We start from the raw sequence: 57,671 nt of genomic DNA, 5'->3' as shown, positions 1-57,671 counted from the left end.
GTCCGGCGTCTCCCGCTCGCCGGACTCGAACTGCGCGACCAGGTCCTCGATCGGACGGGCCCTGTCGGCATCGGTGTCGTACCAGGAGTTGAAGATCTGCAGGAAGATCCACTGGGTCCACCTGTAGTACTGCGGATCAATGGTGGCGAAGGACCTGCGCTGGTCGTGGCCCAGACCCAGGCGGCGCAGCTGCGCCTTCATCTGGATGATGTTGGCCTCGGTCGAGGTGCGCGGGTGGGTGCCCGTCTGCACGGCGTACTGCTCCGCGGGCAGACCAAAGGCGTCGAAGCCCAGGGTGTGCAGGACGTTGTGCCCCGTCATCCGCTCGTAGCGCGCGTACGCGTCGGTGGCGATGTAGCCCAGGGGGTGCCCCACATGCAGCCCCGCACCCGAGGGGTACGGAAACATGTCCATGATGAACTTCTTGGGCTTCGCCGCCTGCTCCGGGTCGCCGCCCAGCGGCCCGTCCCCGGGATTCGGCGCCTCATAGGTGCCGTTCTTCTCCCAGAAGTCCTGCCAGCGTGCCTCGATGTCGGCGGCGAGAGCCGCCGTGTAGCGATGGGGGGCCGCGGTCTCGGCGGCGGTGGTCGTCTCGCTCATCGTCCTCAAAGCTCCATCGGTCGTCTCTGCTCAGCGGTCACCAAACGAAAAAACCCCTCGCACAGGAGGGGAAGCCGCGCCGATTCCGATCCACAAAGGGTCGGGACTGATCAGCGCGGCTCACTAAGCAGAAGGCGTACAGCACGCATGCCGTCAGGGTACCGCAAGGCCCCCCAGCCCCTCTCTTGAGCCCCACAAGAGCCCCGCCCAGCGCCCGGCACCGGCCCTCAGCGCCGAAGAGAAGAACCCCCGACTTTGCGAGGGGACGACCCTCGCGTTCCCAGCCGGATCAGGCCACCCTGCCGAACCTCAGACAGCCCCCGGCCCACGGGAACCCACAACCAGACCGAGCCCCCGCCAGCACCCGCCCCGCGAACAGATCCAGGACACCGAACCCGGACCACGTGCGAAGACGACAACGACCTGCGCCACAGGGGAAAGCCAACAACCCACCCCAGCCACAACAAGGGGGTGTGGGTGGCGAAGCCCCCACGAACGCGTGGCGAAGCCACGCAAAAACAACGGAGGCGAGCCGCTCCGCACATCTGCGGACACAGCTCGCCTCTCGCTTCCGTGGAGCTAAGGAGAATCGAACTCCTGACCTCTTGCATGCCATGCAAGCGCTCTACCAACTGAGCTATAGCCCCATGTTCTGGTCCGCCGGGGCTTTCCCGGGGTCTTCCCTCGGCGGCCTGGCCAACCTTACACGCCCCCTGCCGTCTTCTGCCAAATCGCTTTTGCGCCGCTCTCGGCCCCCCGCTTCCCCCTCGGGAATCGGCCGGTACTGTCGTTGGCGCGACGCCCCTCTCGCGCCCCCCACGGGCCCCACCCGCACTTCTGGAGCCACAACCCGTGAGCACGTTGCAGCAGGCCGCCGACAGCAAATGGCCCCTGGCGGTCAAGTCATATGTGCTGCGCCGTCCCACCCTGCTCGCCGCGGCGGCGTGCCTGGTGTCGTTCACCGGCTTCTGGGTCGCGCAGCGCGCCGCCGACGTCTCCATGATCGACCTGCTGGTGTACCGCGCCGAGGGGTGGACTGTACGCAACGGCCACGACCTGTACGCCATGCGCGTCACGTACGCCGATCTGCCGACCACCTACCCGCCCTTCGCCGCGCTCCTGTTCATCCCGCTTCCGCTGCTGACCATCGGGGACATGCGCGGCGCCGCCACCTTCGTGAACCTCGCGCTGCTCGTCGTGCTCGTCCATCTGACACTGCGGCTGCTCGGGAGGCCCCGGCACGTGCCCAGACCGGCGGTGACGCTCCTGCTCGCCGCCGTGGCGGTCTGGTGCGAGCCGGTGTGGACGACGCTGCGCTACGGGCAGATCAACCTGCTGCTCGCCGTACTGGTCCTGTGGGACCTCTCCAGGCGCACCGGGCACCGTCTCGCGGGCGTCGGGATCGGGATCGCGGCCGGCATCAAGCTCACACCGGCGCTGTTCGCCGTCTTCCTGGCGCTGTGCGGGGCCGTGGAGGGCTGGCGGCGGCTGCGGCGTACGGGCAGCGTGGCGGACGCGTGGAACCCCAGGCTGCGCCAGGCCGCCGTCGCCACGGCGACCTTCCTGGGCACCGTGGCCGTCTCCGCGCTGGTGCTGCCACGTGACTCGCGGACGTTCTGGGGCGAGACGCTCTTCCAGTCGAGCAGGGTGGGACGCACGGAGATCTCCGACAACCAGTCCCTCAGCGGGGTGGCGGCACGCCTGTTGCACACCGCCGATCCCGGCGGGCTCTGGGGGGCTCTCGCGCTCGTGGTGGCCGTACTCGGGCTGGGCTCGGCCGTGGCCGCGATGCTCGCGGGGCAGCGCCGCCTTCCGCACGCGCACGCGTGGGCCGCCTCGGCCTGCGCCGTCACGGCGCTGCTCATCAGCCCCATCTCCTGGTCGCACCACTGGGTGTGGTGCGTGCCAGTAGTGGTGCTGCTGGGCGCCGAGGCCCAACGGCGTGCAAGTAGGCGCTGGTTGGCCGGCACGGTGGTGGCGGGGGTGCTCTTCTGCTCGTACGCGCTGTGGTGGGTACCGCGCGTTCCGGGCTCGGACAATCCCCCTGAACTGCGGCAGAACGGCGGTCAAATGCTGCTCTCCGGCATCTATCCGGCCGTCGGGGTCGCCTTCTTGGTACTCACGGCGGTCGTGGCGGCAAGAGCGCTGCGCAAGCCGGCGCCGTACGAGTCGCCAACCGCCCGCACCTCGCGTCCCGCCGGTATGCCGCATACGGCGCGTACGCCGGACCTGCGGGAGCCCGCGCGGTCAGGCGATCGCCAGGCGGCGGAGTTTGACCCAGGGCGCACGGGTACACCAGGCACCACGGGTACACGAGGCGCGCGGGGAACGCGGGTGACCAGGCGCGGGGCAGAGGCCGGGGTCAGGCCGTGGCGAAGGAATAGAAGCGTTTGAGCGTGCAGTGGGCGTCCAGGAGGCGCCCGTAGATGGGCTCGCCGTCCAGTTCGCGGTACGTCTCGATCGGGTCGCCCTTTATGATCAGCGCCCGTGCGCAGTCCTCGCACCAGTACTGGAACGCGGTGTTGACCGGCTCCATGTCGCGGACGATCGGAGTGCCGCTGCCGCACCAGTCGCACTTTCTGCTGTGCGCGCCCATCGCTCACTCAGCTCCAGATGTGGCCACAAGCCGTGCACACGTAGGAAACTCCTCCATTGTCACCGAGCACTTGGGCGACGTTCGATGAACCACAGGACGGGCACTGGAGGGAATCGGGCGAAGCCGGCGAACGCTCCAGCTGGAGTGCGAGCCCTTGGTCGTCGTCGCTGAGGGCTGTCGCCGACATCGCACTCGTCCCTCCCCTTGGCCTTCCCCCTTCCAGCCGTGTCGATTCTGCCACGTTCGGCCCCGCTCTCAGAGCCCCGGTCAGCGATCCTCCCGCCGTACACGGCGCACCACACGGCTCAGCGGTCCCACGAGCCCTCCGGCCAGCGCCGCAGCCGCCAGGACGGCGCAGGTCGCCGTGGCTGCACCGGCGGAAGCCGCCGGTGCAGGGGCCGCCCCGTCCACGCGTTGCAGGAAGAGCGCTCCGAAAACCGCCACACCAAGAAGCAGTCCGAGCTGCGCCGTGGTGACCAACAGGCCACTCGCGTCGGCCGCTTCGCTCTGACGTATACCCCCGAGCGTCCGGGTCAGAACGGGGTTGAACGCAAGGGAGAGCCCCATACCGAGGAAAGCCAGGCATACGTAGAGCCACGGTCCGCCCTCCCCTTGCCCGGACAGCAGTTCCCCCAGCCACAGGAAGGCGCCGGTGGCGACGAGGAAACCGGTCGCCGACAGCGCGGGATGCCAGGTGGCCGGCAGCATGCGCCAGGTCGTTCCGGTGACGGCGAAGGCCACGGCGGTCGGGATCAGCGTGAGCCCCGCACGCAGCGCGCTCTGGCCCAGCCCCTCCTGGAAGTGGAGCATCAGCACGAAGAAGAACCCCGAGTTGACGGCCATCATGCAGCAGATGCGGAAGACGGCCACCGGCACACCAGGCGCCCGCAACACACGCGGCGAGATCAACGGGCTGCCCCCGCGCCGCGCGAGCCGTGTCTCGTACCACGCGAACAGGGCGAAGAGCGCGGCGCACAGGCCGAGTGAGACCCATCCCCATACCGGCCAGCCCTGTTCGCGCCCGAGCACCACGGGAACGGTGAACAACAGGACCGCCGCGGCGAGCAGCACCAGCCCCGAAAGGTCGAGCGAACGGCGTGCCCCCTCGTCAGGGCCGTCGTACCGGGCGGCCATCAGCCAGGGGCCGACAGCCAGCAACAGCACTCCTACGGGGACGTTGATCAGGAACACCGGCCGCCAGCCCCAGCCGAACAGGTCCGCGTCCACCAGTACCCCGCCCAGAATCTGCCCCGCCGCTGCTCCCACACCGAGAACAGCGGCGTACGCGCCGAGCGCGCGGCTCCTGGACGTACCGGTGAACGTGCGCTGTATGAGGCTGAGGACCTGCGGCAGCATCATCGCGGCCCCGGCGCCCTGCACCAGCCGGAAGGCGGTCAACTGGCCGCCGCTGGACGCCAGACCGCAGGCCAGGGAGGCGCCGGTGAACACGACGAGCCCGCAGAGGAAAGCCCGTGAGTGGCCCAGCAGTCCGCCCAGCCGGGCACCTGTGATCAGCAGTACGGCGTACGCGATGGAGTAGCCGGCAACGACCAACTGGAGCCCGGAGCCCGAGATGTGCAGGTCGGCCCGGAGTTCGGGAGCCGCGACATTCACGATGAAGGTGTCCAGCAGCGACATGAACTGGCCCGTCAGCACGATGACAAGCAGCCACCCCGGCCGGGGCACGCGCCGCACATGGGCCCCGGCGGCGGCCGGATTGTCAGTGCCGTCGTCTTTACTGAGCACGGGAGTTGGCGGAGGGGAACGGAACGAGGGGGTGTCCTGCGCGGTGGAGGACGAAGAGGCTGTGGTCATGCGCCGAGCCTGCGGGCCGGGCGCACGGACTTATGAGAGCCCGCTGATGCTGGTACTGACAGCACCTGGCAGCTTCTGGCGGCTGCCCCGACCATGGAGGGTGTGACCACGATCGCCGAGAGCCGAGCGGAAGCGGCGTCGCGCCGACGGCGCCCCGCGCTGTCCGCCTTCCTGCGCACCCGCCGTGCACGGGTCTCCCCCGCCGACGTCGGCATGCCACCGGGCCTGCGGCGCCGCACCCCTGGCCTGCGCCGCGAGGAGGTCGCGCAGCTCTCCGGTGTGGGCGTGACCTGGTACACGTGGCTGGAACAGGGCAGACCGATCAACGCCAGCGTGCAGGTGCTGGACGCCGTGGCCCGCACGCTGCGGCTGGACCAGACCGAGCGCGAGCATCTGTACCACCTGGCCGAGGTGCCCTACGTTCCCGAACGGGAGCGCACAGCCGAGGAGATCGACCCCGAGGTGCACCGCATCATCGAGTCGATGGACCCACTGCCCGCCGTGGTCTACAACGGCCGGTACGACGTACTGGCAGCCAACTCCGCCTACCGCCACATCTTTCCGGTCCTGGACATCGTCGGAGGGCCCGAACGGAACGTGCTGTGGCAGCTGTTCGTGACGATGCGGCCGTGCTGCTGCGCGATCCTGAACCGGAAGGAGGAACTGCCCCTCCTGGTGGCCACGCTGCGCGGCACCTACGGCCGGCATGTGGGCGAGCCGGCCTGGGAGGGCTTCGTCGACGAGCTGTGCGCGGCGAGCGGCGAGTTCTCCGCACTGTGGCGCAGCGGCGATGTCTCCCCAACCGGCGCACGCGTGAAGCTGGTGCAGCACGCTTCGGTCGGTGAACTGCGGCTGACCTCCACCTCGTTGGAGATCAGCGGCGCCCCCGAGACCCGGATCGTCGTCTACTCGCCCCACGACACGGAGACCGAGAGCCGGACGGCGCGGCTGCGGGAGATCGAGGACCCGGTGATCGGCTGCCCGGTGCACGCACGCCCGCTGTCCTACATACGCTCCACCATGCTGCGCACCGCACACCTGCACACCGGAAACGGCAACGGACACCGAGCCACAACCCAGATCCCACCCCCCGAGCCGACCCCCGGGCCCGGCGGCGAGTAGAGCCACCACGCCACCGGCCCCCAGAAGAGTCACCACGCCCCGGCCACCACGGAAACAGCCGACAACGAACCCGAACCACGGGAAGGCCCAACAACGAACCCGGCCCGCGAGAAGACCCGACAACGAACCCGGCCCGCGAGAAGACTCGGCACGGACTCGGACCGCGAGGAGACCCGACACGGACCCGAACCACGGGGAGACTCGACAACGAACCCCAGCCACAGCAAGGGGGGTGTGGGTGGCGAAGCCCCCACGAACGCGGGGCGAAGCCACGCAAAAACAACGGAGGCGAGCCGCTCCGCACACCTGCGGACACAACTCGCCTCTCGCCTCCGTGGAGCTAAGGAGAATCGAACTCCTGACCTCTTGCATGCCATGCAAGCGCTCTACCAACTGAGCTATAGCCCCGGGGCCCGGGCGCCGGAGCGCCGCGAACGAGAAGAAGCTTAACCGGCGACCAGGCGGAATGAGAAATCGGTCCCGCGCCTCAGCCGTCCCTCAGTCGCCCGTCAGTCGTCGTCGCCGAGCACGGGCTCGGGCAGGCTGCCCGCGTTGTGCTCCAGGAGCCGCCAGCCGCGCTGTGTCTCTCCCAGGACGGACCAGCAGCAGTTCGAGAGCCCGCCCAGCGCCTCCCAGGTGTGCGGCGCGAGTCCGATCAGCCGACCGATGGTGGTGCGGATGGTGCCGCCGTGGCTGACGACGACGAGCGTGCCGCCGTCGGGCAGCTTGTCCACGCTGCGCTCGACGACCGGAGCGGCCCGGTCGGCCACCTCGGTCTCCAGCTCACCGCCGCCGCGCCGCACGGGCTCGCCCCGCTTCCACGCGGCGTACTCGTCGCCGTACAGCTCGACGATCCTCTCGTGGGTGAGGCCCTGCCAGGCACCCGCGTAGGTCTCGCGCAGCGACTCGTCGTGCGCGACGTCGAGCCCCGTGAGCGCGGCCAGCTCCGCCGCCGTCGCCGTCGTGCGCTGGAGGTCGGAGGCGATGATCGCGTCCGGCCTCAGCGCCGCGAGCAGCCGGGCGGCGCGGCGTGCCTGCGCGAGGCCCTCGTCGGTGAGCGCGATGTCCGTCGTGCCCTGGAAGCGGCGCTCCAGGTTCCACGCGGTCTGCCCGTGGCGCCACAGGACGATCTTGCGGCCCTTGACCGCTTCCGTGTTCCCGTTCAGTTCAGCTCTCCGTCCAGCTCGCTCTCCCGCGCGTGTTCGGCCCCCTTGCCGCGGGTGGCCTTCGCCTCTTCGGGCAGGTCGAGCTCGGGGCAGTCCTTCCACAGCCGCTCCAGGGCGTAGAAGACGCGCTCCTCGCTGTGCTGAACGTGGACGACGATGTCGATGTAGTCGAGCAGCACCCAGCGGCCGTCGCGCTCACCCTCGCGGCGCGTGGGCTTGGCGCCCAGCTCCTTGAGCAGGTGCTCCTCGATCCCGTCGACGATGCCCTTGACCTGGCGGTCATTGGGTGCCGAGGCGAGGAGGAAGGCGTCGGTGATGGCGAGGACATCGCTGACGTCGTAGGCGACGATGTCGTGCGCGAGCTTGTCAGCGGCGGCCTGAGCGGCGGCGTTGATCAGCTCGGTTGAACGGTCCGTGGCGGTCACAGGCGATGCTTTCGGGTCGGGAACGGCGTGTACGTATCAGGTTCAAGGGTCTCACGGCCGCTTCCCGCGCCGGTCCCGCGCGGAAAGCCTCCGCCTCAGGTGCCCGGCCGGTCCCCGCCGGCTCTCCCGGCCGGCCCCGCCCCGGGGAGCGGGGCCGCGGCGGGTCGTGCCTGTGACCTGCGGCCTGGACGGGCTCGCCGTCCGAAGCGACCAGCGGTGATCAGCGATGATCAGCCGGCCTTGTAGTCGCCGCCGAGCAGCACGGTGACATCCGCGTTCGCGGAGCCCTTGGCCTTGCGGACGGAGGTGCCCCGCAGTCCGAGGGTCTTGGCGACCTCCTCGGCCTTGGCCTTCTGCTCCGGCTTGGCGTACGTCACCAGCGAGGTGGGCCGGGTGGCGGAAGCGCCGCCCTTGGCGACCGTGTAGCCGCCGTTGACCAGCGCGGCGGACGCGGCGTTGTCCATGCCGCGCTTGCCCGTGCCGTTCTTGAGGCTCACGCGGAGTGCGGCTTCGGGGTCGGAGTTCTTGACGGTGCCGCCGAGCACCTTCTCGACCACGGCCTCGCCCGCCTGGCGGCTGAGGGTGCCGTTCGCGCGCACGGGAAGCACCTGGGTGCGGTAGTCGCCGCCCTTGGCGCGCTCCGCCAGCTTGGCCAGCGAGGCGCCGAGCTGGGACTCGGAGAGTGAGGGGTCGGGGATCTGGCCGAGGGACTCGACGGTCTTGGTCGCGGCGGCCGGCTCGCCCGACAGCTTCTTCAGCGCGGCCTGCATCACCTGCCCGAACCGCGCGAGCTGCTTGCCCTGCGGCTCGCCCTGGGCCCTGTAGGTGGCGTAAGCGACGGCGGCACGGCCGTCCAGGTCCTGGGCCTCGCCCCGCTCGACCTGCGGCTTGTCGCTCTTCTTGGCGCCGGGCACGGACGTGTCGGTGTCCAGCGCGATGCCGCCGACCAGCTCGACCAGGTTCTCCAGATACGGGGTGTCCAGCCGCCAGGTGCCCTTGATGTCGGAGCCGAGCAGCGTGTCCAGGGCGTCGCGGGTGGGCGAGGCGCCCTGGTCCTCGACGGACTTGCCGAGCGTGGTCGTGGTGCCGTCCTCCGTGGAGACCGCGAGGGAGTTCGGCAGCAGGACGGTGCTGCCCTGGCCGGCGCTCGCGTTGTCGACCAGGAGCGCCGTTGAGCTGCCACCGCCCGCCTCGCGCAGATGCACGAGGATCACGTCCCGCTGCTTGCCGGCGGCGGCCGGACCCTTGTCCTTGGCGCCGCCGAGTCCCGGCAGCATCCCCTCGTACCAGAGGTAGCCGACGCCGCCGGCCACGACGAGCACGAGGGCGACGACGAGCGCGACGATGCGGTGCCTGCCGCGCCGCTTGGCCTCCTCGCGCCGCTCCGTACGGCTCTCGGAGAACTTGAGCCAGTCGATGACGTCCTCGGAGTCGTCCGTGGGCTCCTCGACGAACGCGAACTGCTCGGTGTGGTACTCCTCTTCGCCGCTGACCTGCCCCGGCCCGCGAGCGGCCTGCCGGGGAACGGTGGGCTGCGCCTGCTCCTGCCCCCGCTCCTGGTAGGCGGGCTGTCCGCCCTGCTCCTGCTGCCCGTAGCTCTCCTGCTGCGGGGGCGGGGTCTGCTGCGGGAACCACTCCTGTCGCTGCGTGGACTGCTGCGGCGCGGCCGACTGCTGCTGCGCGGCCTGCTGTTGGCCGGCGGTCTGCTGTCCCGGCGCCTGGCCGTACGGGTCGTACGGGCCGTACGGGTCCTGCTGTCCCGGCTGGGCCTGGCCGGGGTGGCCCGCGTACGGGTCATAGCCAGGCTGCTGCTGACCGGGGGCCTGCGGCGGCTGCTGGGGCTGCGCGTACGGGTCGTAGGCGCCGGGGGTGACGGGGTCGTAGGAGCCGGGGGCGGCGGGGTCGTAGCTGCCGGGGGCGGCGTACGGGTCCTGCGGCGCGTACCCCTGCGCGGGGTAGCCCTGGCCCGCGTAGTGCTGCCGGCCGGGGTATTCCTGTCCGCCCTGCGCCGCCTCCTGCCGGTAGACGGGCCTGCCGTACTCGTCGTAGCCGATGATCTCGGGCTGCTGTCCGTACGGGTCGTGTCCGTAGCCGTCGTTCACACCTGCGGCCCCTCTGTTCGGTCCCCCCGGTACAGCACGCGCTTGCTGATGTACCGCACGACACCGTCGGGGACCAGGTACCAGACCGGATCGCCGCGCTCCACCCGTGCGCGGCAGTCGGTGGAGGAGATGGCCAGCGCGGGGACCTCCACCAGCGAGACGCCGCCCTGCGGCAGTCCGGGGTCCGCGAGCGCGTGGCCGGGCCTCGTCACGCCGATGAAGTGGGCGAGCGAGAACAGTTCTTCGGTGTTGCGCCAGCTGAGGATCTGCGAGAGCGCGTCGGCACCGGTGATGAAGAAGAGGTCGGTGTCCGGGTTCATCTCGGCCAGCTCACGCAACGTGTCTATCGTGTACGTCTTGCCGCCGCGGTCGATGTCGATCCTGCTGACCGAGAACTGCGGGTTCGAAGCGGTCGCGATGACCGTCATCAGATAGCGGTCCTCGGGGGGCGACACCGTCTGGTGGCTCTTCTGCCATGGCTGCCCCGCGGGTACGAACACGACCTCGTCCAGGTGGAAGCGCGCCGCGACCTCGCTCGCTGCCACCAGGTGGCCGTGGTGGATGGGGTCGAACGTTCCACCCATCACACCGAGCCGCCGTTTACCTGTGGCGGGCGTTCCGCCCTCGCCGTTCTCTCCCATGCGTGCGGACCCTATCCTCTGTCCAGGTGACCGGGCGGCGCGTGGCCGGGTGGCTCAGCGGTCCCGGTTGAAGCGGGTCGTGATCCACAGGAGCAGAAAGAGGGCGAGCAGCGCGCCACCGCCCACGACGAACGGGCTGAGGCTCTCGTGCCGCTCGCTGTGCTCACCGGAGGCGAGGGTCAGCAGGGCGTCATGTGCGGTGCTGGGCAGAGTCATCGTCGGCAGGACCTATCCCGTGAGGCGCGGACAGTGGGCTTGTGCGGCACGAGTGGACTGTGCGGCACACGGCTGTTCAGGCACATCGTAAGCGTGTGCCCCGGGGTCGCTCACCCCGACTCAGGTCTCCGGCGCATCCCCGGTCCGTCCCGCGCCTTTCACGGTCACGCAACGGACGGACCCGTTCCGGCGTCCACCCTCTAGTCTGGACAGTCCAGCCGTAGAGGGGGATAACCACGATGGTAGATGCCACAGACGGCACAGGCGGCACGGAGCGCCTGCCCGGCCGCGACAGGCGGCGCTTTCCCGGGATCTCTTCCCGCGCATACGAACACCCGGCCGACCGCTCGGCGCTCGTCGCGCTGCGCAAGCTGAGCGGGTTCGACACGGTCTTCAAGGCACTGAGCGGGCTGCTTCCTGAGCGCAGCCTGCGGCTGCTCTTCCTCTCCGACTCGGTACGGGTCAGCGATCAGCAGTTCGCCCACCTCAACTCGATGCTGAGGGACGCCTGTTACATCCTGGACCTGGAGAAGGTCCCGCCGATGTACGTCAATCAGGACCCGCAGCCCAACGCGATGTGCATCGGTCTCGACGAGCCGATCATCGTCGTGTCGACCGGGCTCGTCGAGCTGCTGGACGAGGAGGAGATGCGGGCGGTCATCGGGCACGAGGCAGGGCACGCGCTCTCCGGTCACGCCGTCTACCGGACGATATTGCTGTTCCTGACCAACCTCGCTCTCAAGGTCGCCTGGATCCCGCTCGGCAACGTCGCGATCCTGGCGATCGTGACCGCTCTGCGCGAATGGTTCCGCAAGTCCGAACTCTCAGCCGACCGTGCGGGTCTGCTGGTGGGCCAGGACCTCCAGGCGTCCATGCGCGGCCTGATGAAGCTGGCGGGCGGCAACCACCTGCACGAGATGAACGTCGACTCGTTCCTGGCGCAGGCCGAGGAGTACGAGGCGGGCGGCGATCTGCGGGACTCCGTCCTGAAGATCATGAACGTGCTGCCGCGCAGCCACCCCTTCACCACGGTGCGTGCGGCCGAGCTGAAGAAGTGGGAGGCCAGCCGCGACTACCAGCGCATCATGGACGGCCACTACGAGAAGCGTGAGGACGACAAGGAGACCTCGGTCGCGGACTCCTTCCGCCAGTCGGCCAGCCACTACACCGACTCCATGAAGAACAGCAAGGACCCGCTGATGGGCCTCGTCCGCGACATCGCGGGCGGCGCGGGAGACCTGGGCGGCAAGCTCCGCGACACCTTCACCGGTGGCAGGAGCGGCGGTCCTGGCCAGAGCGGCCCGGACGGCAGCGCTAATGGGAAGGACGATCCGGGCTCGGCTGAGCGCTAGCCGCCAGCACCCCGCACATCGAAGCGGTCGACCGGCCCCGTGCGAAGGGGTCGGTCCCCGCCGGCCCCTCGTTCTTGGCACGCTGCCCCGCCAGCAGCGGCGTCAACGCGTCCGAGGGGTCCTCGGCGCACGTCATCGGGCCGGCCCGCATGGAGACCTGGCGCACGCTCAACTGGTGGTCGCGCAGGTCCTCACGCTCGAAGTGGAAGCGCACCTCACGCCGTACGGAGAAGAGCGAGGCGGCGCGCTTGGCGTCCTTGCCCTTGCCCGCGTCCGCTGCCCGCACGGCGTAGACGAACACGTGGTCGGCCGTGACCTCCAGCGCGTTGGCGCCGGCCTCCTGGACAGCGAGGGTGCCGTTGACCCGCACCCTGGGGTCGGCCAGCGCGGTCCTGGCCGGGTCGAAGCGCACCATCCACGCGGTCGCCGCGTGCCGTCCGTCGTTGCGCGAGTTCTCGACGCTCTGGTCGAACTGGTCCTGCTGGCTCGCGTTGAGCAGGAGCCGCACCGAGCGCACAGAGCCGCCCGTCAACACCTTCGGATTCAGGGAACTCTCGACGACGTAGTCCTTGGCGTCCGTGAGCGCCGACAGCACCTGGCTCTCGGAGAAGTGCGCGCTGCGGCGCACGGGCGGCAGGGTCACACCGTCGGCGCCGTTACGGAACTGCGCCGCCGGGCTGTGCTCGAACAGGTCGGCCGGGGTGGCCCCTGGCACGACTCCGTCGGGCGCGAGCGGCAGCAGTGAGTTGCGCATCGGCTCGGCGCCCGCCTTGGGCGGGCTCTGGTACGGATTCCGCACGCCCATGTAGATCGCGGTGCCGAAGGCGACGGCGATCAGCAGCACCAGCACGAGGCCCTGCCGGGAAAAGCCGAGCCCGGACCTGTCGCCGCCAGGAGCATCCGGCCTGCTGCGCACCGCGGCGTGCTCCTCGTCCTCCATCCGTTCCTGTGCGGAGAACTCCTCAAGCCGCGCAGCCTTGATGAACGACTCGTCGAACACCAGGGAGCGGTACTCGTCGTCGCCGCCTCCGGGGACACCCTCAGGCGTCCCCTCTGGAGGATCCTTTCGCCCGGACATAAGAACAGAGTAGGACCGAAGGGGCTGAGGTAAACGACCTGGTGTGCGTCAACTTCCAGGATTCTTATGGGCCTTTTCACGCGCCGGATTCCCGCTCCTGACTCCCCCGCCCGCTTCCGGAGGGACGCGGGCGCAGAAGGGCGCCTCGAACGGACGTCCCAAGCGCGCGGCCCCACGCGGGCCGTACACGCGAGCCCGCACGGACGCCCCCCGGCCCGGTGAGGGGGCCACCGCGGCTCAGCGGTCGTACGGCGGCTCAGGGGTCCCGGCGGCTCAGCCGTCGGGTGGCTCGGCCGAGGCCGTGGGTGCTCCGGTGTCCGCCGAGACCGAGGGCAGCGCGCCCGGTACGGCGGCGCCCGTGGGCTCGACGCCCGTGGTGGCGGGCGGCGGCGCGGGGTCCTGGCGCTGGTTCGACGCGCCTCTGTAGACGGCCGTGAAGGCCAGCGCGACCATGCCGATGCCCATCACCACGGCCAGCACCCAGGCGATCGGGCGCTGCCAGCTCCCGTGGCCCCGGTACGGGCGCGAGGCCGCGCCGTGCGCTCCGTAGGGGCCTCCGAAACGCCCCGAGGCGCCGTACGCGCCGTAGGCGTAGCCGTAGTCGGCCCCGTGCTCGTACTCGGAGTCGAGTCCTGGCGGAAATCCACCGGCGTACGCCTCGCCATGGATGCCGGGCGCGGGGAAGGGGCCGAAGGCTGAGGGGCCGCCGGGGCGTCCCTCCAGGTCCATGTCGTCGGCGTCCGCCAGTTCGGCGGGAACGCCGTATCCGAGGTCGTAGTCCGAGCGGTCGAAGCGGCCTTCCCCGTCCTCGGGGTCGTCCTCCGCGTCCTCGGAGTCCCCGTCATGCGGGAACTCGCCCTCGCCTGCGCCGTGTCCGAAGCCCTCTTCGAGGATGCGGGGCAGGTCGCTCTCCGCGTGCGACTGGGCCGCCGCGAGCATGCGCTCGGTGGCCGTCGGCTCGTGCACCTCCGCCGCCCGCACGAAGTCCTCGTCGAGCACCACGGAGGCGAACTCCTCGTCCGCTGCCCCATGGTCGCGGCTGTCGGGCTCCTCACCGTCCGGGAACGGCTGGCCCCCCACGTCGTCCGGCACGCGTCCCAGCGTAGACCTATGCGGTCAATTTGGGCAGGGAGAGCGGGAATTCAGCAGGGGTCGGCGGCCGTCCGCGCCGATCAAGGCCGGATATGGCCGTCGCCCGTCACCACGTACTTCGTCGAGGTCAGCTCGGGCAGGCCCATCGGACCGCGCGCGTGGAGCTTCTGGGTGGAGATGCCGATCTCGGCGCCGAAGCCGAACTGCGCACCGTCCGTGAACCGCGTCGAGGCGTTGACCATGACGGCGGCGGAGTCCACCAGCGTGGTGAAGCGGCGCGCGGCCGAGGTGTCCTGGGTGACGATCGCCTCGGTGTGCCCCGAGGTCCAGGTGCGGATGTGCTCGACGGCGGCGTCCAGCGAGGGCACGACCGCTGCGGCGATGTCGTACGAGAGGTACTCGCAGCCCCAGTCCTCGTCCGTCGCCGGCACCACGCCCTCGCCGGTCGCCTGCCAGGCCGCGTCGCCGTGGACGGTGACCCCCGCCTCCGCGAGCGCGGTGAGGGCGCGCGGGAGGAAGTCGGCGGCGATCCCGGCGTGCACGAGTACGGTCTCCGCCGCGTTGCACACACTGGGGCGCTGCGCCTTGGAGTTGACGAGGATCGCGAGCGCCGTGTCGATGTCGGCGCTCTCGTCCACGTACACATGGCAGTTGCCCGTGCCGGTCTCGATGACCGGCACGGTGGACTCCTGGACGACGGTCCTGATGAGGGAGGCGCCGCCGCGCGGGATCAGTACGTCGACGAGGCCGCGTGCGCGCATCAGCTCCTTGACGCTCTCGCGGCTCTCCCCCGGCACCAACTGGACGGCGTCGGCGGGGAGCCCGGCCGAGGCGACCGCGTCGCGCAGCACGGCGACGAGTGCCGTGTTGGAGGCTCGCGCCGAGGACGAGCCGCGCAGCAGCACGGCGTTGCCCGACTTGAGGCAGAGCGCGGCGGCGTCCACGGTCACGTTCGGGCGTGCCTCGTAGATGATGCCGACGACGCCGAGGGGGACGCGTACCTGGCGCAGCTCCAGGCCGTTGGGGAGCGTCGAGCCGCGCTGGACCTGCCCGACGGGGTCGGGGAGCGCGATGACGTCCCGCACGTCGGAGGCGATGCCCGCGATCCGTTCGGGGGTGAGCGTGAGCCGGTCGACGACCGACGCTGGGGTCCCGGCCGCGCGTGCGGCGGCGACGTCCTCGGCGTTGGCGGCGACGATCTCGTCCGTACGGGCCAGGAGCGCGTCGGCGACGGCGAGCAGTGCCGCGTCCCGCGTCGCACGTGGCGCCGGGGCCAGCTCGGCCGAGGCCGTCCTGGCACGTCGTGCCGTGGCGAGCACGGGCGTGTCCTGGGTCTGCTCCGTAGCCTGCTCCGTGGCCGGCTCGGCGGCCTCCGTGGCCTGCTCCGTGGCCTGCTCGGGGATCTGCGGTGCGCTCATGCCGCGCATGGTAGCCGGACGAGCGGTGCGCGGTACGGGCCGTCTCTCAGAGCGGATGCACGGCCGGGGTCCCGGAACGGGCGCGTCCGCGTACCGCGCACGGAGCTGCGCCGGCTCGCTCAGAACGGGTGTACGCCGACGGGAGAGGCGGGCGGGCGGCCGTAGCCCTCGGCGATCCGCTGGTGGTAGGTCTCACGGCCGATCACTTCGAGTCCGACGATCTCCCACGGGGGCAGGTTCGCCGAAGCCCGGTGCTCGCCCCACAGCCGCAGCGCGACGGCCGCCGCGTCGTGCAGGTCACGCGCCTCTTCCCAGTAGCGGATCTCCGCGTGGTCGTTGGCGTAGCGGCTGGTCAGGAGGAACGGGTGATCGTGCGCGAGCTGTTCCAGTGCGCGCCGCACGTCACCGAGCGGGGCCCCGTCACCGGCGACGCTGAGGGTGATGTGCCAGAGCCTGGACTCGGACGCTTCCTCGGGCTGGGGCGAAACCCCCATGTCGACGCTGGCCAGTCGTCTCACCGGTGGCCTCCTGAGTGGCGGTGCTGGTGTACTGCTTCTGCTCTGCCGCCCCTCGCACGTGCCGGTGCACGCGCCCCTGGCGAAGCGGCCCCTGAGTCAAAGTTGACCAGTCCGGGAGCGCGCGCGGGGCGGTTTTCCGGAAGGTGTCCGTGGAAAGGCTGGTCTTTTTCCGGTCTCGCCCGCGTATGAAGGCCGTCAGGCGAGCACGGCGGCAAGGATCCGCAGGACCCCTGCCGCCTCCGTGTCAGCCACTGTCACGGACGCAGCAGCACCAGGTCGTCGCGGTGCACGACCTCGCGCTCGTAGGCGGGGCCCAGCTCCCTGGCCAGCTCGTGCGTGGAGCGGCCCAGGAGCCGGGGCAGTTCCTTGGCGTCGAAGTTCACCAGACCCCGCGCGACGGCACGGCCCCCCACGTCCCGCAGCTCCACCGGGTCGCCCGCCGAGAAGTCGCCCTCCACGCCCGCGATTCCGGCAGGCAGCAGGGACGTACGCCGCTCGACGACGGCCTGGACGGCTCCCTCGTCGAGCGTGAGCGCGCCCAGGGGTGTGGACGCGTGCGCGAGCCAGAGCAGCCTGCCCGCCGCGCGGCGCCCCGTGGGGTGGAAGTACGTACCCGTGGCGCGTCCGGCGAGCGCGTCGGCCGCGAAGACGGCCGAGGTGAGCACGACGGGGACGCCCGCTCCCGCGGCGATACGCGCTGCCTCCACCTTGGTCACCATGCCGCCCGTGCCGACCCCGGCGCGGCCTGCGCTGCCGATGTCGATCCCCTCCAGCTCGGCCTCGCCGTGTACCTCAGCGATCCGGCTGGCGCCGGGGGTCGCGGGGTTCCCGTCGTAGAGGCCGTCCACGTCGGAGAGGAGAACCAGGAGGTCGGCGCGGACGAGGTGGGCCACGAGCGCGGCGAGCCTGTCGTTGTCACCGAAGCGGATCTCGTCGGTCGCCACCGTGTCGTTCTCGTTGACCACGGGCACGGCGCCCATGGTCAGCAGCTGGTCGAGGGTGCGGTACGCGTTGCGGTAGTGCGCGCGGCGGCTGGTGTCGTCGGAGGTGAGGAGCACCTGCCCGACGCGGCGCCCGTAGCGCGCGAAGGACGCGGTGTAACGGGCCACGAGCAGCCCCTGGCCCACGCTGGCAGCCGCCTGCTGCCTGGCGAGGTCGCGGGGGCGCCTGGCCAGTCCGAGCGGGGCGAGCCCCGCGGCGATGGCGCCCGAGGAGACGAGCACGATCTCGCGGTCGGCCCTGCCGCCGTGCTGGGCGAGCACGTCCACGAGAGCGTCCACGCGGTCGGCGTCCAGGCCCCCGGCCGCCGTGGTGAGAGAGGAGGAGCCGACCTTCACGACGATCCTGCGCGCCCCCCGCACCGCCTCGCGCAGCGAGGCACCCTCGCCTCGCGTGCCACCGTCGTCCCGCGCACCGCCGCCATGCCGGGCCCCGTCGTCATGCCGGGGCCCGGCGTCTTCCCGTGTGCCCCGGTCACCACGGGGCGCACGGTCACGTTCCGTGGCCCCGTCGCGGTTCGCCGCCGTGCCGGGTTCTGGCGCCTCGCCGGACACGGTCCCGCGCTGTTCCCCTGTGTCTCCTGTCACGCCCGTACGTACCCCTCGCACCCGTGTCATCCCGGCGCGTCCGTGGCCCGGCGGCCCCGTGCGTGCCCGGCCGGGCGCTGTGCGGACCGGCCGTGGTCTTCCGGTCCGCAATGTACGTCAGCGCTGGTCCGCGCCGCTCATCCGTTCCGCGCAACGGACGCGTGAGGATGATTACCTTTGCCCCCGTAAGCCCGGTTCCCGGCCCGTCGAAGATTGTCACTTGACCACTCACCGTCATACGGTCAGTGGTCAACCCTGGCCCCCCGCAGGCCACCCCACATCTGAACACCCTCGACCTCCATGCCAGGAGCCCAGCCCGTGCCCTCTGCCGGACTCTCCACACGACGCGCCGTCCAACTGGCGGCGCTGCTCGCGCTGGCGGTGTTCTACACCGCTCAGCTCGCGGGCGCGCTGCTGCCGAACGTGCCCGTCTTCGTCACCGCCTCGCTGGCGGGACTCGCCCTCGACCTGTACCTGACCCACCGGCAGCCCGGCCTGTTGGCCCTGCTCGGCAAGGTCCGCTTCGACGTCACCACGCGTCAGCTGCTGCGCGACATGCTGATCGTCATCGGCCTCGTGCGCATCCCCGATGTCCCCCCGGACATCGAGCGTCCCCTCACCCTGCTGCTGCTCCTGGCCTACGCCGCGCACTTCGTGTGCCAGGCAGTCGCCCAGATCGTGCGGCGCACCAGGACGCTGCCCGTGATCACGCGCAACATCGACGCTTCGGCGCTCCGCCTGACCGGGGCCCCGCCCCGGCTGCTGGCCCGCCAGCCGAGCCGCCGTCTGCTGCGCTTCTCCATTCCGGGCACGCTCGGTCTCGTTCTGAGCGCCGGTCTCTCGGCGGAGGAGTGGGGCCTCATCGGCGTCGGCGTCACCTTCCTCCTCTCCCTCGGCAGCGCCGTCTATCTCGGCACCTGGATGCTGCCGAAGAAGCGCTCCGCCAACGAGCGTGAGGTGCTGGCCTGGCTGAACACCTGGCTGGCCGACTACAGGCCGACCGTGGGCATGTACTTCTCCGGCGGCACCACCTCGGCGTACCAGGCGAACATGTGGCTCTCCACGCTCGCCGCGCTGGAGGGACGTCCGCTGATCGTGCTGCGTGAGCGCTTCATGGTGCAGAAGATCGACGCCACCGACGTACCCATCGTCTGCATCCCCAAGGTCGCCCACCTGATGCACCTGGAGCACTCCACACTCAAGGTGCTCCTCCACCCCGCCAACTCCGGCAAGACCAGCCAGGTCCTGCGCATCCCCACCCTCAAACACGCCTTCATCAACCACGGAGAAAGCGACAAACTCTCCTCCTGCAACCCCTACGCCAAGGCATACGACCAGGTATGGGTCGCAGGCGAAGCAGCACGCGAGCGCTACCAGCTCGCCGAGGTCGGGGTCGACGACCGCGACGTGGTCGAGGTCGGCCGCCCGCAGCTCACCCCCATCGAGCCGTACCAGGGCGCCCCCGCGGGCACGTACACGACCGTGCTCTACGCGCCCACCTGGGAGGGCTGGGACGGCAACCCGGGCAACACCTCCGTGGTGCTGGCCGGCGAGAACGTCGTACGCGCCCTGCTGGAGGACCCGAAGGTACGGCTGCTCTACAAGCCGCACCCCATGACGGGCTCCGTCGATCCCCGTGCCGGCGCGGCCGACCAGCGCATCCGCGCCATGATCACCCAGGCCAACGCGGCACGGTCGGGCGCCGGCGCCCCCGCGGGAGCCGCGGCTGACCTGGAGCGTGCCACGGCCGAGCTGGACCGGATCACGGCGAACGCCTTCCCGGGCAGCGCGGACGAAATGGAACGGATGAAGATGCAGGGCACGCCGGAGGAGGGCCGCGCAGAACGGGTGCGCGTGGCCACCGAGGCGTGGGAGGCGGCCTACTGGGCGTCCTTCCCCGAGTGGGAGCACCAGATCGTCACGGGCCCCCGCCCGGCGATCTTCACCTGCTTCAACCAGGCCGACCTGCTGATCTCCGACGTGTCCTCCGTCGTCTCCGACTACCTCAGCAGCGAGAAGCCCTACGCCGTCGCCAACACCAGCGGCATGGAGGAGGAGGAGTTCCGGCAGACCTTCCCGACCGTACGCGCGGGCACCGTGCTCTCACCGGACGCCGCACAGGTCCCCGAGCTGCTGGAGTCCGTGCGCAACCCGGGCAAGGACGGCCTCGCCCAGGCACGCAAGGAGCTGAAGCTCCACCTGCTGGGCCCGACGGACCCGCCGTCGCTCTCCCGCTTCAACGCGGCGACGCTGGACCTCGCGGCCGAGGCCGAGGCGCGCAACGCGCGCGTCGCACGCCGTACGGCCGAGATCCCCGGCCAGCGCGAGGCGGACGACGCGGCCGAGGAGATGGAGATGGAGCCCTCAGCGGGCGGCGACCCGGAGGACGCGGTCACCACCTGACCGCACTCCCCCGCCGACCGCACTCTCCCGTGCACGCACTGCGCCCCCGGCCTTCCGGCCGGGGGCGCGGTGCTGTCCGCTCCGGGCTGTCCGCTCCGGGTTCAGCGTTCGCCGAACGGGTCGAACTCCTGGTACTCGCCCAGGGATTCGTCGCGCTCCGCGTCACGCTCCCTGCGGCGCTGGGTCGCGGGGCGGAGTGCCTCCATCCGGTGGTCCTCGCCGCGGCGGCCGAGCATCTCGGCGCCGGTGTCCATGGCGGGCTCCCAGTCGAAGACGACCGCGTTGTCCTCACGGCCGATGGCGACACCGTCGCCCGAGCGCGCGCCCGCCTTGCGCAGTTCCTGCTCGATGCCGATGCGGTTGAGGCGGTCGGCGAGGTAGCCGACGGCCTCGTCGTTGCTGAAGTCGGTCTGGTTCACCCAGCGTTCGGGCTTCTCGCCGCGCACCCGGAAGAGTCCGTCCTCCTCGCGGGAGACCGTGAAGCCGGCGTCGTCCACGGCCGTGGGCCTGATGACGACCCGCGTGGCCTCCTGGCGGGGACGGGCGGCGCGTGCCTCCTCCACGATGCGTGCGACGGCGAACGACAGCTCCTTGAGGCCCTGCCGCGTGATGGCCGAGACCTCGAAGACGGGCAGGCCCCGCTCCTCCAGGTCGGGCCTGATCATCTCCGCCAGGTCCTTGCCCTCGGGGATGTCCGTCTTGTTGAGCACGACCAGGCGCGGCCTGTCGTCCAGACCGCCGTACTTCGTCAGCTCCTCCTCGATGAGGTCCAGGTCGGAGAGCGGGTCGCGGTAGGACTCCAGGGTGGCGCAGTCGAGTACGTGGACCAGCACGGAGCAGCGCTCGACGTGCCGGAGGAACTCCAGACCGAGCCCCTTGCCCTCGCTCGCGCCGGGGATCAGGCCGGGGACGTCGGCCATCGTGAAGACGGTCGATCCTGCGGTGACGACTCCCAGGTTGGGCACCAGCGTCGTGAAGGGGTAGTCGGCGATCTTGGGCTTGGCCGCCGACAGCACGGAGATCAGCGAGGACTTGCCGGCGCTGGGGAAGCCGACGAGCGCCACGTCCGCGACGGTCTTCAGCTCCAGTACGATCTCGCGCACCTCGCCGGGCTCGCCCAGCAGCGCGAAGCCGGGCGCCTTGCGGCGTGCCGAGGCGAGCGCCGCGTTGCCCAGGCCCCCGCGTCCGCCCTGGCCCGCGATGAACGTGGTGCCCGCGCCGACCATGTCGGCCAGCACCTCACCGTCCTGGTCCAGTACGACGGTGCCGTCGGGCACGGACAGCACGAGGTTCGTACCGTCGGGGCCCGACCTGTGCGAGCCCTCGCCCGGCCGGCCGTTGGTGGCCTTGCGGTGAGGGCCGTGGTGGTAGTCGAGCAGCGTCGTGACGTCCGGGTCGACGACGAAGACGACATCGCCGCCGCGCCCGCCGTTCCCGCCGTCGGGCCCGCCCAGCGGCTTGAACTTCTCCCGGTGCACGGAGGCACAGCCGTGGCCACCGTTACCCGCGGCGACATGCAGCTCGACGCGGTCCACGAAGGTGGTCATGAGGGTGCCTCCCGGCGTGCTCTTACGTACTCGTATGTGCTCTTGCGTGCTTGAGAGTGGATCGCGTTGTTTCGTTCCTCAACGCGCCGAGGGCGGCCCCTCTTCCCGCACCAACGGAAAGAGGAGGTCCGCCCTCGGAACAGCTGTGATCGATCCTGGCTGACTACTCAGCAGCGGCAGGAACGATGTTCACGACCTTACGGCCGCGGTGCGTACCGAACTTCACCGCACCGGCGTCCAGCGCGAACAGGGTGTCGTCGCCGCCGCGGCCGACGCCCTTGCCCGGGTGGAAGTGGGTGCCACGCTGGCGGACCAGGATCTCACCCGCGTTGACGACCTGACCGCCGAAGCGCTTCACGCCGAGGTACTGCGCGTTGGAATCGCGACCGTTCCGAGTGGACGATGCGCCCTTCTTGTGTGCCATCTCTCCTCAGTCCTTACTTCTTGGCCGGGGCGGGGATGCCGGTGACCTTCAGCGCGGTGTGCAGCTGACGGTGACCGATGCGCTTCTTGTAACCGGTCTTGTTCTTGTACTTCTGGATCCGGATCTTGTCGCCCTTGTGGTGGTCAACCACCTCGGCCTGGACCTTGACGCCTGCCAGCACCCAGGGGTCGCTGGTGACGGCGTCGCCGTCGACCACGAGCAGGGTCGAGAGCTCGACGCTGTCGCCGACCTTGCTCTCAGACAGACGGTCAACCTCGATGACGTCGCCCACAGACACCTTCTGCTGGCGCCCGCCGGTGCGCACGATCGCGTACACGCGGAACTCTCTTTCGCTCGATACGGAGCCTCTGATGCCAGCCGCCCGGCCACGCGCGAGGACGCGGATCTGGATCCGGAAGGATTGAGCGGCCTCTCCCGACGGAGCGGGAGGGAGTTGCTCAGAGGCAGACGTGCCTAGCCGACACGCCGACCACCAAGACTACCCCACTCGCAAGGGCCCTCGCCCCCCGGCCCCACCCGTCCCCTTACGGGACAGGGCAGCGCCGCGCAAGGGCCCCGACCTGCGCCGGAGGGCGGGGCGGGGCTCCTGGCCCCTGCCCCGCCCTCCGGCGGCGGTCAGTCCTCGGTGGCCGGAGCCGAAACCGAGGAGCCGCCCTCCTGCTCCGCCGCCGCTGTCTTCTTCGAAGCCGACGCCTTCTTGGCCGTCGTCTTCTTCGCAGCGGCCTTCTTCGCCGGTGTCTTCTTGGCGGCGGCCGACTTCTTGACCGCTGCCTTCTTCGCCGCCGTCTTCTTGGCCGTCTTCTTCGCCGGCGCCGGAGCCTCGGCCCCGGCCTCCTCACCCGGACCGTCCCCGGCGGGCGGCCCCGCGGGAGCGGTGACCTTGCGCGTCGCCCGGCGCCTGGGCTTGGCTGGCGCCGCCTCGGCGGGCGCCTCGGAAGGTGCCCCGGCTGCCTCCACGGCTGCCTCAGCGACCTCCTGCACCGGCGCAGGGGCCGGGGTCGCCTCGGACGGGACCACCGTCACGGCGGCGGAGTCCTCCGACACGCTGGGCGAACCCGCGGGGGCGCTCGCCTTGCGGGAGGCCCTGCGCCGGGTACGGGTCCCCGCCGCGGGGGCGGGCTCGGGCGCGGGCTCCGGTGCGGGCTCGGGCTCCGGTGCGGCCTCGGCGGCCGGCTCGGGCGCCGAAGGCGCCGAAGGCGCGGGCTCGGCAACCGGTGCGGGCCGGGCCGCGGGTGCGGGCTCCGCCTCGGGTGCGCCCTGCGCCTCGGCGGCCTTCGGCGACCCCGCCGGCGCGCTCGCCTTGCGGCTTCCGCGCCGCCGCGAACGGCCACGCGTGGTGGAAGCCGCGGCCTCCGCCTCGGCCGCGCTGCTGTACAGCTCGGCGTCCGGCACGAACTCGACCGGCTCCGGCACCTCGGCGGGCTCGGCGACCCGCTCGACGGGCTCGACGGCGACGGCCGCAGGCTCGGTGGCGGGCGAGGACTCGAACGGCACGGGCTCGGGCTGCGCCTGCTGGCCGCCCTTGCCCTTCTTCTTGCCCTTCTTGCCGCCCGCACCGGCGCTCGGCTGTTCCATGTGCACATGGACGCCGCGCCCGTTGCAGTGGACGCACGGCTCGGAGAACGCCTCCAGCAGCCCCTGCCCGACCCGCTTACGGGTCATCTGCACAAGGCCCAGCGAGGTGACCTCGGCGACCTGGTGCTTGGTGCGGTCGCGGCCCAGGCACTCCAGCAGGCGGCGCAGCACCAGGTCCCGGTTGGACTCCAGCACCATGTCGATGAAGTCGATCACGATGATGCCGCCCAGGTCGCGCAGCCGCAGCTGGCGCACGATCTCCTCGGCCGCCTCCAGGTTGTTCCTGGTGACCGTCTCCTCCAGGTTTCCGCCCTGGCCCGTGAACTTGCCGGTGTTGACGTCGACGACGATCATCGCCTCGGTCCTGTCGATCACCAGCGAGCCGCCGCTCGGCAGCCAGACCTTGCGGTCCAGCCCCTTCATCAGCTGCTCGTCGATGCGGTACGAGGCGAAGACGTCGACGTCCGAGGTCCACTTCTGGAGCCGGTCGACGAGGTCGGGCGCCACGTGCGAGACATAGCCGTGGATCGTGTCCCAGGCGCCGTCGCCGCTGACGATGACCTTGGAGAAGTCCTCGTTGAAGATGTCGCGCACGACGCGGACGGTCATGTCGGGCTCGCCGTAGAGCAGCGTCGGTGCGTTGCCCTTCTGGGACTTCTTCTGGATGTCCTCCCACTGCGCCTGGAGACGCTCGACGTCGCGGCGCAGCTCGTCCTCGCTGGCGCCCTCGGCCGCCGTACGGACGATGACGCCGGCGTCCTCGGGGACGACCTTCTTCAGGATCTGCTTCAGCCGCGAGCGCTCGGTGTCGGGGAGCTTGCGGCTGATGCCCGTCATCGAACCCTCGGGCACATACACGAGGTAGCGGCCCGGCAGCGAGACCTGGCTGGTCAGGCGGGCGCCCTTGTGGCCGATCGGGTCCTTGGTGACCTGGACGAGCACGGACTGGCCCGACTTGAGCGCGGTCTCGATGCGGCGCGGCCCGTGGGCCATGCCGAGCGACTCGAAGTTGACCTCGCCCGCGTACAGCACGGCGTTACGGCCCTTGCCGATGTCGACGAAGGCGGCCTCCATCGACGGCAGGACGTTCTGCACCTTGCCGAGGTAGACGTTGCCGACGTACGACGTCGACTGCTCCTTGTTGACGAAGTGCTCGACCAGCACGTCGTCCTCAAGGATGCCGATCTGGGTGCGCTCGCCGCTCTGGCGGACGATCATCTCTCGCTTGACGGCCTCGCGGCGTGCCAGGAACTCCGCCTCGGTGACGATCGGCACCCGGCGGCGGCCCTGCTCGCGGCCCTCGCGGCGGCGCTGCTTCTTGGCCTCCAGGCGTGTGGAGCCCTTGATCGCCTGCACCTCGTCGCTGGAGGTACCGGGCTCGGTCTCCTTCTTCTTGCGGGGCTCGCGGACCTTGACGACGGTGCGCTCCGGATCGTCGCCACCGGTGCCGCCGGCCTCACCGGACTGCTGGCCCTCGCCGTCACCCGACCGGCGACGGCGCCGACGGCGACGGCGCGAGCTGCTGCTGGAGCTGCCGCCCGCCGAGCTGTCCTCGTCCGCCTCGTCCTCGTCCTCGTGCCCGGCGTCGGGCGACTCGTTCTGGGCGGTGTCCGCGATGTCTGCGGCGTAGGCGCTGTCAGCGTGCCCGGCGTGCGGGTGCTGCTCGTCGGCCTCCGCGTGCTCCGGCTGCGGGTGCTGCTCGTCGGCCTCGCCACGGCGACGGCGACGGCCTCCCCTGCGGCGGCGGCGCGCGGGCCGGTCGCCCGGCTGACCCGAGCCTTCCTGCTCGTCGGCACCGTCCTGCTCGTCACGCTCGTCCTGCTCGTCGGCGCGCGCCGCGTCCTCGCCCGCGCCGCCGCCCTGGGCGGCGGAACCGGACCTGTCGGCCGGTGCCTCGGTCTCGGGGGCGGCCTCACCACGGCGGCGACGGCGGCGGCGCGAGGGCCCGCCGGCCGTCTCGGCCTCGGTGGCCTGCGCCGGCTCGGCCGGCTCCTGCTCCGCTACCGCGGTCTCTTCCTCGGGCTCCTCGACCCCGGCGTTCCGCTCGGCCGCCTCGGCTGCCGCCGCGGCGGCAGCGCTCTGGGGCGTCTGGAACGCGGGCTCGGTGAACACGGGTGCCTGGAACATCGCCACGGGCGGCGCGTTCCGCTTGCGCGCACGGCCGGACGCGGCCCTGCCCTCACCGGCCTCGCTCTTGGCCGCCTCAACGGGCTTACGGGTGGCGCGGCGGCGGGTGGCCACCGGCGCCTCCTGCTGGGGCTCCGCGGCCGGTTCGGCGGTGGCCTCCGCGGCGGGTTCAGCGACGGGCTCGGCGGCGGCCTCGGTCGCGGGCTCGCTCTTGGCCGCCTTCTTGGCCGCGCTCTTCGAGGTGCTCTTGGCCGCGCTCTTGGCGGTGCTCTCGGATTCGGCCCGGGGGGCTTCGCCCTTGGCTTCGGCCTCGGAGGCTTCCCCGTCCGCCGGCGCCGAGGTGGCACGGGAGGCCCTGCGGCGGGTACGCGCCGCGGGTGCGGCCTGTTCCTCCTCCGGCGCGCTCTGCTCGCCCTCGCCCTGCGGCTCCGGCTCGGCGGCCTTACGGGTGGCACGGCGGCGCGTACGGGGCGCGGGCGCTTCCTGCTCGCCCGCCTCCGACTTGGCCTCCGGCACCGAGGGTGCCTGGGACTCGGCCCCGGTCTCGCTCTCGGGCGCCGAGGCGGTCTGCGGCGCTTCGTCCTGCGCCGCTTCCCCGGCTGCGGGCGCCGAGGTCTTGCGGCCGGCGCGGCGGCGCGTACGGGCGGCGGGTGCGGGGGCCTCAGCCTCGGCGGGCGCCGTCTCGGGCTCGGCCGCCGGAGTACCGGCAGCGGGTGTCCCGGTGGCCTGGGCCCCGGGGTCCGGGGCCTCGGCCGGCGGAGGCGATCCTGCGGGAGCCGTGGCCTTGCGGGTGGCGCGGCGCCTCGTACGGGCCGCCGGCGCCGGTGCGCTCTCGGCCGGTGGCTCGGAGCCTGACTCCGGCGTCGGGGACGCCGGGCTCACCGCGGCGGCTGGCTCAGGCGCTCCAGGCGGCGTCGCGCCGCCGCCCGCACTGTCCCTGACCTCGGCGGACGCCGGGGCGCTGTCCTGTGCGGAAGCGGGCTCAGAGCCCGCGGCTGCTGCCACGGGTGGTCCCGCCGGGCGGCTGGCCGCGCGCCGTCGGCGGCGCGGGGGAAGCGTGTCGCTGGGGCCGGAGGCCGCTGGTTCAGCGGACTCGGCTGCTGGTGCGGTCCCTGAGGATCCGGCTGCGTTGGTGGCTCCGACGTGGGCCTGGGCCTCGTTGGATTCAGTTGGTTCGCGCATGCGGGTGGTTCTCCCGTCACGCTCCCGGGCGCCGCGCCTCGTTCGTTCCGGCGCGTCCCGCCCTGATGTGGGGCGGAACACTCTCCGGGGGCGCGGGCGCCGCGCGGGAGCTGTTGTCTCACTCGCCGGTTCCGGGGCCTAGTCCCGGCCCGGCTACGGCGAAAGTCTGCTGGTCTGTGCGCTCGCCGTCCGGACAGCGACCCGGGTGGCTCCCTGGCGTGCGTCAGCGGCTGCGCTTCCTACGGCGGCGGACCTACGCGGTGCCGCCCCGCACCGTCGCGACGCTGGGAAGATCCCCTGAGCCTGTGGGCCCGGAGAGCGCGTCGCGGTCAGGCGCGAACGGGTCGGTCACCGTGCCTGTCTCCTCATCGAGCGGCCCCTGCGCCAGCCTGGTCACCGCTGTGGGGACCGGCGGCGCCAGGTCGGCCGTAGCGCGGAGACCGGACAGGACGTCGTCGGGTCGTACGGCGGGTGTCACGTGCCGTACTACCAGGCGCAGTATCGCACAGGCAGCGTCCCCGGGCCTATCGGCCCTGTTCGCGGGGGCTCCCTGTCCGGTCCCGCCGGCGGGTACGAGCGTACGGACGGCCGCGCGTGCGTCGAAGGCGCGGATGCCCTTCTTGGTCTGGCGTTTCACCTCGACGGACTCGGCCGCGAGGAAGGTGTCGGCGGCTCGGGCGGCTTCCTGCGGGCTGACTCCCTCGAATCTCAGCTCCCACTCGGAAGCCTGGAGCCGGTCGCTGAAGTCGGAGCCCCGTGCCTCGACCGCGTCGATGATGTCGAGCCCTGTCGGCATGCACTCGTCCAGGAGCGCGCGGAGCGCTTCCGGGTCGCGCTGCTGAGTCAGGGCGATCTCCAGATACTCGGCCTCGCTGCCCGTGCCTGTGGGCGCCGCGTTCGCGTACGAGACCTTGGGGTGGGGTGTGAAACCTGCGGAGTACGCCATGGGGACCTCGGCCCTGCGCAGTGCCCGTTCAAAGGCGCGCTGGAAGTCGCGGTGGCTGGTGAACCGAAGGCGGCCTCGCTTGGTGTAGCGCAGGCGTACGCGCTGCACGGCGGGTGCGGGCGGCGGGCCTTCGGGCTGTCGCTTGCCCAGTGGTTCTCTCCTCGGTGCCGGGCGGCACGCTCGGATGGCGCCCGCCCTTCGTTGACAGGACATGTACGAAGGCGGAAGTCCGCAGCGGTCCCGGCTCCATGCCCCCGGGGACGGGGCCGGGCACGGCACGCGTTGTGCGTTTGTGCGGATGATCCTTCTGCCTAGGGTACGCGGCGGCCCTCCGGCTGCCGCTCCCGCTCCTGGGCGGGGGGCGCGCCGGAGAAGGCACGGCGTATCCCTGCCCGCCTGGCGCGAACCGATGCGCTTCCGGGCGACAGCGCGGTCCGCGCGGTGCTCCACGCCGCCCGTACCCACCCGAACGGGGTCAAGCAGCACGTACCCCGATCCGTCCCCGCACCGGCCAGGGGGGCGCCCGAGTGACCGGGCCGGGCCGGAGCGGGTTCAAGTCCCGGTCAGGACGGGTCGACCCAGTAGCGGAGCTTGCCGTGGCGTTCGTCCTCCAGGACGCCCCCGCACGCCTCGATCACCTTGCGCGAGGCGACGTTGCCGGTGTCGCAGGTGATCAGGGCCTTGTCGATGCCGAGCGCCCGGATGTGCGGGAACGCCGCGCGCAGGAGGGCCGTGGCGTGGCCCCTGCGGCGGGCCGAGGGGCGTACGTCGTAGCCGATGTGGCCGCCGACCTCCAGCAGCCCGGGCGAGAGTTCGTGGCGGATCGCGATACGGCCGACGTACTCGGTGTCCTCGACCCACCACAGCGTGGTGCATCCGACGGAGCCGTCCTGCCAGGGCGTGCGTTCGTCCTCCGCCTCTCTGAGCCGGGCAAGGTAGGCGCGGAACCCGTCCTCGGTCTCCCATGCGGCGGCGTACTCGCGCATCTCCTCGCCGACCATCGAATTGTCGTTGTCGGCGCCCCCGGTCTCCGCCTCGAACTCACGCATCGCGGCGAGGAAGGAGGACCGGACTTCGATGGTCGGGGCAATCAGTGTGGGCATCCGCAACTATGACACCCGGCGGGCGGCGGACCGTCCCCCGGCTACTTGACGACCGTCAGCGGCAGCAGCTTCTTGCCGGTCGGGCCGACCTGGATGTCCAGGTCGAGCTGGGGGCACACGCCGCAGTCGAAGCAGGGGTCCCAGCGGCAGTCGGGGACCTCGGTCTCGTCGAGGGCGTCCTGCCAGTCCTCCCAGAGCCAGTCCTTGTCGAGCCCTGAGTCGAGGTGGTCCCAGGGCAGGACCTCCTCGTAGGTGCGCTCGCGCGTGGTGTACCAGTCGACGTCGACGCCCTGCTGCGGCAGGGTCGCGGCGGCGGACCGCATCCACAGGTCGTACGAGAAGTACTCGCGCCAGCCGTCGAAGCGCCCGCCCCGCTCGTAGACCTCGCGGATGACCGCGCCGACGCGGCGGTCGCCGCGCGAGAGAAGGCCCTCGACGATGCCGGGCTTGCCGTCGTGGTAGCGGAAGCCGATGGAGCGCCCGTACTTCTTGTCGCCGCGGATCTTGTCGCGCAGCTTCCCGAGCCGTACGTCCGTCTCCTCGGCCGACAGCTGCGGCGCCCACTGGAAGGGCGTGTGCGGCTTGGGTACGAAGCCGCCGATGGAGACGGTGCAGCGGATGTCGTTGGACTGGGCGACCTCGCGGCCCTTGGCGATGACGTTGACGGCCATGTCGCCGATCTGGAGGACGTCCTCGTCGGTCTCGGTGGGCAGCCCGCACATGAAGTAGAGCTTCACCTGCCGCCAGCCGTTGCCGTACGCGGTGGCGACCGTACGGATCAGGTCTTCTTCCGAGACCATCTTGTTGATGACCTTACGGATGCGCTCGCTGCCGCCCTCGGGAGCGAAGGTGAGCCCTGAGCGGCGGCCGTTGCGGGTGAGCTCGTTGGCGAGGTCGATGTTGAACGCGTCGACGCGGGTCGAGGGCAGGGACAGACCGACCTTGTCCTCTTCGTAGCGGTCGGCGAGGCCCTTGGCGATGTCGCCGATCTCGCTGTGGTCGGCCGAGGAGAGCGAGAGCAGTCCGACCTCTTCGAAGCCGGTGTTCTTGAGCCCCTTGTCGACCATGTCGCCGATGCCCGTGATGGACCGCTCGCGCACCGGGCGCGTGATCATTCCCGCCTGGCAGAAGCGGCAGCCGCGGGTGCAGCCGCGGAAGATCTCCACCGACATCCGCTCGTGCACGGTCTCGGCGAGCGGCACGAGCGGCTGCTTCGGGTACGGCCACTCGTCCAGGTCCATGACGGTGTGCTTGGAGACCCGCCACGGCACACCGCTGCGGTTGGGGATGACGCGCGAGATCCGGCCGTCGGGAAGGTACTCGACGTCGTAGAAGCGCGGTACGTACACGCCGCCGGTCTTGGCCAGCCGCAGCAGCAACTCGTCGCGCCCGCCCGGCCGGCCCTCGGCCTTCCAGGCGCGGATGATCTCGGAGACCTCCAGTACCGCCTGCTCGCCGTCGCCGATGACCGCGACGTCGATGAAGTCGGCGACAGGTTCCGGGTTGAACGCCGCGTGGCCGCCCGCCATGACGATGGGATGGTCGACGGTGCGGTCCTTGGACTCCAGCGGGATGTCCGCGAGTTCGAGGGCCGTGAGCAGGTTGGTGTAGCCCAGCTCCGTGGAGAAGGAGACGCCGAACACGTCGAAGGCGCCGACGGGGCGGTGCGCGTCCACGGTGAACTGCGGGACACCGTGCTCCCGCATCAGCTTCTCCAGGTCGGGCCAGACGCTGTACGTACGCTCCGCGAGGACGCCCTCGCGCTCGTTGAGCACCTCGTACAGGATCATGACGCCCTGGTTGGGCAGACCGACCTCGTACGCGTCCGGGTACATGAGTGCCCAGCGGACGTCGGTCTCCTCCCAGTCCTTGACGGTGGAGTTCAGCTCGCCACCTACGTACTGGATCGGCTTCTGAACGTGCGGGAGGAGGGCCTCAAGCTGTGGGAAGACCGACTCGACGGGCATTTCGGCGCGCTTTCGTACGAGGGCGGGGGGCAGTCCTCCAGCGTAACCGCCTCAGGGCCGGCGCAGCGGCCCGCGGGGCGCCTGATCCTTCCCGCCGCTTCCGTTCGCCGCTTACGGGGCCGGCCGGCGCTCCCGGCGGAGAACGGCTCGCGCTCGTGCTCAGGCGCCGAGGGCCGGCTCGCGCAGGATCGCGGACCACAGCACCGGCAGCTCCGTCTCCCGTGCGGCGGCACGCTCGCACTCCCACGCGTACAGCACGCCGTAGGTGAAGGAGTGTTCCCCCGCTTCATGGGCCTGGAGCGCCAGGTCCCGCAGGGCCGTACGGGCCAGCACGCTGTCCTGGTGGTCGCCCAGCAGCTCCTGCAACTCCGTGATCCGCGAGGCGAACCGCTTCGCCTCGCGGCCGAACACGGGCCTCGCCGCCTCCGCCGCGTACCGCACACGCTTCGCGGCCTTGCGCGCGTCGTGCAGGGCGAGATCGCGCCCCGGCCCCGGCGGCGCCGCGAGCGCCTCGCCGATGTGCCGGGCGAGCCGGTCTTGGTCACGCCGCACCGCGCGGGCGAGCACGGCTCCGGGCTCACGCGTGGCGGGGGCACGCAGGGGCGGGTGGGCGAGCAGCGCGGCGAGGGCTTCGAGCAGGGCGAGATAGCGGGCGCCGTCGAGTACGGCCAGCAGGTGGCGGCGCGAACCGGTGCGCCTGGCGTGCGTGAAGGTGCGCAACCTGCCGCGTACGGGCCCGAGTTGCTGCACCTTGGGGAGCACGGTCAGGTGCTCGGTGAGGCGCGCTGTGAGCACCTCCTGGTCGCGGTCGGCGCCCAGTTCACCGGCGAGCCACTTCAGTTCCTCGCCCAGCGGGTCGGTGACGGTGCGGTCGAGGACGCGCCCGTAGGAGCGGAAGGCGCCGCGCAGCCGCCGGGTGGCGACGCGCATGCGGTGCACGGAGTCGTACACGTCACGCCGTACGGCCGGGTCCAGCTCGACGATCGCGCTCACCTGCGTCCGCACGTAGCGGAGCACCACGTCTCCCGCGGTGAGCGTGACCTCGGGGACGGGCACGCCGTTGCCTCCTGGCGCCGTCTCGGTGAGGGCTCGGCGCAGCTTGGACGGTGAGCTGGAGCGGCGCAGTCCGCTGCCGTCAGCGGTGAGCCGCGCCTCGACGGCGTCCAGGAGCGCGGGGTCCCGGCCCTGGCCGAGTTCGGCCTCGACCTCGGTCCACTCGGCGGTGCGCCCTCCCGGCCCGTAGCGCTCGGCGCTCACCTCGTCGAGGCCGACCTCGACGAGCGTGCCGCCTTCCGCGTCCAGGAGACGCCGTACGGTACGGCGCTGGCGCAGCCGCAGCAGGGGGACGAGGGGCGCGCTGCGGACGCGGGAGCGGACGAGTGCGGCGAGCGCGAGCGGGAGTTCGTCGGCCGGGGGCGCCTGGATCTCGTCCCTGATGCCGGGGTCGCCCGGATCGGCCGGCAGCTTGAGGTGCCAGCCCTCGTCGCCGCCGCCTGTGCGGCGACGGAGGGTGACGCCCGTGGCGGCGAGCCGCTGGTCCTCGGTGTCGTAGTAGGTCGCGTCCAGCGCGACGGGCTCGTCCTCGGCGACGGAGTCCACGCCGGGCAGCCCGTCGAGGTCGGGCAGCGCTGCCGGACGGCCGCCGTCCTCTGGCTCGTATTTGCGCTCGATCTCCCGCACAACGTCCACCATGCGGGGAACGTAAATCCCCTGCGCGTTCCCGGCAATGGGAACGGAACCGAACACATCGTCCGGCGGGCACGCGGCGTCATGCGTCGCGGGCCGCCGGGCTGTGCGGCTGCGCGGCTATGCGGCTATGCGGCTATGGGTTTCTGTGTCCGGATCGACTGGAGCAACCCCACCGCGATCCATACCGCGAACATCGAGGTGCCTCCGTACGAGACGAAGGGCAGCGGGAGGCCGGCGACGGGCATGATGCCCAGGGTCATCCCGATGTTCTCGAACGCCTGGAAGGCGAACCAGGCGATGATGCCCGCGGCGACGATGGTGCTGTACAGCTCGGTGGACTCGCGTGCGATGCGGCAGGCACGCCAGATGACGATGCCGAGCAGGACGAGGATGAGCCCACCGCCGACGAAGCCCAGCTCCTCCCCCGCGACCGTGAAGACGAAGTCCGTCTGCTGTTCGGGGACGAACTGGCCCGTGGTCTGGGTCCCTTCGAAGAGGCCCTTGCCCGTGAGCCCGCCGGAGCCGATCGCGATGCGTGCCTGGTTGGTGTTGTAGCCGACGCCCGCGGGGTCGAGCGCGGGGTTGGCGAAGGCCGCGAAGCGGTTGATCTGGTACTCGTCGAGCAGCCCGAGTGCCCAGATCAGTACGGCGCCGAGGGTGCCCGCGAGGCCGAGGCCGAGGATCCAGCGGTTGGAGGCGCCCGAGGCCAGCAGCACGGCCAGCACGATGACGACCAGCACCATCACGGAGCCGAGGTCCGGCATCAGCATGATGACCGCGATCGGCAGCAGGGCCATACCGAGCGCGTGCACGACGGTGCGGTGGTCGGGGTACGTACGGTCGCCGGCGTCGACCTTGGCCGCCAGCAGCATCGCCATGCCCAGGATCACCGTGATCTTGATGAACTCGGCGGGCTGGATGGTGAATCCGCCGCCCAGGTTCAGCCAGGCGCGGGAGCCGTTGATGGTGGCGCCGAGCGGGGTGAGCACACAGATGGCGAGCAGCACGGCGACGCTGTAGAGCACGGGCACGACGCTGCGCAGCCTGCGGTGGCCGAGCCAGACGACGCCTCCCATCAGCGCGATGCCGATGACGAGGCTGACGACGTGCCGGAACAGGAAGTAGTGCGGGTCGCCCTGGTTCAGCTCGGTGCGGTTACGGGTGGCTGAGTAGACGAGCAGCGAGCCGATGACGGCCAGCGCCGTCCCGGCCAGCAGCATGATCCAGTCGAGCCGCCAGACGACGGAGTCGCGGGCCGTCAGCCTGCTCCAGGCGGAGCGCCGGCGCGGCCCGTAGCCGGCCAGGGAGAACGAACGGGTGCTCATGGGCGCTCACCGGCCTCGTCCCGCGTGCCCCGTACGTGCTGCGCGGGGGTCGCGCCGTCGCCGGGAGCCGCACCGTTGCCGGGTTGGCCGTTGCCCGGCGGGCCGCCGGTATCGGGTACGGGCGGCTGGTCGCCACCCTCGCCCTCGCGGCGCGCAGGCTGTCCGCTCGCCTCGCCCGCTTCGGGCCTGGCGCCCTCGGCCACGGGCTTCTTGTCGCGCTGCGCCTCGATGGCACCGTCCTTGTCGATCTTCGGCAGCTTGGTCTGCGGCTTGCTGAGCAGCGCCTTCTTCTTGTCGACGCTGCCGTCGCTGCCGACGCCGTAGAGCGCGTCGTAGATCTTGCGCACGGCGGGTCCCGAGGCGCCGGAGCCGGTACCACCCTGGGAGATCGTCATCACGACCGTGAAGTCGTCGGTGTAGGTGGCGAGCCAGGAGGTGGTCTGCTTGCCCGCGACCTCGGCCGTACCGGTCTTGGCGCGCATCTTGATCTTGTCCTGGGGCCAGCCGGCCTGGCCGAACCGCCAGGCGGCCGAGCCCCGGGTGGCAACACCCTGGAGCGCCTGGTCCATCTGCTTGAGCGTCTTGCCGCTCATGGGCAGCTTGCCGTGCGGGGAAGGCTTGATCTCGTTGACGGACTTGCCGTCGGCGCTGACGATCGCCTTGCCGAGCGTGGGGTCGTACATCGTGCCGCCGTTGCCGAGCGCCCCGTAGATGGTGGCCATCTGGATGGGTGTGACGAGGGTGTCGCCCTGTCCGATGGAGTAGTTGACGCTGTCACCGGCGCGCATCTTCATGCCGGAGACGCAGTTCTCGCGGGCGATCTTCCCCGCGTAGTCCGAGGGGTCCTTGGCCTGCTTGCACCAGGCGTCCTTGTTGGCCTCCCAGTACTCCTTCTTCCACTTGCGGTCGGGGACGCGGCCCTCGACCTCGTTGGGGAGGTCGATGCCGGTCTTCTTGCCCAGACCGAACTGGTGCGCCGTCTTGTAGAACCAGTCCTTGGCGCCCTTCTTGGGCGTGTTTCCGCCGTCCTTCTTCCACTGCTTGTAGGCGAGGTCGTAGAACACGGTGTCGCAGGAGACCTCCAGCGCGCGGCCCAGGTCGATGGTGCCGTAGCCCTTGGACTCGAAGTTCTTGAAGACCTGGCCGCCGACCTCGTACGAGGAGGCGCAGTCGTAGCCGCCGTTGAAGTCGTAGCCCGCCTTGACCGCGGCGGCCGTCGGGATGACCTTGAAGATCGAACCGGGCGCCGCGAGGCCCTGGATGGAGCGGTTCAGCAGCGGGTAGTTGGACTTCTTGCCGGTCAGCTTGGCGTACTCCTTGCCGGAGATGCCGCCGACCCAGGCGTTGGGGTCGTACTCCGGGTTGGAGGCCATGGAGACGACGCGGCCCGTCTTGTTCTCCATCACGACGACGGCGCCCGCGTCCGCCTTGTAGTTGCGCCCCGTGTTCTTGTCGAACTCCGTGCGCGCGGCCTTCATCGCCTGGTCCAGCTGCTTCTCGGAGACGGCCTGTACGCGCGAGTCGAGCGAGGTGACGAGGTTCGCGCCCGGCTTGGCCTTGTCGCTCTTGGCGCGGCCCATGACGCGGCCGAGGTTGTCCACCTCGTAGCGCGTCACGCCCGAACTGCCGCGCAGCTTGGCGTCGTAGGAGCGTTCAAGGCCGGAGCGGCCGATCTCGTCGGCGGGCAGGAAGGGCGAGTCGGTGTCCTTGGCCTTCTCGATCTCCTCGTCGCTGACGGGCGAGAGGTAGCCGAGCGCCTGCGAGGTGTTGGCTTTGTTCGGCGCGGGGTAACGACGCACGGCGGCGGGCTCGGCCGTGATGCCGGGGAAGTCCTCGGAGCGCTCGCGGATCTGGAGCGCCTGCTCGGGCTTGACGTCGTCGGTGACCGGGATCGGCTGGTAGGGGGAGCCGTTCCAGCAGGGCTGCGGGGTCTTGGCGTCGCAGAGCCTGACCTTCTCCTTGACGGTCTTGGGCGCCATGCCCAGGACCTTGGCGAGCCGTTCGAGCACCGCCTTGCCCTCGTCGTCCATCTTCATCAGCTCGGTACGGGAGGCCGAGACGACCAGGCGGGTCTCGTTGTCGGCGATCGGCACGCCGCGGGCGTCGAGGATGGAGCCGCGTACGGCGGGCTCGACGACCTGCTGGACGTGGTTGCCCGCCGCCTCCTTCTCGTACTCGTCACCGTTGCGGATCTGGAGGTACCACAGCCGTCCGCCCAGGGTCAGCAGCAGCGAGAGCACGAGGATCTGAATGGCGATCAGGCGGATGGTGACGCGGGGGGTACGGCCGGTCTCCGGGATATTGGTCACAGGCGCTTTACCCCCTTGATCCTGCCCGCCTTGTTCCGTGCCGAGCGGCCCAGCAGCCCGGCGCGCTGACCGCCGAGGCGGCCCGGCTTCCCCGTACGGCCCACCCTGCCCTTGCCGAAGATCGTGCCGCCGGAGGAGCCAAGGGTGACTCCCGAGGTGAGCCAGCTGTTCGCGCGTTCGCCGCCGCTGGCGCTTCCGCCCCCTGGTTCGGCCGCCAGCGGATCCTTCTCGGAGCGCCGCGCGAGCGCCATGATCACCGGCACGGTGAACGGCGCGAGCAGCAGATCGTAGAGCGTCGCGGTGAGCAGCAGCCCCGTCAGCCCCACCTGACGTGCCGCGGTGTCACCGACGAGCGCGCCGACGCCCGCGTACAGCAGCGTGGAGCTGATGGCGGCGCTGGCGACGACCAGCATGGGCACGGTCGCCGACCGGTGCTGGCCGTTGTCGGGGCGGGTCAGCCCGGCGGCGTAGCCGACGAGGCAGAGCACCAGCGCGTACCGGCCGACGGCGTGGTCGGCGGGCGGCGCGATATCGGCGAGGAGCCCGGCGAAGAAGCCGATGAGCGCGCCCGCCGTGTGCCCGTACACCAGCGCGAGGCCCAGCACGACGAGCAGCAGCAGATCGGGTACGGCACCGGGGAGCTGGAGTCTGGCGAGGACGGTGACCTGGACGATGAGGGCGACGACCACGAGCGAGGCCGAGAGCAGGATCCGGTTCAGGTACACGGGCGGTCAGCTCCTGGGGGCGGCCGGGTCGCCGCCGGGGGTGGCGGTCACAGTCACCGTCGGGGTGGGTTTGGGCTTCGCCGGCTTCTTGGGCTGGAGGACCTCGTCGCGCGGGTTGCTGCGCGGGGGCTGCACGACGATGCCGACGACGTCGAGCTTGGTGAAGCCGACATAGGGGCGGACGCTGACGGTCCTGGTGAGGTCGCCCTTGTGCCGGTTGACCTTGGTGACCTCTCCGACAGGGACGCCGGGGACGAAGGGCTTGTCGTCGCTGGAGCCGAAGGTGACCATCCGGTCGCCCTTCTTCACCTTGGCCTTGCCGTTGAGCAGCTGGACGTTGAGCGCGCCGCCTCCCCTGCCGGTGGCGAAGCCGAGCTCGTTGCTCCCCTCCATACGGGTGCCGACGGTGAAGTCGGGGTCGTTGGCGAGCAGGACGGTGGAGGTGGAGGGGCCGACGGTGGTGACGCGGCCGACGAGTCCTTCGCCGTTGAGCACCGTCATGTCCCGCTTGATGCCGTCCTCGCGGCCCGCGTCGAGGGTGACGGTCCAGGAGAAGCCCTGTGCGGCGCCGATGGCGACGACCTGGGCGCCCTTGACGCCGTATCCCCCGGCGCCCGCGGTCTTGAGGAGCTTGTCCAGCTCCCTGGCGCGGGAGCGGTTGCGGTCGGTGGAGCCGAGCTGCTGCTTGAGCGCCGCGTTCTCCCGTTCCAGACTGCTGATCCTGTTGTGCCGTTCACCCGAGTCGCGGACGGCACTGATCGCGTTGCCGACGGGATCGACCGCCGACGCCACTCCGTTCTCGACCGGGCCCAGTACGGAGGCGGCCCCCGACCGCGCACCGTCGAGCGGAGACCGCTCGCCCCCTCTGAGATCCACCGTGATCAGTGCGAACGCGATGGCGATCAGCAGGACGAGCAGCAGCCGGCTTTCTCGTGTGTCCCTCACGTGCGGCGGCCGTGCCTTTCTCGTGGGGCAGCCCCGCGACCGCGGGGTGCAAGGCGGGGGCCGCCACTGCGATGAACGACCCGTCGCGTGAAAGTCGTGTTCTTCCGTACAGTCGTGTGCTTCGGTACAGCCGAGGTGCTCCGTACAGGTGCCGGAAGGCGCCGGGCGCCGGCGTTGCCGGGGCGCCGGTGGTGCGGGTTCCGCTCAGCCGCGGCGCGGCTGGGCGTCGAGAACCTGCTGGAGTGCCTCGAACTCCTCGACGCACTTGCCCGAGCCGAGCGCCACCGAGTCCAGCGGATCCTCGGCGATGTGGATGGGCATCCCGGTCTCGCGGCGCAGCCGCTCGTCCAGGCCGCGCAGCAGGGCGCCGCCGCCTGTGAGCACGATGCCACGGTCCATGACATCGCCTGACAGCTCGGGCGGGCACTTGTCGAGGGTGGTCTTGACCGCGTCGACGATCGCGTTGACGGGCTCCTCGATGGCCTTGCGTACCTCGGCCGCCGAGATGACCACGGTCTTGGGCAGCCCGCTGACCAGGTCACGGCCGCGGATCTCGGTGTGCTCGTCCTTCTCCATGTCATGGGCCGAGCCGATGGTGATCTTGATGCTCTCCGCGCTGCGCTCACCGAGCAGAAGGCTGTACTCCTTCTTGATGTGCTGGATGATCGCGTTGTCCAGCTCGTCGCCCGCGACCCGGATCGACTGCGCCGTGACGATGCCGCCGAGCGAGATGACGGCGACCTCCGTGGTGCCACCGCCGATGTCCACGACCATGTTGCCCGTGGCCTCGTGGACCGGGAGCCCGGAGCCGATCGCGGCGGCCATCGGTTCCTCGATGATGTGCACCTGCCGCGCACCCGCCTGGGTCGACGCCTCGATGACGGCACGGCGCTCGACGCCCGTGATACCGGACGGAACACACACCACCACACGGGGGCGGGCGAGATAGCGCCGCTTGTGGATCTTGAGAATGAAGTAGCGGAGCATGCGCTCCGTGATTTCGAAGTCGGCGATGACGCCGTCCTTCAGCGGGCGTACGGCCACGATGTTGCCGGGGGTCCGGCCGATCATCTTCTTCGCCTCGGCGCCGACCGCCAGGATTCCGCCCGTGTTGGTGTTGATCGCGACGACGGACGGCTCGTTGAGGACGATCCCGCGACCCCTGACGTACACCAGCGTGTTGGCGGTCCCGAGGTCGACAGCCATATCACGGCCGATGAACGACATGTTGGTTCCCATGGATGCGTCTGGCCTTCCAAGTGGGGCGATGTGGTGTGGAGCTACGGAAGGAGGTGTGTACGCGCCGGTATGCAGGAGCGCGAGGGTTCCATCGTAGACGCGCTTGCTCGAACACGTAGAGACGGTTCCTCCGCCATTGTCAGCGGAACACCGATCGTCCCCCGTAATGGTGACGTCGTGTCGGAGTGATGGGTTCCCCCGAGCTGCCGCGCATATGCGTGGCCACGGCCCGCTCGGAGAGTGACATCCTGTCAGCGCCTGCCCCGGTTCGCACCGGAAGGCGCCCCACGCCCGGTCGTTCGGGGATCAGGCAAAACCCGGGAAAAAAATCTTTGTCTCCCGCTCGGCCGACTCCTCGGAGTCCGAGGCGTGGATGAGGTTCTCGCGCACGATGGTGCCGAAGTCGCCGCGGATGGAGCCCGGGGTGGCGGCGATCGGGTCGGTGGGGCCGGCCAGCGTACGGACGCCCTCGATGACGCGCTCGCCCTCGACGAGCATCACGACGGAGGGGCCGGAGGCCATGAACTCCATCAGCGGTTCGTAGAACGGGCGGCCCTCGTGCTCGGCGTAGTGCTGCTCCAGCGTGGGCCTGTCGAGCGTACGCAGCTCCAGCGCGGCGATACGCCAGTCCGCCTTGCTCTCGATACGGCCGACGATCTCGCCGATCAGACCCCTGCGTACGGCGTCGGGCTTCAGGAGGACAAGGGTGCGCTGGCTCATGGTTGCGGGCTCCTTGGGGTGTACTGCGGGCGCTCCACCGCCGTGCCACTCCGGTGAAGGGGGCATGCGTGCGGTGCGAAGAGGCTACATGGGTGAGGAGCGGTCAGTTCACACAGCGTCCGGCTCAGGGCCGCTCTCGGCGGCGGCCTGTGCGGCAAAGCGAGCCTTCGCCTCGTCGATCTTCTTGCCGAAGTGGACGCTGGCCCACCACAGCCCGGCGAAGCAGGCGCCGAGGAAGAACATCGTCGGAACGACGAATCCGCTGGCGATCAGGGCGATCTGGAGCGCCCAGCCGAGCTGGACGCCACCGGGGCGTGTGATCATTCCGCACAGCAGCACGGTCAGCGCCATGGCCATGCCGCTGACCGTCCAGACCGTGGCCTGGGACAGATCACTCGTCTGCATCGCCACCAGTCCGGCGAAACCGATGACGAAGAACTCCCCGATCAGCGTGGAAGCGCACAGGGTCCGCATCAGCGCTTCCTTCCCCTTCCGAGCAGCATCCGGGCCTCACCGACCGTGATGACCGAACCCGTCACCAGCACCCCGGCCCCGGCGAACTCGCTCTCCTGCTCGGAGAGCGTGATCGCCTCCTCCAGTGCCGCGTCCAGCCGCGGCTCGACCTGCACGCGGTCGTCGCCGAAGACCTCGACGGCGATGCCGGCCAGTTCGTCCACGTCCATGGCGCGGTGGCTGGAGTTACGGGTGACGACGAGTTCGTGGAAGATCGGTTCGAACGCCTCCAGCAGGCCCCTTACGTCCTTGTCGCTGCTCGGCGCGACGACGCCGATCAGACGGCTGAAACCGAACGCCTCGCTGAGTGCCTCGGCCGTGGCGCGGGCGCCGCCCGGGTTGTGGGCCGCGTCCAGGATCACCGAGGGGCTGGTGCGCACAAGTTCAAGGCGGCCCGGCGAGGTGACCGAGGCGAACGCCTCGCGTACGACGTCCACGTCCAGGGTGCGGGCGTGCTGCTGGCCGACGCCGAAGAACGCCTCGACGGCGGCGAGCGCCACGGCGGCGTTGTGTGCCATGTGCGCACCGTGCACCGGCAGGAAGATGTCCGTGTACTCGCCGCCGAGCCCGCGCAGGGTGAGCTGCTGGCCGCCGACGGCCAACTCCCTTGCCGTGACGCCGAATTCCATGCCCTCGCGGGCGACGGTCGCGTCCACCTCGACGGCCTTCTTCAGCACCACCGAGGCCGCCTCGACCGGCTGCTGTGCGAGCACGACCGTGGCATCGGGCTTGACGATGCCCGCCTTCTCGACGGCGATCGCCTCGGGCGTCTCGCCGAGCCGGTCGGTGTGGTCCAGGGAGATGGGGGTGACGACGGCGACGGACGCGTCGATGACGTTCGTCGCGTCCCACGTGCCGCCCATGCCGACCTCGACGACGGCCACGTCGACGGGCGCGTCGGCGAAGGCCGCGTAGGCCATCGCGGTCAGCACCTCGAAGAAGGAGAGGCGGTAGTCCTGGCGGCTGTCCACCAGCTCGACGTATGGCTTGATGTCCTCGTACGTCTCGATGAACCGCTCGGCCGACAGCGGGGCGCCGTCGACGCTGATCCGCTCGGTGATCGACTGCACATGAGGCGAGGCGTAGCGGCCCGCGCGCAGATCGAAGGCGCCCAGCAGTGCCTCGATCATGCGGGCCGTGGTGGTCTTTCCGTTGGTGCCCGTGATGTGGATCGACGGATAGGCGCGCTGCGGCTCGCCCAGCAGGTCGACCAGCGCGGCGATGCGCTGGACGGACGGGTCCAGCTTGGTCTCGCCCCAGCGGGTCGCCAGCTCCTCCTCGACCTGCCGCAGCGCCCTGTCCACCTCGGGATCCTCGGGCCTGCCCGGCACGTCCGGGTCAGGCGGTCCCGCCTGGGCCCGCAGGGTACGGCTGCCGGCCTCGATCACCGCAAGATCCGGGTCTCGGTCGGTCTCCTCCCCGACGATCTCCTCGAACGGGTCTGAATCGGGTTCGTGGGGTTGGGGCTCGTCGCTCACCGGGCCAGTCTACGTAAGGACGCCATCGGCACATGGCGGGCACCCGCACCCGGAGCTCTAGGCGGCGTTGGCCGACTTCTCCGCCGTGTCGGCCGCCACCTGGAGGGAGGAGAGGACGGAGCGGGGGTCCGGGCCCTTCTTGGCGACGGCCTTGCCGATGGAGCGCTGCATCCTGGTCCTGACCCCGGGCCAGGTACGGCGGCCCAGTGGCTGGAATTCGGCGTCCGGCATCTGGTCGATGAACGGTCGCAGCGGACGCTGCGAGGGCTCTGTGCGCAGTGCCTCGGAGGCCGAGGTGGTCACCGGGAGGGTGCCCTGGCCGCCGCCGTACTCGCGGGCCGATTTCACCCCGTAGAGGAAGTTGAGGAAGGTGGCGCACTCCTCGCGCTGCCCGTTCTTCCTGAAGGCCATCAGCCAGTCGGAGAGCCCGACGGGCGGCGCGGCGCCGCCGTGCTCCTTGGGGAAGGGCGCGTGCGCGAAGGGGACCTTGGCCTTCTTCGCCGTGCCCAGGAGCACGGGGTGGGCGTTCATCATGCCGATGGTGCCCTTGAGGAAGCCCTCGTAGGCGCGGGTGCGGGTCAGCGAGGAGGGGTCGGGGCCCGCGAGTCCGTCCTGGACGAGGCGGGTGCGCAGCCAGGTGAGCGCGTGGATGTTCTCCGGCTTGACGAAGTCGTACCCGGCGGTGCTGGTGTAGCCGCCGTTGGCGGCCAGCATCCAGGCGAGGGCCTCGTCCTCGGCGGCCTCGGGGCCCAGCGCGAGGCCGTAGGGGGTCGGGACGCCGGACTTCTTGAGCGCGAGTGCCGCCTCGCGCAGTTCGTCCCAGCTCTGCGGCGGGCCGCTGATACCGGCCTTCTTGAAGAGCGCGGTGTTGTAGAAGAGGCGCGGGGTGCTGGCGAGGAACGGTATGCCGTACTGCGCGAAGTCGACCTCGCCCGCCTTGGCGAAGGCGGTGATGAAGTCGGCCTGTACGGGAATCCGGAACAACTCGCCGGCCGGGTACAGCTCACCGTCCTCGGCGAAGCCCGCGAAGACGTTGCCCTGGGCCAGGTCGGGCGCCTTGCCCTCCTTGACGCGGCGGGCCAGCTCCTTGTCGATACGGGTGAAAGGCACCAGGTCGAGGTCGATCTTGATGTCGGGGTACTTCTTGCCGAACGCGGAGATGAACCCGTCCCACTGTTCGTTGATACCGGAGCCGACGCTCTTGCCGTAGCTCGCGGCGAGGAGGCTGAGCCGGCGCTCGCCGCCCGACCCGCTGCCGCAGGAGGTCAGCCCCAGGGCCGCAGCCGAGGCCACGCCGGAGGCGCCGAGGAGGAACTGGCGTCGATGCAACTTCTTGCCACCCAACGGTTGAACACAGGCATGTACAGGTGCGGCGCGCACGCAGAGGCGCTGCGGATACGCACGGACGCGGATACGCAACGGACGTCCGCGGATACGCACGGACGCGGACGCGCATGGATGCGGACCGCATGGATGTGGCGCGACACGGAGGTTCCGAGCCGCGCCCCGGGCACACAAAAGGGGAGGTCAAGCCCGGTTGCACCAGCGCCGGACGACCCCCGCTGACAGATTGTGCCATGCAGGCATAGTCTGCTGACCATGCCCGTGACCAGTACCTCGCTCACCGAGCGGCGCAAGGCCGCGACACGGACCGACATCGCCCGCACCGCAGCCGCGCTGTTCGTCGCGCGGGGCGTACGTGACACCCGCGCCGAGGACATCGCCCGCGCGGCGGGCGTCGCACCGCGCACCTTCTACCGGTACTTCGCGACCAAGGAGGAGGCCGTCGCACCGCTCTTCGCCGCGGGCGCACGGCTGTGGGTGGACGCGACCCGCGCGGCGCCGGCAGCGCTGCCGCTCCCCGAGGCACTGGTGCACGGCACCCGCGAAGCGCTCTCCCCCGAGGACCCCGCGAACGCGGAGTCCCTGGAGTGGGTCCGCTCGCTCCTGCGGCTGGCCGACGACAACCCCGTACTGCGGACCGTCTGGAACGACGCCTACCACCAGTCCGAGGTCGCACTCGCCGGCGCGCTCGCCGAGCGCGCCGGCGAGGACCCGGAGCGCCGCCCGCTGCCCCTCGGACTGCGGCTGGCGGCGGGCACGGCGGCCACCGCCGTACGCGTCGCCGTCGAGACCTGGGCAGCGGGGGACGCGCCGGCCGACGGTCCGCAGGGTCCCGCCGCGCTCGCGGCACGCTGCATCGAATCCCTGAGCACATCCCCCTGGAGCATCACATGACCGATCTCACCGGCAAGACCGTCCTCGTCACCGGCGCGGCGCGCGGCATCGGCGCCGAGGCGGCGCGGCAGGCCGTCGCGGGCGGCGCGAACGTCGTCCTCACGGACGTACTGGAGGAGGACGGCCAGGCCACGGCCGCCGCACTGGGCGAGCGCGCACGCTTCCTGCGGCACGACGTCACCTCCGAGCAGGAGTGGCAGCGGGTCGCGGAGTACGCGGTCGGCGAGTTCGGCTCCCTCGACGGCCTCGTCAACAACGCCGGCATCTCCACGGGCGCTCCCCTGGAGACCGTCTCCGTCGAGTTCTTCCGTAAGGTCCTCGACATCAACCTCACCGGCGTCTTCATCGGCCTCAAGACCGTCATCCCCGCGATGCGGCAGGCCGGGGGCGGCTCCGTCGTCAACATCTCCTCGGCGGCCGGGCTGATGGGCCTGGCGCTGACCGCCGGATACGGGGCCTCGAAGTGGGGCGTACGCGGCCTCAGCAAGATCGGCGCCGTGGAGCTGGGCACCGACCGCATCCGGGTCAACTCCGTGCACCCCGGGATGACGTACACGCCCATGACGGCCGAGGTCGGCATCCAGCAGGGCGAGGGCAACTACCCCAACACCCCCATGGGCCGCGTCGGCGAACCCCACGAGATCGCCTCGGCCGTCTGCTTCCTTCTCTCGGACGGGGCCTCCTACGTCACCGGCGCCGAACTGGCCGTCGACGGCGGCTGGACCACGGGTCCGACGGTCAAGTACGTGATGGGCCAGTAGGCCGCGTCCCTGCGCCCGCCCGGTTCCTGCGCCCGCCGCCGCCCGCCCGGTTCCTGCGGGCGGCGCCGGTTTCCTTCGTGGAGCGGCGGGGTGGCGGGTGGCGCGGGGCGCGTCCGTTCAGGCCGGGTCCGTTCAGGCCGGGTCCGTTCAGGCCGGGTCCGTCCAGGCCGGGTCCGTCCAGGGCGAACCGTTCAGGCTGCGTCCTCCGCGTGCCGGAGGCGGGTGCCGTTGGCGAGGCCGGCCGGGTCGAGGCCCAGGGAGACGGCCGCCGTGGCGCCGATGTCCGCCAGCGAGGCGGCGTCGGGCAGGAGTTCGCAGGCGGCCTCGCCCGCCCTGTGGATGAGAACCGGTACGTACTCGCGGGTGTGGTTGGCGTGGCCGATCGTCGGGTCGTTGCCGTGGTCGGCGGTGACCACGAGCCGGTCGCCAGGCCGGTCCAGCAGCGAGAGCACGCCCGCCAGACCCGCGTCCGCCTGCTCCAGCACCTGCGCGAACCGTGCGGTGTCCTGCTGGTGCCCGGCGAGGTCGGTCTCCTGGACGTTGGCGACGACGAGCGCGTCGCCGGGGGCCCGTGCCGCCTCCAGGGTGTGCGCGAACACGTCGGCCGTCGGCACGGCGGGGCGGCGCACGGCCGCCTCGCACTCCAGGATGTCCGCCGCCTTGCCCACCAGCGTGACGGGGATTCCGGCGCGTACTGCCAGGTCGGGAAGCTGGCGCGCGTGGTCGATGTGCGCGCCCAGGTGCTGCACCTGGAGACCGCCGTTGCGGTAGACGCCGGTTGCCGGGGTGTCCAGGCCGACCGTTCCGCCGTCGCCCTCCCGTACGAAACCGGCCAGCGGCCCGTCGGCGTTGCCGCCCACCGCGATCACCCGGGCGACGGGCGCCACGGCACGCACCGTGCGCGCGACGGCGAGGATGCCGTCGAACGGGAGGTCCGTCAGGCGGCCCGTGGCGTTCCAGTTGATGCCCGGGTCGGCCTCCAGGTTGTCGTGGACGAGGACACTGCCGTCGACCACGAGCAGCGGCCTGCCGTCGAGCGGTTCGACCTGGTGGCCCGCGGCGCGCAGTGCCGCTGTGACCTCGTCGAGGCGGTCGGCGAGCCGCGCCACGGTCACCCGGCTGAAGTCGGCGCCCATCATGGTCTGGTGCCCCGCGAAGGTGTCGGCTCCCGGGTAGCCGAGTCCGACACGTCCTGCGGCGACGGGCAGGTGGGTGCGGCGGGCCAGATCGGGGTGCGGGTGCACGAGCCCGAGGCCGAGCGCACCCAGCACGGGCAGCCGCAGCGGGCGCCCCAACTCCTCGCGGGCGCGGTCGAGTACGTGCCCGCAGGTGTCGGCCGCCACGTCGCCGGGGCGCAGCGCGCCCGCGTCCGGCATGGCGCCGATCCCGAAGCCGTCGAGGACGACGATGACGGTCCTGCTCATCACAGTGCTCCGTTCCTGTGCTGTGTGCCGTCCCCGGGCCGGGCGCCGCCCCCGGGAGGTGCGCCGTTCCGGGGAAGGCCGCGGGAGTCGTACAGCCCCGTCAGCCGGGGTGTGCCGGACGACAGTCCCTCGACCACGGCGACCGTCGAACGCGTGACGAAGACCTGGGTACGGAACGCCAGCAGCGCGGTCTCGCCCGCGCTGACGCGCGCGCCGGAAGCGGGGGCTTCGAGCAACCGGTAGTAGTCGATGTTCTCGGCGGGCGCCTCGGCGACGGCCAGCCGCTGCCCGGTGCGCGGCAGCAGCGCCGAGCGGATGTGCGACCGCGGGTAGAAGCCGCCGCCGAAGACAGCGGGGCGCCCGTCGGCCAGGGTGTGCGCGACCTCGGTGACGTACACGTACGCGGGCCGCTCCGGCTGGGACAGGTCGCGCGCGTGCAGCGGTGTGGTGCCGGTCAGCGCGTGCCCCGGTTCGCCGTGCGTGGCGCCGAGCCGGGCCAGCAGCGGGAGCGAGGCCGCCGAAGTGGCGCTGGGGGCGCTCAGCTTGAGGTCGCGGTGACCGCGCGCCGCCAGCAGATCGCGGGCCTTGAGCGCGATGTCGAAGTTGGGCGTGGGCTCCGGCGCTCCGGTCGCGGGATCGCACAGTACGCAGGGGAACGCGGTGACCCCGGCGATACGTACGCTGGGCAGCGCCTCGGCCTCGTGCGCGAACGCGTCGAGCCCGTCGAGCGGAACGCCGCCTTCCTGCCCCGGGTAGACCGCTCCCTCGGCCCCTTCGAGCCGGATCAGGATGTCCTGTGTGAAACCGAGGGCGCGGGCCTGTTCGGACACGGCGCGCGCGTTGTCGAGGTCGTAGACGGTGACGGTCTCGGGGCGCAGCGCGAGCAGTTCGGGCAGCGCGCGGTGCGGGATCTGCACGAGGTGGCCCAGGTTCCCCGCGCGTGCGCCCGCCGCGTGCAGGGTGCGTGCCTCGTCGGCGTCGATGGCCGCGTACGCGGGGATGCTGCGCGCGATGGCTCTGATCAGCTCCGGGTTACGGCCGATCTGCTTGACGACGAACCACAGCCCCAGACCGAGCCGTTCGGCCTCCCCCGCGAGGACGGCGGCGTTCTCACCGACGGCGTCGAGGTCCATGACGTAGGTGTCGGGTGGGATCTCACCGCGCCGGTGAAGATCGGCCGCGACATCGGCGAGCCGCGGGTTACGGGCGAGAAGGCTGTCGAGGAACACGTCAGTCCTTTGCGTGGTGCTGCGGTGCGTGGGGGGCGGGGTACGGCCGCGCGCGGTCGGCGGGGGCCGGGCCGGTGGCCGATCGGGTGTCAGGGCCGGTGGCCCGCCCCGCGTCGGGACCCGTGGCCTGACTCGCGTCGGGACCCGTGGCCTGACCCGCGGCCTGACTCGCATCGGGACCCGCGTCGGGACCCGTGGCCTGACCCGCGGCCTGACTCGCGTCGTGGCCCGGTTCCGGCCCGTCCGGCTCATGGCCCGGTTCCGGCCTGTGGCCCGGTTCCGGGCCGTCCTGCTCGTTCCGCAGTGCGGTCAGGGAGCGGCGCAGGATGTCGAGGACCTGGTCGGCGCCTGCGCGCATGGGGTTGACGCGGACCACCCAGTCGGCCAGTTCAGGGCGGTCGTCGAGGGTGGAGCTGGACATCCGGTAGAAGAGCGGGGCGATCTCGTAGCGGGAGTTGGAGCCGACCGGGTAGGGCGCCGCGCCGTAGCAGGCGGCGACCGCGGGGAGCCGGGCCGCCACGGGCTCGGTCAGCCGTACGAGCAGGCACCGGTCCTGGACGTTGGCCAGCCGCGCCTCGGCGACGCCGGGCACCTCGCCCGCTGCGAGCCGTGCCGCTGCCTCCTCGCCCACGCGGGACTGGACGGCCCACAGCACCGGTACGTGGGTGAGGGCACGCAGCGCGTCGAGCGCCTGGTGGCCCTGGACCTGGCCGCCGCCCGAGTAGTTGTCGGCCCGGATGCGCGCGACCAGGTCGGCGGTGCCGGTGACCACGCCAACGCCCTCGGGTCCGTGCAGCTTGAACAGGGAGAAGCAGGACGCGTCCGCGCCGAGTTCGACACCGGATTCGGGCACGCGGAAGACGGCGTAGTTGTCGTCCACGAGGGTGCGCACACCCGCGTCGGCGCAGGCGGCCAGCACCTCGGCGGGGTCGTAGGAGTCCGTGAGCCGCTGCCGGGTGTGCTGGACGTACGCCCACCTGAACCGGCCGGAGGCGAGCGCCGCGCGTAGCTCGTCCGGGTCGTTGAAGTCGGCCTCCACGGTCTCCACGCCCAGCCCGCGCAGGGTGACGGCGGTGCTCCGGTAGACGGGAGCACGGTGGATGAGCAGCGGTTCGCCGGGGCTGACGGCGGCGCTCAGTGCGGCCCGGATGGCGCCGGTGCCCGCTCCCTGTACCAGTGCGGCGTCCTCGGTACCGAAGTAGGCGGCGAGTACGGCCTCGACGCGGGCCGTGCTGCGGGGCCTGCCGAGCCCCGGGACCACGCCGGCGTCCGAGGCGAACAGTTCCTGGCCCTCGAAGTGCGCCGCCACGCATTCCAGGAGCCGGAACTGGCGCGTCACCGCGTCCTCGACCCGCACGGTCGGCAGCGGGAACGTGACGGGGAGGACGGGAGGCACGTCACCGGAAGAGGAAGCGGACCCGGACGGGGAAACGGACCCGGACGAGGACTCGGAAGGGACGGCTGAAGGGGGTGGCGTAGGGGCGGCCATGTCAGATCTCCTCCGGGCTCGCGCCGGTCAGAAAGCGCAGGGGGTTGCGCCGGGTCATCAGGTCGATCAGGTCCTCGTCGACGCCCGCTGCGCGCGCCCGGGGCAGGAACGAGCGGAACAGATGCCCATATCCCTGACCGCCCTCGGTACGCAGGTAGCCATGGCGTGAGATGTCGCAGCTGAGCAGGACCCGGTCCGCGTACCCGGCCTCCAGCAGCGCCAGCAGCAGCCGCAGGCGTACCTCGTCGCTCTGGTAGCTCTCCTTGCCGACGGTGTCGAAGGCGACATACGCGCCGGCCGCGGCCAGCGCACGGTGCACGGCGGGGTCGTCGAGCAGGTCCTGGTGCCCGACGGCGACGCGGTGCGGGGCGAGGCCCTCGCCGGTCAGCAGGTCGAGCTGAGCGAGCCCGCCCCTGCCGAGCTGGGCGTGTGTGGAGACGGACAGCCCGGTCGCCACGGCGGCGCGCGCCGCAGCGCGCAGCGAGCGCGCCTCGGGCTCGCTGGGCGTCTCACCGTGGCTGCCGACCTCGCCGAGTACGCCGGGCAGGATGCCGGTACCGTCCAGGCCGCCGCCGTCCTGCTCGGCCTCGCCGACGAGTGTGCGGGTGAGCTGTTCGACGGAGGCGCCGGCCAGCTCGGGGGTGTGGAACGGCTCGTAGTACCAGCCGGTGGCCGCGACGACCGGTACCCCGCTCTCGCGCGAGATCCGGGCGAGAGCGCCCGGGTCCCTGCCCATGCCTCTGCACGTCAGCTCGATGACCAGCGAGAGCCCGAACTCCTCGCGCAGCGCGGCCAGTTCGCCCGTCACCGCCGCACCGTGCCGGTCGGCACCGAGTACGGCGGCGCCGTCGCCCTTGAGGTCCAGGTCGAGGACCAGGTGTTCGTGGGCGAGCGCCGGCCCCCGCACGGTGGCGGGGGACAGCGGCCCGGTGACGGTCCGCACGAGGGGCTCGGTGGTGTGCGGAGTACTCATGGTGCGGTGCCCTTCTGGCGAGGATTTCCTGTGTGCGGGCCCGGCAGGTCCCGTTCCGGCGGCTCAGCCCTTGATGGGGGTGAACAGATCGAGCCAGTACAGGATGTTGAGCAGCACGCCGCCGACGATCACCGCGGCGGGAGCGGCTGCCATCCGGACGACGGGGCGTCCCATCGCCTCGTTGAGGAGATACAGCCCGCCGACGATGAGAATGCCCAGGCCGCCACCCATCGCGTTGGCCGCCATCAGCGAGCCGAACAGGATGGCCAGCTGGAGGGAGTCGGAGATCGCGTTCCGCAGGTGCTCGGAGGAGTCGCGGACGCTGGGCAGCCTGCCGAGGATCTTGCCGATCCACGAGAGCGCCAGCACCTCCAGCGCGAAGACGGCAGCGCCGACGACCGCGGCCAGCACGGGGTTCGGCATCAGGTAGCCGATGGGGTAGACGAGCGTGAAGCCGGCGATGCCGTACGCACCGGAGGCCAGCGCCGTCGTCGCGATCAGCGGGATGAAGCCGAACACGCGGTAGAAGTCCACCTGCGCCGCCTCGGAGATGTGCCCCTTGGCGATGAGGAAGCTGGTGGCTTCGCCGCCGCCGAAGATATGCATCTGGGCGAGGACACAGACTCCCGCGCCGAGCAGCATGAACAGCGGCAGGTACCGCCGCAGCCGGGCGGCGCTCGCGCTGAAGAGCGAGGCCATCGGATCCTCGGCGGCCTCCGCCTCACCGGCTCCGCCCGTACCACTCGCTCCGCCCGTACCGCCCGCTCCGTCCGCTTCGGCCGTACCGTCCGACTTCTTGGTGAGCGCAGCGGCCAGGTCGGCCTTGCGCTGCCTGAGGTCCTGGGAGACGGCGAGCCCGATGAGCATCAGGACACCTGCGGCCATCGCCAGCGCGCCGGCGAACATGTCCGGCCACACCTTCATCGTCAGGACGACCAGGGCGAGTTCGAGCACGCCCGCGACGCCGCCCCACTTGCGGCCGAACTGCTTGGTGATGGCCAGCACAGGAAACAGCGTGAACAGGAACAGGATCGGCGTGGACATCTCCTGCATGGCCGTCAGGAAGTCCACGGGCAGGTCGTGCGCCAGGTTGTTGGCGCCGCCCAGCGCGAAGACGACCACCGCTCCCCAGGCCGCGCCCAGGATCGGCGCGAGCCACTTCTTGGGTGACAGCAGCCCCAGGATGTCGGTGGGCAGGAACAGCAGCCACGGGTTCAGTACGCCGGTGGAGAGCGCCATCGGCGCACCCAGGCCGAAGATGAACCCGGCCGAGAGCCCGAAGGACACCGCCGTGGCGGCCGTACGGGTGGAGCGCCCCTGGATGAAGTCCAGCATGAAGGGGCGCGTGCCGTCGTTGAAGACGGCCAGTGCCATGTGCGCGACGAACGCGGTCAGCGCGCACAGGGCGATGACGAGCAACTGCTGCGGCAGCGAGAAGTCCAGGGTGGCTCCTGCTGCCAGTGAGGTCATGGTGCTCACGGGGTCACTTCCTCAGGCCCGGGCGGGGATTCCCGGTTACGCGGCTTGCCGCGCGGCGGCGCGGGCGATGAGCGGGGCGACGGCGTCGATCTGGTCCATCGAGAAGCCGAAGACCTTCTTGCCCTCGGCGAGCAGCGCGTCGACCTCCTCCTCGGACGGAACACCGCGGCCGAAGGTGTGGCAGGCGGGCTGCCCCATCAGGCCGACGAGCACCCCGAGGGAGGCGCCCGCGCCGGTGTGGCAGGTGCCCAGGTAGTAGTCGGCCTGGCCGGCGCGCAGCTTCATCGCGGCGTCCATGTCGCTGGAGACGACGACGTCGATGCCGTCGATCCCCAGCTCCTTGATGGCGTTCGCCGTCTCGCTCTTGCCGACTCCACCGGTAAGGATCTTCGTCATGGCTGGTTTCCTCTTTCGGCTCTGATGTGGGTGGTCTCGCGGTGCGCGTTCAACACCGGTCGCGGAGGCGACCGGGTGGCACGTGCGGTCAGCCGGCGACGCGCCGGCCGAGTACGGCCAGGTGCATCGCCAGGAAGTTGATCTCGGATTCCGGCAGTTCGGCGCCGAGTTCGGACCGCGCCCTGCGCGCCGTACGCCGGGCGCGCTCAACGGCCTCGGGGTGACCGGCCAGTTCGGCGGCCACTTCCTCGTCGGTCAGGAACTGCTCGATGGCCTCGCCCGCGAGCAGCCGGGTGAGCGCCATCATCAGATGGCTGGTGAGCATCCCCGCGGTCTTCTCGGTGACCGGGCGCCCCTCGTCGGCGAGCGCGGCCAGCTCCTCGACGACGAAGTCCACGGCTTCCGGCCGCACTTGGCCGCCCTCGCGGAAGAGCTGAATACGTTGTGCGAGCTGGTCGTCCACGGCGGGCTCCTGTCTCCTGGCGGATCGGGAAGGGTGGCCTCGCGGCAACCCTCCACAGAAATCGGGATTCTGGATTCTCGGGACGGAGCGGGCCGCCGCACGGAAGGGCCGTCATCAAAGGGCCTGAACCGGAAAGCGACGCGCGCGGCGTCCGTACGAAGGAGGTCAGTACGACGGCATCCGGTCACCTCGAAGCACTTCGGTCTGCAGAGCCGTCACCCGGGAGAGATCGAGCGCGTCCCGCACGGCGTTCAGCGCGTTGTCGCTCGCCGAGCGGCCGATGACGGCGGCGCTGGAGTTCCGCAGCGCGAGGTCACGGGTTATCTCGTCCCCGAGCGGCAGCACGTCCACGTTCATTCCGACCCTGCCCTGCACCTCGTCGAGGTTCCAGAGGGTGACATCGACCCGGTCCTGCGCGAACAGGTCCCGCAGCTGCATGTACGAGGACTCCACCCACTCGATGTCCGCACGGCCGACGAAGGCCCGTTCGGCGAGAATGTGCTGGTCCTCCGAGGCGTGGTCGACGGCGACCCGGAGTCCCGGCTTCCCCAGGTCGGCGCCCTTCCGCAGCAGCAGTCCGTGTGCACCCACGTACGTGGCGGGCCCGAGGTCGACCACCAGGCTCAGCTCTCCGGGGTGCTCCTCGATCAGCCGGTCGGCGGCGAACCGGGAGAGCACGACGAGGTCGGTCTTGCCCTCCAGCAGCGCCGTGGTCCTGGTCCCCGCGCCTCGCATGAAGGTGAGCGCGAACGGCGTTCCCGCCTCGTCGAAGGCGGTGCGCAGCCCGGTGGCCAGGCCCTCGTACCGCCGCGAGTACGGCAGCGGCATCGCGGCGAGCAGCGTGCCCAGCCCGGACAGCCGCCAGAGCACGGACCTGTCCGAGTGGACGAGGAAGGTACCGAGGTGACCGCGCGCCGCGGTCTCGATGGCGCCGGACTCCTCCAGCAGCCGCAGCGCCGCCTGAACGGTGCCGTTCCCGCAGCCAAGCTGTTCGGCGAGGTCCCTGACCCGGGGCAGACGACTGTCCGGCTCGGACCCCAGCAAGAGGGCCGCGAGCTGGCGGGCCGCCAGTCCGTTGCGAGTGAGGAAACGATCGTCGAAAACGTTCACGAATCGACAGTAACCAGAATCCTGGATATTTGACAAGACCCCTCAGACCGCCGTGACCAGGCGCGACGCAAGGATCCCCGTACGTAACCGAAGCGCTCCCCGCCGCAACGAAACCGACGGCGCCACATGGCCAAGGCCACTACGACACCGCCGGTCAACGCCCCGAAAGGGGCGCGGGGAACTGCGCGATCAACCACAACGAACGGACAGATGGACAACCCACGAACAGGGGCAGAGCCCCAAAGGGGCGCGGGGAACTGCGCGCCCAGCCACGACCAAGCCGCAGCCAACACACAGCGAACCCCGCGAAGCGCGACCGCGCGAAGCGAACCGCTCAGCCCGGCGGCAAAGCCGCCAACTGCGCGCGAATCCGCGCGATGTCCACCTCAGCCACACCCCGCCGGCCCCGAATCTTCTCCACGACGTGGTCCGGCGCCTTGGCGAGGAACGCCTCGTTCCCCAGCTTGCCCGTCGTCTGCGCCAGCTCCTTCTCCGCAGCGGCCAGGTCCTTGGACAGGCGCTTGCGCTCGGCCTCGACGTCGATCGCGCCCGACAGGTCCAGCGCGACGGTCGCGCCGGCGACCGGCAGCGAGGCCGTGGCATGGAAGTCCTCGCCCGCGGGCTGGAGCCGCAGGAGCTGCCGGATGGCGTCCTCGTGTGCCACCAACGAGGTGCCGTCCAGGGTGAGTTCGGCGCGGACCTTCTGGCCGGGCTGGAGCCCCTGGTCGGCGCGGAACCTGCGGACCTCGGTGACGGCGCGCTGGACGGTGGCGATCTCCTGCTCGGCCGCCTCGTCGCGGAAGCCGGAGTCCTTCGGCCAGTCGGCGATGACGACGGACTCCCCGCCGGTCAGCGCCGTCCACAGCGTCTCGGTGACGAAGGGGATGACCGGGTGCAGCAGCCGCAGCACGACGTCGAGGACCTCGCCCAGCACGCGGCGGGAGACCTCGGCCGGCCTGCCGCCCTTGCCGAAGGTGGTCTTGGCCAGCTCGACGTACCAGTCGAAGACCTCGTCCCACGCGAAGTGGTACAGCGCGTCGGAGAGCTTCGCGAACTGGAAGTCGTCGTAGTACCCGTCGGCCTCGGCGACGACCGCGTTCAGCCGCGAGAGGATCCAGCGGTCCGTCGCCGCCATCTCGTCCTGCCCGGGCAGCGGGCCCTCGACGGTCGCGCCGTTCATGAGCGCGAACCGGGTGGCGTTCCAGATCTTGTTGGCGAAGTTACGTGACGCCTTGACCCAGTCCTCACCGATCGGCACGTCGGTACCGGGGTTGGCGCCGTTGGCCAGCGTGAAGCGCAGCGCGTCGGAGCCGTACGCCTCCATCCACTCCAGGGGGTCGACGACGTTGCCGAAGGACTTCGACATCTTCTTGCCGTGCTCGTCGCGGACCAGGCCGGTGAGCTGGATGGTGTGGAAGGGCGGCTCGTCCATGACGTACGTGCCGAACATCATCATCCTGGCGACCCAGAAGAAGATGATGTCGTACCCCGTGACCAGGACATCCGTCGGATAGAACTTCTCCAGATCCGGGGTGCGCTCCGGCCAGCCCAGCGTGGAGAAGGGCCACAGGCCCGAGGAGAACCAGGTGTCCAGGACATCGGGGTCCTGGTGCCAGCCCTCGCCGCCGGGCGGCTCCTCGTCGGGGCCGACGCACACGACCTCGCCCTCGGGGCCGTACCAGACCGGGATCCGGTGGCCCCACCACAGCTGGCGGGAGATCGTCCAGTCGTGCATGTTGTCGACCCAGTCGAAGTACCGGGACGACATGTCGGCGGGATGGATCCGCGTACGTCCGTCGCGGACCGCGTCGCCCGCCTTCTTGGCCAGCGGCGCGACCTTGACCCACCACTGCATGGACAGCCGGGGCTCGATGGTCGTCTTGCAGCGCGAGCAGTGCCCGACGCTGTGCACGTAGGGCCGCTTCTCCGCGACGATCCTGCCCTGCTCGCGCAGCGCGGCCACGATGGCGGAACGCGCCTCGAAGCGGTCCAGGCCCTCGAAGGGGCCGTGCGCCGTGATCACGCCGCGCTCGTCGAGGACGGACAGGAACGGCAGGTCGTGGCGGCGGCCGATCTCGAAGTCGTTCGGGTCGTGTGCCGGGGTGACCTTGACGGCGCCTGTGCCGAACTCCGGGTCGACGTGCGCGTCGGCGACGACGGGGATCGTACGGTCGGTGAGCGGCAGCTTGATGCGCTTGCCGATGAGGTGCGCGTAGCGCTCGTCGTCCGGGTGGACGGCCACCGCGGTGTCCCCGAGCATCGTCTCAGCGCGCGTCGTGGCGACGACGACGGTCTGGTCGCCCTCGCCGTACTTCAGCGAGACCAGCTCGCCGTCGTCCTCCTGGTACTCGACCTCGATGTCGGAGATCGCGGTCAGGCAGCGCGGGCACCAGTTGATGATCCGCTCGGCGCGGTAGATCAGCCCGTCCTCGTACATCTTCTTGAAGACGGTCTGGACCGCGCGGGAGAGGCCGGCGTCCATGGTGAAGCGCTCGCGGCTCCAGTCGACGCCGTCGCCGAGGCGGCGCATCTGGCCGAGGATCTTGCCGCCGTACTCTTCCTTCCACTGCCAGACGCGCTCGACGAACGCCTCCCTGCCGAGGTCCTGACGGGACTTGCCCTCCTCGGCGAGCTGCTGCTCGACCTTGTTCTGCGTCGCGATACCGGCGTGGTCCATGCCGGGCAGCCACAGCGCTTCGTAGCCCTGCATGCGCTTACGGCGCGTGAGCGCGTCCATCATCGTGTGCTGGAAGGCGTGCCCCAGGTGGAGCGAGCCCGTGACGTTCGGCGGGGGGATGACGATCGTGTACGGCGTCCTGTCGCTCTTCGTGTCCGCCGCGAAGTAGCCCCGCTCCACCCAGCGCTCGTACAGCGTCTCCTCTACCTCGGCCGGCGCGTACTGGGTCGGCAGGTTGGCGGGGGATGCTGTGTGCGGCCCGTTTGGTTCCGGGCTCTGCTGAGAGTTGTCGGTCACGACGGCCAGTGTACGGGCGGGAATGTAGCGGTCTCGAATCGGTTTATGGACCGGTGCAGCGCTCCCCTGTGCCATCCGTCAGGATGAGCGGTGCGCATTCGAGGAGACTTCACGGAGGGGAAGCGCCGCCATGAGTGACAACCAGCCCGGACCTTACGGCCAACAGCCGCAACAGCCCGGTCCTTACGGGCAGCCGGGCCCGTACGGGCAGCCCCCGCAGCAGCCGGGCGGTCCCAACCCGTACGGCGGCGCCCAGGGTCAGCCCGGATACGGATACCCCCCGCAGCAGCCCGGCCAGCCCGGCATGCCGCCGCCCCCGCAGGGCCAGCCCGGTATGCCGCCGCCGCAGGGCCAGCCCGGATACGGGTACCCGGGCCAGCCGGGTCAGCCGGGCCCCTATGGTCAGCAGCAGCCCGGGATGCCGATGCCGCCGCAGAACAGCGGCGGCGGCAAGGGCAAGACGATAGGCATCGTCGTCGGCGCTCTCGTGCTGGTCGGCGCCGTCATCGGCGGCGTCCTCTACTTCACGGGCGACGACGACGGCAAGGGCGGCGGAACCGTCGCTTCGGACGGCAAGAAGTACAAGCTGACGACGCCGCAGACGGTCGCGGGAGAGTTCGACAAGGTACCGGGCAAGGGCTCTTCGGGCGGCTTCAGTCAGAGCGACGTCGCCCAGTTCGAGAAGTTCGGCGTGCAGAACCCGAAGCAGGTGTCCGCCGCCTACAAGAGCGGCGAGGGCGTCGACACGAAGCAGCTCCAGTTCGGCGGTGTCTACGGCGACATCAAGAACCCGGAGGCCGTCGTCGACGCGGCGCTCATGATGGTCGCCAACGAGGCCAAGAAGGACCCGAACACGGGCGGCGGCGGCAAGGCCGAACTGGACGGTGAGGCCGAGACGGTGAAGCCCGCGGGGCTCGGGGACGACGCCGTGATGAAGTGCCAGAAGGTGAAGTTCACCCCGGCAGCGGGCGCCACCTCCGGGATGAAGGGCTTCACCATGCCGTTCTGCATGTGGGGCGACAACAGCACCGTCGGCTTCGTGGTCGTGGCCTCCTCGGCCGCCGTCATCAGCGGCGCTGACACCCCCGTCGCGGAGGCCGGCGCCACGACGGCGAAGGTCCGCCAGGACACCCGCGTCGAGATCAAGTGACCAGCAACTGACGCCACGGT

Annotated in this window: 46 protein-coding genes, 2 tRNA genes and 1 pseudogene (1 of these 49 running past the window's edge); 7 read left to right on the top strand and 42 right to left on the bottom strand. The window is 71.0% G+C overall.

The annotated features are described in order from the left end of the window. Positions 1-600 carry the 5' end (the start) of a leucine--tRNA ligase gene (leuS, locus tag NMN56_RS00245; protein WP_274039909.1) on the bottom strand. The gene continues 2,274 nt to the left of window position 1, outside the view, so the window shows 600 of its 2,874 coding nt (coding positions 1-600); it begins with the start codon at positions 598-600; its stop codon lies off the left edge, out of view. A 574-nt stretch (positions 601-1,174) separates the two neighbouring features. Next, positions 1,175-1,247, bottom strand: a tRNA-Ala gene (locus NMN56_RS00240). 205 nt (positions 1,248-1,452) lie between these two features. Between NMN56_RS00240 and NMN56_RS00235 the strand changes: the two genes are divergently transcribed. Then, entirely contained in the window at positions 1,453-2,994 is a 1,542-nt protein-coding gene (locus NMN56_RS00235; protein WP_347178552.1) for a glycosyltransferase 87 family protein, read from the top strand. Here NMN56_RS00235 and NMN56_RS00230 read toward each other — a convergent pair. The 3 genes from NMN56_RS00230 to NMN56_RS00220 form a co-directional block, all read right to left on the bottom strand. After that, positions 2,963-3,196 (bottom strand): hypothetical protein, encoded by a 234-nt coding sequence (locus NMN56_RS00230; RefSeq protein ID WP_274039910.1) that lies wholly within the window; start codon positions 3,194-3,196, stop codon positions 2,963-2,965. The genes NMN56_RS00235 and NMN56_RS00230 overlap by 32 nt on opposite strands. A gap of 7 nt (positions 3,197-3,203) precedes the next feature. Next, positions 3,204-3,383 (bottom strand): hypothetical protein, encoded by a 180-nt coding sequence (locus tag NMN56_RS00225; protein ID WP_274039911.1) that lies wholly within the window; start codon positions 3,381-3,383, stop codon positions 3,204-3,206. Positions 3,384-3,463: 80 nt separating this feature from the next. Continuing rightward, positions 3,464-5,011 carry an MFS transporter gene (locus tag NMN56_RS00220; protein WP_274039912.1) on the bottom strand — a complete coding sequence of 516 codons (1,548 nt, stop codon included), beginning with the start codon at positions 5,009-5,011 and terminating at the stop codon, positions 3,464-3,466. A gap of 93 nt (positions 5,012-5,104) precedes the next feature. Here NMN56_RS00220 and NMN56_RS00215 point away from each other — a divergent pair, with 93 nt between their 5' ends. Beyond that, positions 5,105-6,133 carry a helix-turn-helix transcriptional regulator gene (locus NMN56_RS00215; protein ID WP_274039913.1) on the top strand — a complete coding sequence of 343 codons (1,029 nt, stop codon included), beginning with the start codon at positions 5,105-5,107 and terminating at the stop codon, positions 6,131-6,133. 335 nt (positions 6,134-6,468) lie between these two features. Here NMN56_RS00215 and NMN56_RS00210 read toward each other — a convergent pair. The 6 genes from NMN56_RS00210 to NMN56_RS00185 form a co-directional block, all read right to left on the bottom strand. Then, positions 6,469-6,541, bottom strand: a tRNA-Ala gene (locus NMN56_RS00210). A 101-nt stretch (positions 6,542-6,642) separates the two neighbouring features. Continuing rightward, positions 6,643-7,299 (bottom strand): histidine phosphatase family protein, encoded by a 657-nt coding sequence (locus NMN56_RS00205; protein WP_274040010.1) that lies wholly within the window; start codon positions 7,297-7,299, stop codon positions 6,643-6,645. Beyond that, positions 7,296-7,724 (bottom strand): ribosome silencing factor, encoded by a 429-nt coding sequence (gene rsfS, locus NMN56_RS00200; RefSeq protein WP_274039914.1) that lies wholly within the window; start codon positions 7,722-7,724, stop codon positions 7,296-7,298. Before rsfS ends, NMN56_RS00205 begins: the two co-directional genes overlap by 4 nt. 230 nt (positions 7,725-7,954) lie before the next feature. Beyond that, positions 7,955-9,826, bottom strand: coding sequence for an LCP family protein (locus NMN56_RS00195; RefSeq protein WP_274039915.1), 1,872 nt, complete (start codon positions 9,824-9,826; stop codon positions 7,955-7,957). After that, the gene (gene nadD, locus NMN56_RS00190; RefSeq protein WP_274039916.1) at positions 9,823-10,467 is read right to left on the bottom strand and encodes a nicotinate-nucleotide adenylyltransferase; all 645 of its coding nucleotides are present in this window, start codon (positions 10,465-10,467) and stop codon (positions 9,823-9,825) included. The genes NMN56_RS00195 and nadD overlap by 4 nt, the downstream gene beginning before the upstream one ends. A 54-nt stretch (positions 10,468-10,521) precedes the next feature. After that, a complete protein-coding gene (locus NMN56_RS00185; RefSeq protein WP_274039917.1) occupies positions 10,522-10,683 on the bottom strand; it encodes a hypothetical protein in 162 nt (53 codons plus the stop codon). A 239-nt stretch (positions 10,684-10,922) separates the two neighbouring features. Between NMN56_RS00185 and NMN56_RS00180 the strand changes: the two genes are divergently transcribed. Then, complete coding sequence (locus tag NMN56_RS00180; protein WP_274039918.1) at positions 10,923-12,035, top strand: M48 family metallopeptidase; 1,113 nt, start codon at positions 10,923-10,925, stop codon at positions 12,033-12,035. Here the strand turns inward: NMN56_RS00180 and NMN56_RS00175 are convergent. From NMN56_RS00175 to proB, 5 genes are all read right to left on the bottom strand, one after another. Beyond that, positions 11,998-13,113 (bottom strand): SCO2583 family membrane protein, encoded by a 1,116-nt coding sequence (locus tag NMN56_RS00175; protein WP_274039919.1) that lies wholly within the window; start codon positions 13,111-13,113, stop codon positions 11,998-12,000. The two genes, NMN56_RS00180 and NMN56_RS00175, sit on opposite strands and share 38 nt — an antisense overlap. 273 nt (positions 13,114-13,386) lie before the next feature. Next, complete coding sequence (locus NMN56_RS00170) at positions 13,387-14,205, bottom strand: SCO2584 family spore wall biosynthesis protein (RefSeq protein WP_274039920.1); 819 nt, start codon at positions 14,203-14,205, stop codon at positions 13,387-13,389. A gap of 80 nt (positions 14,206-14,285) precedes the next feature. Continuing rightward, a complete protein-coding gene (locus NMN56_RS00165) occupies positions 14,286-15,623 on the bottom strand; it encodes a glutamate-5-semialdehyde dehydrogenase (protein WP_274039921.1) in 1,338 nt (445 codons plus the stop codon). A 119-nt stretch (positions 15,624-15,742) separates the two neighbouring features. Next, the gene (locus NMN56_RS00160) at positions 15,743-16,117 is read right to left on the bottom strand and encodes a hypothetical protein (RefSeq protein WP_274040011.1); all 375 of its coding nucleotides are present in this window, start codon (positions 16,115-16,117) and stop codon (positions 15,743-15,745) included. A 278-nt stretch (positions 16,118-16,395) separates the two neighbouring features. Continuing rightward, positions 16,396-17,502 carry a glutamate 5-kinase gene (proB, locus tag NMN56_RS00155; protein WP_274040012.1) on the bottom strand — a complete coding sequence of 369 codons (1,107 nt, stop codon included), beginning with the start codon at positions 17,500-17,502 and terminating at the stop codon, positions 16,396-16,398. Positions 17,503-18,045: 543 nt separating this feature from the next. On the opposite strand from proB, the gene NMN56_RS00150 reads away from it, so the two are divergent. Beyond that, complete coding sequence (locus NMN56_RS00150; RefSeq protein WP_274039922.1) at positions 18,046-20,130, top strand: hypothetical protein; 2,085 nt, start codon at positions 18,046-18,048, stop codon at positions 20,128-20,130. 101 nt (positions 20,131-20,231) lie between these two features. Here NMN56_RS00150 and obgE read toward each other — a convergent pair whose 3' ends face one another. The 17 genes from obgE to NMN56_RS00065 all read right to left on the bottom strand — a co-directional run bounded on the left by obgE (position 20,232) and on the right by NMN56_RS00065 (position 43,294). Continuing rightward, the gene (gene obgE, locus NMN56_RS00145) at positions 20,232-21,677 is read right to left on the bottom strand and encodes a GTPase ObgE (protein WP_274039923.1); all 1,446 of its coding nucleotides are present in this window, start codon (positions 21,675-21,677) and stop codon (positions 20,232-20,234) included. Positions 21,678-21,840: 163 nt separating this feature from the next. Beyond that, positions 21,841-22,101, bottom strand: coding sequence for a 50S ribosomal protein L27 (gene rpmA / locus NMN56_RS00140; RefSeq protein ID WP_274039924.1), 261 nt, complete (start codon positions 22,099-22,101; stop codon positions 21,841-21,843). 13 nt (positions 22,102-22,114) lie between these two features. Beyond that, positions 22,115-22,438, bottom strand: coding sequence for a 50S ribosomal protein L21 (gene rplU / locus NMN56_RS00135; RefSeq protein ID WP_274039925.1), 324 nt, complete (start codon positions 22,436-22,438; stop codon positions 22,115-22,117). A 299-nt stretch (positions 22,439-22,737) separates the two neighbouring features. Continuing rightward, on the bottom strand, positions 22,738-27,006 hold the full coding sequence (locus tag NMN56_RS00130) for an Rne/Rng family ribonuclease (RefSeq protein WP_274039926.1): 4,269 nt from the start codon (positions 27,004-27,006) through the stop codon (positions 22,738-22,740). 253 nt (positions 27,007-27,259) lie between these two features. Further along, positions 27,260-28,060 (bottom strand): TIGR03936 family radical SAM-associated protein, encoded by an 801-nt coding sequence (locus tag NMN56_RS00125; protein WP_274039927.1) that lies wholly within the window; start codon positions 28,058-28,060, stop codon positions 27,260-27,262. Between the two features lie 455 nt (positions 28,061-28,515). Further along, positions 28,516-29,055, bottom strand: coding sequence for a GNAT family N-acetyltransferase (locus NMN56_RS00120; protein WP_274039928.1), 540 nt, complete (start codon positions 29,053-29,055; stop codon positions 28,516-28,518). A 41-nt stretch (positions 29,056-29,096) separates the two neighbouring features. Continuing rightward, positions 29,097-31,022 (bottom strand): TIGR03960 family B12-binding radical SAM protein, encoded by a 1,926-nt coding sequence (locus NMN56_RS00115; protein WP_274039929.1) that lies wholly within the window; start codon positions 31,020-31,022, stop codon positions 29,097-29,099. A 159-nt stretch (positions 31,023-31,181) separates the two neighbouring features. Further along, on the bottom strand, positions 31,182-32,714 hold the full coding sequence (locus tag NMN56_RS00110) for a CYTH and CHAD domain-containing protein (protein ID WP_274039930.1): 1,533 nt from the start codon (positions 32,712-32,714) through the stop codon (positions 31,182-31,184). Between the two features lie 122 nt (positions 32,715-32,836). After that, positions 32,837-34,036 (bottom strand): rod shape-determining protein RodA, encoded by a 1,200-nt coding sequence (rodA, locus tag NMN56_RS00105; RefSeq protein WP_274039931.1) that lies wholly within the window; start codon positions 34,034-34,036, stop codon positions 32,837-32,839. Next, positions 34,033-36,345: a penicillin-binding protein 2 gene (gene mrdA / locus NMN56_RS00100; protein WP_274039932.1), complete on the bottom strand. Its 2,313-nt coding sequence runs from the start codon at positions 36,343-36,345 to the stop codon at positions 34,033-34,035. Before mrdA ends, rodA begins: the two co-directional genes overlap by 4 nt. Beyond that, positions 36,342-37,070, bottom strand: coding sequence for a rod shape-determining protein MreD (gene mreD, locus NMN56_RS00095; RefSeq protein WP_274039933.1), 729 nt, complete (start codon positions 37,068-37,070; stop codon positions 36,342-36,344). The genes mrdA and mreD overlap by 4 nt, the downstream gene beginning before the upstream one ends. A gap of 6 nt (positions 37,071-37,076) precedes the next feature. Continuing rightward, positions 37,077-38,015 carry a rod shape-determining protein MreC gene (mreC, locus tag NMN56_RS00090; RefSeq protein ID WP_274039934.1) on the bottom strand — a complete coding sequence of 313 codons (939 nt, stop codon included), beginning with the start codon at positions 38,013-38,015 and terminating at the stop codon, positions 37,077-37,079. A gap of 204 nt (positions 38,016-38,219) precedes the next feature. Then, positions 38,220-39,242 carry a rod shape-determining protein gene (locus NMN56_RS00085; protein ID WP_274040013.1) on the bottom strand — a complete coding sequence of 341 codons (1,023 nt, stop codon included), beginning with the start codon at positions 39,240-39,242 and terminating at the stop codon, positions 38,220-38,222. A gap of 318 nt (positions 39,243-39,560) precedes the next feature. Then, the gene (ndk, locus tag NMN56_RS00080; RefSeq protein ID WP_274039935.1) at positions 39,561-39,974 is read right to left on the bottom strand and encodes a nucleoside-diphosphate kinase; all 414 of its coding nucleotides are present in this window, start codon (positions 39,972-39,974) and stop codon (positions 39,561-39,563) included. Positions 39,975-40,082: 108 nt separating this feature from the next. Further along, entirely contained in the window at positions 40,083-40,448 is a 366-nt protein-coding gene (locus NMN56_RS00075) for a DUF4233 domain-containing protein (RefSeq protein WP_274039936.1), read from the bottom strand. Continuing rightward, on the bottom strand, positions 40,448-41,965 hold the full coding sequence (gene folC / locus NMN56_RS00070) for a bifunctional tetrahydrofolate synthase/dihydrofolate synthase (protein WP_274039937.1): 1,518 nt from the start codon (positions 41,963-41,965) through the stop codon (positions 40,448-40,450). Before folC ends, NMN56_RS00075 begins: the two co-directional genes overlap by 1 nt. 57 nt (positions 41,966-42,022) lie before the next feature. Then, positions 42,023-43,294: an extracellular solute-binding protein gene (locus NMN56_RS00065; RefSeq protein ID WP_274039938.1), complete on the bottom strand. Its 1,272-nt coding sequence runs from the start codon at positions 43,292-43,294 to the stop codon at positions 42,023-42,025. Between the two features lie 270 nt (positions 43,295-43,564). Between NMN56_RS00065 and NMN56_RS00060 the strand changes: the two genes are divergently transcribed. Together NMN56_RS00060 and NMN56_RS00055 are read left to right on the top strand one after the other, a co-directional pair. Then, complete coding sequence (locus NMN56_RS00060; RefSeq protein WP_274039939.1) at positions 43,565-44,203, top strand: TetR/AcrR family transcriptional regulator; 639 nt, start codon at positions 43,565-43,567, stop codon at positions 44,201-44,203. Further along, positions 44,200-44,964: a glucose 1-dehydrogenase gene (locus NMN56_RS00055; protein WP_274039940.1), complete on the top strand. Its 765-nt coding sequence runs from the start codon at positions 44,200-44,202 to the stop codon at positions 44,962-44,964. The genes NMN56_RS00060 and NMN56_RS00055 overlap by 4 nt, the downstream gene beginning before the upstream one ends. 191 nt (positions 44,965-45,155) lie before the next feature. Here the strand turns inward: NMN56_RS00055 and NMN56_RS00050 are convergent, their stop codons facing one another. From NMN56_RS00050 to NMN56_RS00010, 9 genes and pseudogenes are all read right to left on the bottom strand, one after another. Continuing rightward, entirely contained in the window at positions 45,156-46,388 is a 1,233-nt protein-coding gene (locus NMN56_RS00050) for a phosphopentomutase (protein ID WP_274039941.1), read from the bottom strand. Next, complete coding sequence (locus NMN56_RS00045; RefSeq protein ID WP_274039942.1) at positions 46,388-47,617, bottom strand: alanine racemase; 1,230 nt, start codon at positions 47,615-47,617, stop codon at positions 46,388-46,390. The genes NMN56_RS00050 and NMN56_RS00045 overlap by 1 nt, the downstream gene beginning before the upstream one ends. Before the next feature lie 283 nt (positions 47,618-47,900). Then, positions 47,901-49,013, bottom strand: a pseudogene (locus tag NMN56_RS00040) (aminotransferase class V-fold PLP-dependent enzyme); the annotation flags it as partial. A 94-nt stretch (positions 49,014-49,107) separates the two neighbouring features. Then, positions 49,108-50,079 carry a phosphotriesterase family protein gene (locus NMN56_RS00035; protein ID WP_274039943.1) on the bottom strand — a complete coding sequence of 324 codons (972 nt, stop codon included), beginning with the start codon at positions 50,077-50,079 and terminating at the stop codon, positions 49,108-49,110. A 63-nt stretch (positions 50,080-50,142) separates the two neighbouring features. Continuing rightward, positions 50,143-51,549, bottom strand: a complete 1,407-nt coding sequence (locus NMN56_RS00030; RefSeq protein WP_274040014.1) for a YhfT family protein — start codon at positions 51,547-51,549, stop codon at positions 50,143-50,145. A gap of 45 nt (positions 51,550-51,594) precedes the next feature. Further along, positions 51,595-51,954: a DUF2620 domain-containing protein gene (locus tag NMN56_RS00025; RefSeq protein ID WP_274039944.1), complete on the bottom strand. Its 360-nt coding sequence runs from the start codon at positions 51,952-51,954 to the stop codon at positions 51,595-51,597. 88 nt (positions 51,955-52,042) lie between these two features. Continuing rightward, positions 52,043-52,417, bottom strand: a complete 375-nt coding sequence (locus tag NMN56_RS00020) for a PRD domain-containing protein (RefSeq protein ID WP_274039945.1) — start codon at positions 52,415-52,417, stop codon at positions 52,043-52,045. 165 nt (positions 52,418-52,582) lie between these two features. Continuing rightward, entirely contained in the window at positions 52,583-53,527 is a 945-nt protein-coding gene (yhfZ, locus tag NMN56_RS00015) for a GntR family transcriptional regulator YhfZ (protein WP_274039946.1), read from the bottom strand. A 334-nt stretch (positions 53,528-53,861) separates the two neighbouring features. Beyond that, positions 53,862-56,501 carry a valine--tRNA ligase gene (locus NMN56_RS00010; RefSeq protein WP_274039947.1) on the bottom strand — a complete coding sequence of 880 codons (2,640 nt, stop codon included), beginning with the start codon at positions 56,499-56,501 and terminating at the stop codon, positions 53,862-53,864. Positions 56,502-56,631: 130 nt separating this feature from the next. On the opposite strand from NMN56_RS00010, the gene NMN56_RS00005 reads away from it, so the two are divergent. Then, positions 56,632-57,651, top strand: coding sequence for a hypothetical protein (locus NMN56_RS00005; RefSeq protein ID WP_283742472.1), 1,020 nt, complete (start codon positions 56,632-56,634; stop codon positions 57,649-57,651). The last annotated feature ends 20 nt before the right edge of the window (positions 57,652-57,671 follow it).

It is taken from the genome of Streptomyces iconiensis (assembly GCF_028657195.3).
GTDB lineage: Bacteria > Actinomycetota > Actinomycetes > Streptomycetales > Streptomycetaceae > Streptomyces > Streptomyces iconiensis.
This window is presented reverse-complemented; position numbering and strand designations above follow the sequence as displayed.

Coding starts and splice junctions, on each gene's coding strand:
- NMN56_RS00075 (WP_274039936.1), bottom strand. CDS start 40,448: ATGCGGACCCTGTGCGCTTCCACGCTGATCGGGGAGTTCTTCGTCATC.
- NMN56_RS00110 (WP_274039930.1), bottom strand. CDS start 32,714: ATGGTGGACGTTGTGCGGGAGATCGAGCGCAAATACGAGCCAGAGGAC.
- rodA (WP_274039931.1), bottom strand. CDS start 34,036: ATGAGCACCCGTTCGTTCTCCCTGGCCGGCTACGGGCCGCGCCGGCGC.
- rpmA (WP_274039924.1), bottom strand. CDS start 22,101: ATGGCACACAAGAAGGGCGCATCGTCCACTCGGAACGGTCGCGATTCC.
- NMN56_RS00050 (WP_274039941.1), bottom strand. CDS start 46,388: ATGAGCAGGACCGTCATCGTCGTCCTCGACGGCTTCGGGATCGGCGCC.
- NMN56_RS00005 (WP_283742472.1), top strand. CDS start 56,632: ATGAGTGACAACCAGCCCGGACCTTACGGCCAACAGCCGCAACAGCCC.
- NMN56_RS00055 (WP_274039940.1), top strand. CDS start 44,200: ATGACCGATCTCACCGGCAAGACCGTCCTCGTCACCGGCGCGGCGCGC.
- obgE (WP_274039923.1), bottom strand. CDS start 21,677: ATGACCACCTTCGTGGACCGCGTCGAGCTGCATGTCGCCGCGGGTAAC.
- NMN56_RS00030 (WP_274040014.1), bottom strand. CDS start 51,549: ATGACCTCACTGGCAGCAGGAGCCACCCTGGACTTCTCGCTGCCGCAG.
- NMN56_RS00160 (WP_274040011.1), bottom strand. CDS start 16,117: ATGGGGGTTTCGCCCCAGCCCGAGGAAGCGTCCGAGTCCAGGCTCTGG.
- NMN56_RS00035 (WP_274039943.1), bottom strand. CDS start 50,079: ATGAGTACTCCGCACACCACCGAGCCCCTCGTGCGGACCGTCACCGGG.
- NMN56_RS00225 (WP_274039911.1), bottom strand. CDS start 3,383: ATGTCGGCGACAGCCCTCAGCGACGACGACCAAGGGCTCGCACTCCAG.
- NMN56_RS00175 (WP_274039919.1), bottom strand. CDS start 13,113: ATGTCCGGGCGAAAGGATCCTCCAGAGGGGACGCCTGAGGGTGTCCCC.
- NMN56_RS00025 (WP_274039944.1), bottom strand. CDS start 51,954: ATGACGAAGATCCTTACCGGTGGAGTCGGCAAGAGCGAGACGGCGAAC.
- NMN56_RS00115 (WP_274039929.1), bottom strand. CDS start 31,022: ATGCCCGTCGAGTCGGTCTTCCCACAGCTTGAGGCCCTCCTCCCGCAC.
- NMN56_RS00220 (WP_274039912.1), bottom strand. CDS start 5,011: ATGACCACAGCCTCTTCGTCCTCCACCGCGCAGGACACCCCCTCGTTC.
- NMN56_RS00130 (WP_274039926.1), bottom strand. CDS start 27,006: ATGCGCGAACCAACTGAATCCAACGAGGCCCAGGCCCACGTCGGAGCC.
- NMN56_RS00180 (WP_274039918.1), top strand. CDS start 10,923: ATGGTAGATGCCACAGACGGCACAGGCGGCACGGAGCGCCTGCCCGGC.
- nadD (WP_274039916.1), bottom strand. CDS start 10,467: ATGGGAGAGAACGGCGAGGGCGGAACGCCCGCCACAGGTAAACGGCGG.
- NMN56_RS00230 (WP_274039910.1), bottom strand. CDS start 3,196: ATGGGCGCGCACAGCAGAAAGTGCGACTGGTGCGGCAGCGGCACTCCG.
- NMN56_RS00060 (WP_274039939.1), top strand. CDS start 43,565: ATGCCCGTGACCAGTACCTCGCTCACCGAGCGGCGCAAGGCCGCGACA.
- NMN56_RS00165 (WP_274039921.1), bottom strand. CDS start 15,623: ATGAGCGCACCGCAGATCCCCGAGCAGGCCACGGAGCAGGCCACGGAG.
- NMN56_RS00215 (WP_274039913.1), top strand. CDS start 5,105: ATGGAGGGTGTGACCACGATCGCCGAGAGCCGAGCGGAAGCGGCGTCG.
- NMN56_RS00085 (WP_274040013.1), bottom strand. CDS start 39,242: ATGTCGTTCATCGGCCGTGATATGGCTGTCGACCTCGGGACCGCCAAC.
- ndk (WP_274039935.1), bottom strand. CDS start 39,974: ATGAGCCAGCGCACCCTTGTCCTCCTGAAGCCCGACGCCGTACGCAGG.
- NMN56_RS00120 (WP_274039928.1), bottom strand. CDS start 29,055: ATGCCCACACTGATTGCCCCGACCATCGAAGTCCGGTCCTCCTTCCTC.
- NMN56_RS00185 (WP_274039917.1), bottom strand. CDS start 10,683: ATGACTCTGCCCAGCACCGCACATGACGCCCTGCTGACCCTCGCCTCC.